This is a genomic window from Pseudoalteromonas carrageenovora IAM 12662 (assembly GCF_900239935.1).
Classification (GTDB): Bacteria; Pseudomonadota; Gammaproteobacteria; order Enterobacterales; family Alteromonadaceae; genus Pseudoalteromonas; species Pseudoalteromonas carrageenovora.
In genome coordinates this window covers 455,687-513,357 of record NZ_LT965929.1, presented here as the reverse complement: position 1 = coordinate 513,357, position 57,671 = coordinate 455,687, and the positions used below count along the sequence as shown (strand labels likewise).

At 38.0% G+C, this 57,671-nt stretch carries 53 protein-coding genes, 1 pseudogene and 1 riboswitch (2 of these 55 running past the window's edge); of the genes and pseudogenes, 28 read left to right on the top strand and 26 right to left on the bottom strand.

Annotated features, from left to right (window positions below):
* The 5 genes from ALFOR1_RS18605 to ALFOR1_RS18585 form a co-directional block, all read left to right on the top strand.
* Positions 1 to 254, top strand: partial view of a flavin reductase family protein gene (locus ALFOR1_RS18605; RefSeq protein ID WP_104644006.1) — the 3' portion only. It extends 355 nt beyond the left edge of the window; only the last 254 of its 609 coding nucleotides appear in the window; the start codon falls outside the window, past its left edge; it ends in the stop codon at positions 252 to 254.
* A gap of 148 nt (positions 255 to 402) precedes the next feature.
* On the top strand, positions 403 to 1,623 hold the full coding sequence (locus ALFOR1_RS18600) for a M24 family metallopeptidase (protein WP_104644005.1): 1,221 nt from the start codon (positions 403 to 405) through the stop codon (positions 1,621 to 1,623).
* Positions 1,624 to 1,733: 110 nt separating this feature from the next.
* On the top strand, positions 1,734 to 2,396 hold the full coding sequence (locus tag ALFOR1_RS18595) for a DsbA family oxidoreductase (protein WP_104644004.1): 663 nt from the start codon (positions 1,734 to 1,736) through the stop codon (positions 2,394 to 2,396).
* A 334-nt stretch (positions 2,397 to 2,730) separates the two neighbouring features.
* Complete coding sequence (locus tag ALFOR1_RS18590; protein WP_104644003.1) at positions 2,731 to 3,399, top strand: hypothetical protein; 669 nt, start codon at positions 2,731 to 2,733, stop codon at positions 3,397 to 3,399.
* A gap of 326 nt (positions 3,400 to 3,725) precedes the next feature.
* Positions 3,726 to 4,457, top strand: coding sequence for a MauE/DoxX family redox-associated membrane protein (locus tag ALFOR1_RS18585; RefSeq protein WP_104644002.1), 732 nt, complete (start codon positions 3,726 to 3,728; stop codon positions 4,455 to 4,457).
* Between the two features lie 60 nt (positions 4,458 to 4,517).
* Here the strand turns inward: ALFOR1_RS18585 and ALFOR1_RS18580 are convergent, their stop codons facing one another.
* From ALFOR1_RS18580 to ALFOR1_RS18560, 5 genes are all read right to left on the bottom strand, one after another.
* Positions 4,518 to 4,796: a peptidylprolyl isomerase gene (locus tag ALFOR1_RS18580; RefSeq protein ID WP_004588770.1), complete on the bottom strand. Its 279-nt coding sequence runs from the start codon at positions 4,794 to 4,796 to the stop codon at positions 4,518 to 4,520.
* 87 nt (positions 4,797 to 4,883) lie between these two features.
* Positions 4,884 to 5,306, bottom strand: a complete 423-nt coding sequence (locus ALFOR1_RS18575; RefSeq protein ID WP_104644001.1) for a thiol-disulfide oxidoreductase DCC family protein — start codon at positions 5,304 to 5,306, stop codon at positions 4,884 to 4,886.
* A gap of 18 nt (positions 5,307 to 5,324) precedes the next feature.
* Positions 5,325 to 5,852 (bottom strand): response regulator transcription factor, encoded by a 528-nt coding sequence (locus tag ALFOR1_RS18570; protein ID WP_029771697.1) that lies wholly within the window; start codon positions 5,850 to 5,852, stop codon positions 5,325 to 5,327.
* Positions 5,849 to 7,090, bottom strand: a complete 1,242-nt coding sequence (locus tag ALFOR1_RS18565; RefSeq protein ID WP_173827081.1) for an ATP-binding protein — start codon at positions 7,088 to 7,090, stop codon at positions 5,849 to 5,851. Before ALFOR1_RS18565 ends, ALFOR1_RS18570 begins: the two co-directional genes overlap by 4 nt.
* A gap of 48 nt (positions 7,091 to 7,138) precedes the next feature.
* Positions 7,139 to 7,543 carry a nuclear transport factor 2 family protein gene (locus ALFOR1_RS18560; protein WP_089349585.1) on the bottom strand — a complete coding sequence of 135 codons (405 nt, stop codon included), beginning with the start codon at positions 7,541 to 7,543 and terminating at the stop codon, positions 7,139 to 7,141.
* Positions 7,544 to 7,762: 219 nt separating this feature from the next.
* Between ALFOR1_RS18560 and ALFOR1_RS18555 the strand changes: the two genes are divergently transcribed.
* Together ALFOR1_RS18555 and gloA2 are read left to right on the top strand one after the other, a co-directional pair.
* A complete protein-coding gene (locus ALFOR1_RS18555; protein WP_058549995.1) occupies positions 7,763 to 8,842 on the top strand; it encodes a ketoacyl-ACP synthase III in 1,080 nt (359 codons plus the stop codon).
* A gap of 67 nt (positions 8,843 to 8,909) precedes the next feature.
* Positions 8,910 to 9,296: an SMU1112c/YaeR family gloxylase I-like metalloprotein gene (gene gloA2, locus ALFOR1_RS18550; protein WP_058549879.1), complete on the top strand. Its 387-nt coding sequence runs from the start codon at positions 8,910 to 8,912 to the stop codon at positions 9,294 to 9,296.
* A 43-nt stretch (positions 9,297 to 9,339) separates the two neighbouring features.
* Here the strand turns inward: gloA2 and ALFOR1_RS18545 are convergent, their stop codons facing one another.
* Both ALFOR1_RS18545 and ALFOR1_RS18540 read right to left on the bottom strand, forming a co-directional pair.
* Entirely contained in the window at positions 9,340 to 10,704 is a 1,365-nt protein-coding gene (locus ALFOR1_RS18545) for a leucyl aminopeptidase family protein (protein WP_104643999.1), read from the bottom strand.
* 87 nt (positions 10,705 to 10,791) lie between these two features.
* A complete protein-coding gene (locus tag ALFOR1_RS18540; RefSeq protein WP_058549996.1) occupies positions 10,792 to 11,214 on the bottom strand; it encodes a hypothetical protein in 423 nt (140 codons plus the stop codon).
* Positions 11,215 to 11,317: 103 nt separating this feature from the next.
* On the opposite strand from ALFOR1_RS18540, the gene ALFOR1_RS18535 reads away from it, so the two are divergent.
* From ALFOR1_RS18535 to ALFOR1_RS18525, 3 genes are all read left to right on the top strand, one after another.
* Positions 11,318 to 11,473, top strand: coding sequence for an oxidoreductase-like domain-containing protein (locus ALFOR1_RS18535; RefSeq protein WP_082660669.1), 156 nt, complete (start codon positions 11,318 to 11,320; stop codon positions 11,471 to 11,473).
* 360 nt (positions 11,474 to 11,833) lie between these two features.
* Positions 11,834 to 14,413 (top strand): TonB-dependent receptor plug domain-containing protein, encoded by a 2,580-nt coding sequence (locus ALFOR1_RS18530; RefSeq protein WP_104643998.1) that lies wholly within the window; start codon positions 11,834 to 11,836, stop codon positions 14,411 to 14,413.
* A gap of 86 nt (positions 14,414 to 14,499) precedes the next feature.
* Positions 14,500 to 15,936, top strand: a complete 1,437-nt coding sequence (locus ALFOR1_RS18525) for a tetratricopeptide repeat-containing sulfotransferase family protein (RefSeq protein WP_104643997.1) — start codon at positions 14,500 to 14,502, stop codon at positions 15,934 to 15,936.
* On the opposite strand, the gene ALFOR1_RS18520 is transcribed toward ALFOR1_RS18525, so the two are convergent.
* Entirely contained in the window at positions 15,937 to 16,839 is a 903-nt protein-coding gene (locus tag ALFOR1_RS18520; protein WP_104643996.1) for an alpha/beta fold hydrolase, read from the bottom strand.
* Positions 16,840 to 16,967: 128 nt separating this feature from the next.
* Between ALFOR1_RS18520 and rlmF the strand changes: the two genes are divergently transcribed.
* Both rlmF and ltaE read left to right on the top strand, forming a co-directional pair.
* Positions 16,968 to 17,900 (top strand): 23S rRNA (adenine(1618)-N(6))-methyltransferase RlmF, encoded by a 933-nt coding sequence (rlmF, locus tag ALFOR1_RS18515; protein WP_104643995.1) that lies wholly within the window; start codon positions 16,968 to 16,970, stop codon positions 17,898 to 17,900.
* A 45-nt stretch (positions 17,901 to 17,945) separates the two neighbouring features.
* Positions 17,946 to 18,950 (top strand): low-specificity L-threonine aldolase, encoded by a 1,005-nt coding sequence (gene ltaE, locus ALFOR1_RS18510; RefSeq protein ID WP_104643994.1) that lies wholly within the window; start codon positions 17,946 to 17,948, stop codon positions 18,948 to 18,950.
* Here the strand turns inward: ltaE and ALFOR1_RS18505 are convergent.
* From ALFOR1_RS18505 to ALFOR1_RS18480, 6 genes are all read right to left on the bottom strand, one after another.
* On the bottom strand, positions 18,924 to 19,517 hold the full coding sequence (locus ALFOR1_RS18505) for a thymidine kinase (RefSeq protein ID WP_058549886.1): 594 nt from the start codon (positions 19,515 to 19,517) through the stop codon (positions 18,924 to 18,926). The two genes, ltaE and ALFOR1_RS18505, sit on opposite strands and share 27 nt — an antisense overlap.
* A 442-nt stretch (positions 19,518 to 19,959) precedes the next feature.
* On the bottom strand, positions 19,960 to 20,754 hold the full coding sequence (locus tag ALFOR1_RS18500) for a transporter substrate-binding domain-containing protein (protein WP_104643993.1): 795 nt from the start codon (positions 20,752 to 20,754) through the stop codon (positions 19,960 to 19,962).
* A gap of 68 nt (positions 20,755 to 20,822) precedes the next feature.
* Positions 20,823 to 21,293: a methylated-DNA--[protein]-cysteine S-methyltransferase gene (locus ALFOR1_RS18495; RefSeq protein WP_104643992.1), complete on the bottom strand. Its 471-nt coding sequence runs from the start codon at positions 21,291 to 21,293 to the stop codon at positions 20,823 to 20,825.
* Entirely contained in the window at positions 21,293 to 22,669 is a 1,377-nt protein-coding gene (locus tag ALFOR1_RS18490; protein ID WP_104643991.1) for a DNA-3-methyladenine glycosylase 2 family protein, read from the bottom strand. The genes ALFOR1_RS18495 and ALFOR1_RS18490 overlap by 1 nt, the downstream gene beginning before the upstream one ends.
* Before the next feature lie 536 nt (positions 22,670 to 23,205).
* Positions 23,206 to 23,688 (bottom strand): GNAT family N-acetyltransferase, encoded by a 483-nt coding sequence (locus tag ALFOR1_RS18485; RefSeq protein ID WP_058549890.1) that lies wholly within the window; start codon positions 23,686 to 23,688, stop codon positions 23,206 to 23,208.
* Positions 23,689 to 23,700: 12 nt separating this feature from the next.
* Positions 23,701 to 28,455, bottom strand: a complete 4,755-nt coding sequence (locus ALFOR1_RS18480; RefSeq protein WP_104643990.1) for a PAS domain-containing protein — start codon at positions 28,453 to 28,455, stop codon at positions 23,701 to 23,703.
* A gap of 542 nt (positions 28,456 to 28,997) precedes the next feature.
* On the opposite strand from ALFOR1_RS18480, the gene ALFOR1_RS18475 reads away from it, so the two are divergent.
* From ALFOR1_RS18475 to bfr (ALFOR1_RS18460), 4 genes are all read left to right on the top strand, one after another.
* Positions 28,998 to 29,876 carry a cation diffusion facilitator family transporter gene (locus tag ALFOR1_RS18475; protein WP_104643989.1) on the top strand — a complete coding sequence of 293 codons (879 nt, stop codon included), beginning with the start codon at positions 28,998 to 29,000 and terminating at the stop codon, positions 29,874 to 29,876.
* Positions 29,877 to 29,958: 82 nt separating this feature from the next.
* On the top strand, positions 29,959 to 31,029 hold the full coding sequence (locus ALFOR1_RS18470; protein ID WP_104643988.1) for a PepSY-associated TM helix domain-containing protein: 1,071 nt from the start codon (positions 29,959 to 29,961) through the stop codon (positions 31,027 to 31,029).
* 153 nt (positions 31,030 to 31,182) lie between these two features.
* Positions 31,183 to 31,653, top strand: coding sequence for a bacterioferritin (bfr, locus tag ALFOR1_RS18465; RefSeq protein WP_058549894.1), 471 nt, complete (start codon positions 31,183 to 31,185; stop codon positions 31,651 to 31,653).
* A gap of 12 nt (positions 31,654 to 31,665) precedes the next feature.
* Positions 31,666 to 32,130, top strand: a complete 465-nt coding sequence (gene bfr / locus ALFOR1_RS18460) for a bacterioferritin (protein ID WP_058549895.1) — start codon at positions 31,666 to 31,668, stop codon at positions 32,128 to 32,130.
* 68 nt (positions 32,131 to 32,198) lie between these two features.
* On the opposite strand, the gene ALFOR1_RS18455 is transcribed toward bfr (ALFOR1_RS18460), so the two are convergent.
* Positions 32,199 to 32,393 carry a (2Fe-2S)-binding protein gene (locus ALFOR1_RS18455; protein ID WP_058404608.1) on the bottom strand — a complete coding sequence of 65 codons (195 nt, stop codon included), beginning with the start codon at positions 32,391 to 32,393 and terminating at the stop codon, positions 32,199 to 32,201.
* Positions 32,394 to 32,548: 155 nt separating this feature from the next.
* A riboswitch (yybP-ykoY riboswitch) is annotated at positions 32,549 to 32,651 on the top strand.
* Between the two features lie 84 nt (positions 32,652 to 32,735).
* On the opposite strand from ALFOR1_RS18455, the gene ALFOR1_RS18450 reads away from it, so the two are divergent.
* On the top strand, positions 32,736 to 33,293 hold the full coding sequence (locus tag ALFOR1_RS18450) for a TMEM165/GDT1 family protein (RefSeq protein ID WP_058549896.1): 558 nt from the start codon (positions 32,736 to 32,738) through the stop codon (positions 33,291 to 33,293).
* Between the two features lie 98 nt (positions 33,294 to 33,391).
* Here the strand turns inward: ALFOR1_RS18450 and ALFOR1_RS18445 are convergent, their stop codons facing one another.
* The 3 genes from ALFOR1_RS18445 to ALFOR1_RS18435 form a co-directional block, all read right to left on the bottom strand.
* Complete coding sequence (locus tag ALFOR1_RS18445; RefSeq protein WP_104643987.1) at positions 33,392 to 33,922, bottom strand: DUF6436 domain-containing protein; 531 nt, start codon at positions 33,920 to 33,922, stop codon at positions 33,392 to 33,394.
* Complete coding sequence (locus ALFOR1_RS18440) at positions 33,906 to 35,372, bottom strand: methyl-accepting chemotaxis protein (protein WP_104643986.1); 1,467 nt, start codon at positions 35,370 to 35,372, stop codon at positions 33,906 to 33,908. Before ALFOR1_RS18440 ends, ALFOR1_RS18445 begins: the two co-directional genes overlap by 17 nt.
* Positions 35,373 to 35,522: 150 nt before the next feature.
* Positions 35,523 to 36,077, bottom strand: a complete 555-nt coding sequence (locus ALFOR1_RS18435) for an isochorismatase family protein (RefSeq protein WP_104643985.1) — start codon at positions 36,075 to 36,077, stop codon at positions 35,523 to 35,525.
* 174 nt (positions 36,078 to 36,251) lie between these two features.
* On the opposite strand from ALFOR1_RS18435, the gene ALFOR1_RS18430 reads away from it, so the two are divergent.
* Positions 36,252 to 40,748 carry an EAL domain-containing protein gene (locus ALFOR1_RS18430; protein ID WP_104643984.1) on the top strand — a complete coding sequence of 1,499 codons (4,497 nt, stop codon included), beginning with the start codon at positions 36,252 to 36,254 and terminating at the stop codon, positions 40,746 to 40,748.
* A gap of 237 nt (positions 40,749 to 40,985) precedes the next feature.
* On the opposite strand, the gene ALFOR1_RS18425 is transcribed toward ALFOR1_RS18430, so the two are convergent.
* A complete protein-coding gene (locus tag ALFOR1_RS18425; RefSeq protein ID WP_058549901.1) occupies positions 40,986 to 41,882 on the bottom strand; it encodes a cation diffusion facilitator family transporter in 897 nt (298 codons plus the stop codon).
* Between the two features lie 208 nt (positions 41,883 to 42,090).
* On the opposite strand from ALFOR1_RS18425, the gene ALFOR1_RS18420 reads away from it, so the two are divergent.
* Positions 42,091 to 43,533, top strand: a complete 1,443-nt coding sequence (locus tag ALFOR1_RS18420) for a sensor domain-containing diguanylate cyclase (RefSeq protein WP_104643983.1) — start codon at positions 42,091 to 42,093, stop codon at positions 43,531 to 43,533.
* 11 nt (positions 43,534 to 43,544) lie between these two features.
* Here the strand turns inward: ALFOR1_RS18420 and ALFOR1_RS18415 are convergent, their stop codons facing one another.
* Positions 43,545 to 44,417: an SMP-30/gluconolactonase/LRE family protein gene (locus tag ALFOR1_RS18415; RefSeq protein ID WP_058549903.1), complete on the bottom strand. Its 873-nt coding sequence runs from the start codon at positions 44,415 to 44,417 to the stop codon at positions 43,545 to 43,547.
* 158 nt (positions 44,418 to 44,575) lie between these two features.
* Here ALFOR1_RS18415 and ALFOR1_RS18410 point away from each other — a divergent pair, with 158 nt between their 5' ends.
* Complete coding sequence (locus tag ALFOR1_RS18410; RefSeq protein ID WP_104643982.1) at positions 44,576 to 45,406, top strand: patatin-like phospholipase family protein; 831 nt, start codon at positions 44,576 to 44,578, stop codon at positions 45,404 to 45,406.
* A gap of 253 nt (positions 45,407 to 45,659) precedes the next feature.
* On the opposite strand, the gene ALFOR1_RS18405 is transcribed toward ALFOR1_RS18410, so the two are convergent.
* Genes ALFOR1_RS18405 through ALFOR1_RS18395 form a run of 3 tightly spaced genes read right to left on the bottom strand, consistent with a single transcriptional unit; the run spans position 45,660 to position 47,793 of the window.
* Positions 45,660 to 45,857, bottom strand: coding sequence for a SurA N-terminal domain-containing protein (locus ALFOR1_RS18405; protein WP_104643981.1), 198 nt, complete (start codon positions 45,855 to 45,857; stop codon positions 45,660 to 45,662).
* A 41-nt stretch (positions 45,858 to 45,898) separates the two neighbouring features.
* The gene (locus tag ALFOR1_RS18400) at positions 45,899 to 47,494 is read right to left on the bottom strand and encodes a PepSY-associated TM helix domain-containing protein (RefSeq protein WP_104643980.1); all 1,596 of its coding nucleotides are present in this window, start codon (positions 47,492 to 47,494) and stop codon (positions 45,899 to 45,901) included.
* Positions 47,491 to 47,793: a hypothetical protein gene (locus ALFOR1_RS18395; protein ID WP_058549907.1), complete on the bottom strand. Its 303-nt coding sequence runs from the start codon at positions 47,791 to 47,793 to the stop codon at positions 47,491 to 47,493. The genes ALFOR1_RS18400 and ALFOR1_RS18395 overlap by 4 nt, the downstream gene beginning before the upstream one ends.
* Before the next feature lie 546 nt (positions 47,794 to 48,339).
* On the opposite strand from ALFOR1_RS18395, the gene ALFOR1_RS18390 reads away from it, so the two are divergent.
* The 4 genes from ALFOR1_RS18390 to ALFOR1_RS18375 all read left to right on the top strand — a co-directional run bounded on the left by ALFOR1_RS18390 (position 48,340) and on the right by ALFOR1_RS18375 (position 51,562).
* Entirely contained in the window at positions 48,340 to 48,561 is a 222-nt protein-coding gene (locus ALFOR1_RS18390; RefSeq protein ID WP_058549908.1) for a hypothetical protein, read from the top strand.
* 191 nt (positions 48,562 to 48,752) lie between these two features.
* Complete coding sequence (locus ALFOR1_RS18385) at positions 48,753 to 50,780, top strand: hybrid sensor histidine kinase/response regulator (protein ID WP_104643979.1); 2,028 nt, start codon at positions 48,753 to 48,755, stop codon at positions 50,778 to 50,780.
* 31 nt (positions 50,781 to 50,811) lie between these two features.
* Positions 50,812 to 51,063 (top strand): hypothetical protein, encoded by a 252-nt coding sequence (locus ALFOR1_RS18380; RefSeq protein WP_058549910.1) that lies wholly within the window; start codon positions 50,812 to 50,814, stop codon positions 51,061 to 51,063.
* 43 nt (positions 51,064 to 51,106) lie between these two features.
* The gene (locus ALFOR1_RS18375) at positions 51,107 to 51,562 is read left to right on the top strand and encodes a PH domain-containing protein (protein WP_158657448.1); all 456 of its coding nucleotides are present in this window, start codon (positions 51,107 to 51,109) and stop codon (positions 51,560 to 51,562) included.
* Between the two features lie 100 nt (positions 51,563 to 51,662).
* Here the strand turns inward: ALFOR1_RS18375 and ahpF are convergent, their stop codons facing one another.
* Together ahpF and ahpC are read right to left on the bottom strand one after the other, a co-directional pair.
* A complete protein-coding gene (ahpF, locus tag ALFOR1_RS18370; protein WP_104643977.1) occupies positions 51,663 to 53,246 on the bottom strand; it encodes an alkyl hydroperoxide reductase subunit F in 1,584 nt (527 codons plus the stop codon).
* Positions 53,247 to 53,399: 153 nt separating this feature from the next.
* Positions 53,400 to 53,969, bottom strand: coding sequence for an alkyl hydroperoxide reductase subunit C (gene ahpC / locus ALFOR1_RS18365; RefSeq protein WP_104643976.1), 570 nt, complete (start codon positions 53,967 to 53,969; stop codon positions 53,400 to 53,402).
* Between the two features lie 265 nt (positions 53,970 to 54,234).
* Between ahpC and ALFOR1_RS18360 the strand changes: the two genes are divergently transcribed.
* The 3 genes from ALFOR1_RS18360 to ALFOR1_RS18350 all read left to right on the top strand — a co-directional run bounded on the left by ALFOR1_RS18360 (position 54,235) and on the right by ALFOR1_RS18350 (position 55,954).
* The gene (locus ALFOR1_RS18360; RefSeq protein ID WP_104643975.1) at positions 54,235 to 54,654 is read left to right on the top strand and encodes a DUF3429 domain-containing protein; all 420 of its coding nucleotides are present in this window, start codon (positions 54,235 to 54,237) and stop codon (positions 54,652 to 54,654) included.
* A 67-nt stretch (positions 54,655 to 54,721) separates the two neighbouring features.
* Positions 54,722 to 55,120, top strand: coding sequence for a hypothetical protein (locus ALFOR1_RS18355; protein ID WP_058549914.1), 399 nt, complete (start codon positions 54,722 to 54,724; stop codon positions 55,118 to 55,120).
* 3 nt (positions 55,121 to 55,123) lie between these two features.
* Positions 55,124 to 55,954: a class I SAM-dependent methyltransferase gene (locus ALFOR1_RS18350; RefSeq protein WP_104643974.1), complete on the top strand. Its 831-nt coding sequence runs from the start codon at positions 55,124 to 55,126 to the stop codon at positions 55,952 to 55,954.
* On the opposite strand, the pseudogene ALFOR1_RS18345 reads toward ALFOR1_RS18350, so the two are convergent.
* Positions 55,943 to 57,556: pseudogene (locus tag ALFOR1_RS18345) on the bottom strand (GMC family oxidoreductase). The gene ALFOR1_RS18350 and the pseudogene ALFOR1_RS18345 overlap by 12 nt on opposite strands.
* 113 nt (positions 57,557 to 57,669) lie before the next feature.
* On the opposite strand from ALFOR1_RS18345, the gene ALFOR1_RS18340 reads away from it, so the two are divergent.
* Positions 57,670 to 57,671, top strand: a 2-nt sliver of a protein-coding gene (locus ALFOR1_RS18340) for an AraC family transcriptional regulator (protein ID WP_104644178.1). The gene runs 1,015 nt beyond the window's last position; a 2-nt sliver of its 1,017-nt coding sequence is all that appears in the window; its start codon straddles the right edge of the window (only 2 of its three bases are visible, at positions 57,670 to 57,671); the stop codon falls past the right edge of the window.

Genomic DNA, 57,671 nt, shown 5'->3' with positions numbered 1-57,671 from the left:
TAAATGAATTTACAGCCCCTTTTGTGCAAGAGTCGCGATTAAAATACTCTGTAAAATATGTTGAGCACCAACACTTAGCCATTAATGGCACCGAGTTGGTTATAGGTGAAATTACCGATGTATATTTAGACGAAGTTGCCCTGCAAAGCGATGGCTTTTTAGACTTGCAAGCAATAGAAACAGTATCTGTAACTGGGCTAGATAGCTACCACACTAGTAATAAATTAACACGCCTTGCTTACGCAAAAAAATAGCAAAATGGGCATTTACGCCCATTACCACACAACATAGCTTTTTACTTATGCCAGCCTCATTAAAGTAATTATAAATGCGGCTGGTCGCAGATAATTGAATTTAAAAATTACATTATTCACAATGTTAAAAAATTCTAAGGAGAAGCCTATGAGCACAATCGGTGTGGGTATCAATACCCCTGAGCAAGCGCTGGCCAGTTTAAGTAACATGACCCATTCGGTACAGCCTATTCAAGCTGATGAACATATTGAGCGAATAGCAAAAGCGCAAGCTTATATGGCGGCCAATAACATAGATGCCATTTATTTAAACGCTGGTACAAACCTCACCTACTTTACAGGTATGAAATGGTATGCAAGCGAGCGCATGGTTGGCGCAATACTACCTGCTATTGGTGAAGTACAATACATAGCGCCTTATTTTGAAATTGGCACCCTAAATGGCTTTAAAGTGGTTGAAGGCCCAATTCATGGTTGGCAAGAGCACGAAAACCCTTATTCGCTATTTGTTAACGTATTAAAGCAACTAAACATTAATGACAATACCACAGTAGGCATTGATGAAAGTGCGCAGTTTTTTATATTCGATGGTATTAACAAAGCGCAAAAAGGCTTAAATATAATCAATGCACAAAGCGTTACTGCACATTGTAGAATGCATAAATCGGTAAACGAATTATCGCTTATGCAATGCGCAATGGATATGACCCTTGCAGTACACCAAGCAACCGCCAGTATGCTTTATGAAGGTATTACCACCACAGAAGTAGAGGCCTTTATTAAAAAAGCGCATCAAAAGGTAGGTGCACCTGGTAACTATTTTTGCATTGTATTGTTTGGTGTGGCAACGTCATTTCCCCATGGTGTTAAAGATGCGCAAGTACTTAAAAAAGGCGATATGGTATTAATAGATACCGGCTGTAAAGTACACGATTACCTATCGGATATTACCCGTACTTATGTATTTGGAGAGCCCACTATGCGCCAACGCATGTTTTGGGATCATGAAAAAGCAGCGCAAATAGCCGCATTTAACGCCGCTAATATTGGTGCTACCTGCGAAGATGTTGACGCAGGTGCTCGTCACTATTTAGCGGCTCAAGGATTGGGGCCACAGTATCAAACACCCGGCTGCCCGCATCGTACTGGCCATGGTATTGGCTTAGATATTCACGAATGGCCCTACCTAGTAGGTGGAAACAAAACCCTACTCGCACCTGGCATGTGTTTTAGTAATGAGCCAATGCTAGTTATACCCGATGAGTTTGGCGTACGTTTAGAGGATCACTTTTATATGACCGACAACGGCCCACATTGGTTTACACAACCAAGTTATAGTATTGACGACCCGTTTGGGCTTAACGCTTAAACCCTTTATAAAGAGCAGCCATTAGCTGCTCTTTTTAGTTTGAGGATTGATAATGCATACTTCATCCCAATATCGTTTGTTATACCAAAGCAATCCGCAAAAGGATGAATATGAAAAACTTTAAAATTGATATAGTTTCAGACGTAATGTGCCCATGGTGTGTGGTAGGTTATAAAAACCTAGAGACAGCGCTTGGCCAACTTAAAGACGAAATGAGTGCAGATATTACGTGGCATCCTTTTGAGCTAAACCCTGATATGCCACTTGAAGGTCAAGATTTAAACGAACATTTAATGCAAAAGTACAACCTAAGCGAAGAACAAGGCGACGAAAATCGTAAAAACATGTTCGAAGCAGGCCTGCGTGCTGGGTTTACCTTTAATTTTGATGGTGAGCGCATCATGATCAACAGCTTTGATTTACACCGCCTACTTACTTGGGCGCGTGAAGAAGATAAGCAAACCGAATTAAAGCTTGCCATGTTTGAAGCACACTTCACCGATTTAAAATACTTAAATCAAGAAGAGGCACTGCTTGATGTAGTAGAAAGTGTTGGCCTTGATAAAGAACAAGCGCGTAGTATTTTACACTCAGATAAATACGTTCAAACAGTACGCCAAGAGCAAGACCGCTTTAAACAACTCGGTATTACCTCGGTACCTACATTTATTATCAACGATAAATATGCAATTAGTGGCGGACAACCAAGCGATTCGTTTATTCAAGCACTAAAACAAATTAGTGAAGAAGAAGAAGCGAAACAAGACGCTTAGTTATTAGCTTTATAAATAAAATTGGCTAAGTATTTCAACAATAAAACGCCCGCTAATTAATAGTGGGCGTTTTTTACAATCCTCTATAGCTAACAACATTTAAACTTAGTTTTTAATTATAGAGATGAGCAGTCCAATACTTCCTCCTGATATAACGAACTTCAACATATCTCTATTTCTTCGTTTAAATATTTTGGCATGTAACTTGTACCTATTTATCGAGTAATGCTTTAAAGAAGACATCGGCAATATTATGCCGTCTATAAACAACATCAAAACTACCCTGCTTACTATAAGAGGCATAGTTACCTGTTTAATCATATGGGAATGTATAATGTTAAATATTGACACTAAACTTAGCGTCTCTTCGCTAAATAAACTACAAATCCGTGATTTAAATGAAACTGAAATTTCTAGTTTTGCAGACATTCTAAAGCAAGCAAAGGAAGACTCTAATACCCCAAAGGCATTTTTAAAGTCACTCACTACTGATGAACTACAACTCGTAAAAAAAGCCAATAGCCTCGCCTCTACTATTAGTGTTGATTCATTAAGTGCCGAAGGTGCTCAAAATCTATTAAGCCAACCTGATGGCTCAGATTTGGTAGATTTAAATAATGATGGCATCGTTGAAATAGGTGAGTCTAGAAGTATACATTTCCCTCCTGTTAATGCGCCTTTGCATGTGAAAACAGCATGGAATAAAGCAACAGAGGGTTTGGATTGGGCCGAAAAAGCAAGAATTGAACTAACACTGCATTCTATGGCGTATGGATTCAATATTAACGGCTCAGGTACAAAAGAAGCACTTGCACCGGAGGAGCAATGGAACAAAACTAATATTGATGCGCTCTCTGAGTATGCTTATTCGAATTTGGAATTTAGAGTAAACTTAGAAGGTTGGAGCGATTACAATAAACAGCTCAACGATGTTTACGATAAATTTTTTACGTCTGTTTTACAGGGGGTGGCTTCATCACCAGAACGTTCATTTGTTGAATGAACAAGCAGCTCAAGTAAACTAATAAAACTTTCATAGAGATCTAATTATTATAGATAAATAAAAGTCTAAGCAAACGTATACCTATGAAGGCTGGGAATTGTAGCCTGTTAATTATTTCTCTTTCCATTAAACTTTATCATCTGCGCTGCTATAAAAGCGCTGGCACTATACATGCACTGTCTATTATGTGTTCTTAATAAGTGTGCTGCGCGCTATTTCACTTCAAATGTCACGTAAATATTACAAAGTGCCATTAACTTCTTTCATACCGCTATTCACCATTACTTAAGAGCTAACCAGTAACTAAATACGCATAAGGAGCAAGCATGGCTAAGTCAGCAACATTATATAGAATGGCAACCGATGAACATATATGTCCATTTGGACTCAAATCAAAAGATTTACTTAAGCGAAAGGGCTATAAGGTAGATGATAAGCCGCTGACTTCGCGCGAAGAAACCGATGCATTTCAACAAAAGCACAATGTTGATACCACACCACAAACATTTATCGATAACGAACGCATTGGCGGGTATGACGACCTGCGCACTTACTTTAATAAATCGGAGCCTGGCCAACAAGGTACTACTTATACTCCCGTAACGGCCATTTTTGCTGTTACCTTATTGTTTGCCTTTGCATTTAGCTACTCGACTGGCTTTGCACTTTTTTCTATGCATACAGTTATGCTGTTTGTCGCGTTAACAATGGGCGTACTGGCTATTCAAAAATTACGCGACTTATACAGCTTTAGTAATTCTTTTATAACCTATGATTTATTTGCGATGAAAGTAGTGAGATATGCTTATGTGTATCCATTTTTAGAAGCATTTGTAAGTATTGGCATGATCGCAGGGCTTCCAGCTTATATTGTTGCACCAATTTCTTTATTTATTGGGGGTGTTGGCGCCGTGTCGGTGATTAAGGCTGTTTACATAGACAAACGAGAGCTTAAATGTGCCTGTGTTGGCGGAGATAGTAATGTACCGCTGGGGTTTGTCTCTCTGACCGAAAACCTGTTTATGATTGCTGCGGGTATCTGGATGTTTATTAAATAAAAAACTGAATACTAAAAAGGCTGCAGTGTGCAGCCTTTTTAGTATTTTTCAGCGAGCTTATTAAGTACGATAAAGCACTTTAATTACATGCCAGCCAAATTTAGTTTTAACTAAATGCGGCTCTAAAATAGCGCCATTAAAGGCTATTTTGTCAAACTGTGGAACCATTTGCCCGCGTCTAAATTCGCCTAGGTCACCGCCTTTTTTACCTGATGGGCACGACGAGTATTTTTTAGCTAAGGTTTGAAACTTGGCACCTTTACCTAATTGCTTAATAATGTCTTCTGCTATTTCTTTGTGTTTAACCAATATGTGGAGTGCGTGCGCTGTACTTGCCATTTCAAAGCCCTGATAATTTAAAACGCGGCGATTTTAGCACAGCCACCTAAACCTAGCATCTACTTATAGCTAAGTTAACTTAGCCAATTATAAATAATGTTTTGCGTCCTCTGGGTTGGGTATTCTGCAATACTGATATTTGCCAAATAAGGTATACCGGTTTAAAGCAATTTTATCGTATAGCCAATTATTAAAGGTGTTGGGTAAAACACTAAATACAGTGGCTAGTTTATAGGGGTAACCTAGCTGCTTAACTACTTCAAAAAAAGCATGGCTTTGCGTGTACGCTTTGCCGTTTTGTAGGTAAACCATTGAGGCGTATTGTGTGGTTGAAAACCCAAAGTGAGTTAATAGCAGTGCCCCTTTTGGGGATTGCACGCTGCACAGTTTAAAAATGGCATTGGTATCGTTACTAATTATAAAATTACACCACGCACTACATAATTTGCATTGTGCATCGAATAATATAATTTTTTGATTACGCATTAATGTAGCCGCATCATCACTCATTTTATACCCCTTAAGCGGTTACTGCTGAACCGGCTTTTTTTGTAACTTACGCTGCAATGTGCGCCTATGCATATTGAGTTGCCGCGCAGTGGCCGACACATTACCGTTATTACTATGTAGCACTTGCTGAATATGCTCCCACTCTAAACGCTCTGGTGACATAACTGGTGTGGCAACATCACTAACATTTTGTGTATTTAAATCTGCGTTTAGGGCCTTTAAAAGCGTGGCCATATCAACGGGTTTAGTAAGGTAGTCGTTAGCGCCTAAACGCATGGCCTCTACAGCGGTGGCTATGCTTGCAAACCCTGTTAATAATACAATATACGCCTGCGGTAATAAGCTGCGAAGTGGCTTAATTAAGGCAAGACCATTGTCGTCACCTAGTTTCATATCGAGCAAAATAAAATCTGGTAAGTGTTTATGTGCACTGAGTAATGCATCACTTTGGTTATGCGCAACTTCACAACTAAAGCCTTGTTTTGTTAAACGCCGAGCTAGTGTACTGGCGAGGTTTATATCGTCTTCAATTATAAGTAATTTCATGTAAGTGGTTGCTCATTATTTGCTATGGCTAATTTTACTTTAGCCACTGCCCCGCCACCAGCATGATTATACAAAGTTAGCGAGCCGTTTAGTCGCTCAAACGTTACATTAGAAAGCAATACTGCAAGCCCCATACCTTGGCTGCTAGGCATAAGTTGCCCGCCAAGCTCTGCTAATTGTGATTGGCTAAAACCGCTACCAAAATCACGAATTAGCAAATATACACATTCACTGTGTTGATTATTTTGCTGCCAGCTTAGCTCTAACTGGGTTTTGTTAGTTTTTTGATTTGCAATACATGCATTTTGTAGCAAATTGAGAATAGCAGGCAATAGCATTGCATCACTTTTTAAGGTGGCTGCTATTGGCTCACTTAACCAATTAATGTGCTGATCAGGGTATTGCAGTAATAATGTATCGGTGATCTGCTTTTGTAGCTGGTTTACTGTAATGTGCTCGGTGGTATTTTTATTACGAAGCTGAGCAGAGAGCTTTCTAAAGTCGTTTAATTGCGTAGCACATTGATTTAGTGGCGTTCGCATTTGCACAACGACAGGGTTATTTGGTTGCTCTTCTAAAAGCTCTTCAAATAATAATTGTAAGTTAGCGATAGGTGTAGCGAGTTGATGTGTTATTTGCGCCGCTGCGCCATCTAGGCTTACCAGTTGCTCGTTGCGTAATTGTTTTTCGCGAGCTTTGGCTATTGTACGTTCGCGTTCTTTTAATGCTCTACTCATAGCGCCAATAACGAGGGCGATTACGCTTGCGCTTAAAACAAAATTTACCCACATGCCTATAAAGTGCCCGCTCATATTCATTTGATGCATACTATGATCGGGCATTCTAATTAATAAAAAGCTATAGGCGGCAATAGCAAGAACCGCTATATAAGCGAGTCCTTTTTCACGCAGCGTTACAGCTGCAATCATTATAGGTAATAGCAGTAACGACACAAACGCATTGGTTGCGCCACCACTTAGTGAAAGCAAAATAGTTAAAAATAATACGTCAGCAGTGAGCTGCATTAACATGCCAACTGGGCGAGCTTGGCTCACATTTCGATAGGCAAATACGCTCACTAATTGAAATATAGCCTCTATCGCTATTACCACTAATAAAGGCAATAACGCTATTTGGTGCTCTAATAAAAAATACACGCTCAGTACAGCAATTAACTGCACAACAATAGCGCCACTGCGAAGCATTAAAAGGCGACTGATAGTAGGATCGGTTTGCATAAACAAGGTGCGGTTTACCTATAAAATTTAAAACGTTAATAAAAGCAGTTAATCATCATCCATTGATATGGTAAATAGCGCACACGGCGTTCCTTGATGAAATACCATTTTCCATTGTTCGTTGCTTTTTCGCCAAAGCGACATACGTAGAGAATAATTAAATTCACTCCTGGCTGAGCGCCTATAAGCAGCTTGATAACTAATTTGTGCTACATCATCGCTAAGCATTCGCCCTTTAAAGTGCTGATTATAAAACTGTGGCACAACTTCAGTAGGTAAGCGGGTAATTACATGGTGTTTATCGAACACAGTGCCATTAGCTGCAATTTCAATAAATTCATCATCGAGCAAGGCATTTAATGCATCCCTTGATTGTCGTACATCTGGGTCTAATAATTGCCGCTCAGAATCTATTAAATGATTAAATAACGACGCTTTAATTTTGCTACTCATGCACTTCCCTTTTATCAGTACAAACTTAAATTAATAATACCTTTATTTGCTTTAAATTCGAACGGTTATATTGATAAATGCCCCGCTTATGAATCAAAAATTGCACTAAATTAAAACTTTAAGGGACAAAATAGGGTAATAACTTCTCTTAAAGAGCAATTTTTGGTATAACTCCCCAACTAGAAATACATGTCAGACCACCTTTTAAGAGAACACACTATGTCTTACGCACATATCACTGGTTGGGGTAAATGCATTCCACCAGCAAGCATTAGCAACGATGAAATTAGCGAAATAGTTGATACCAATGATGAGTGGATCACCACACGTACAGGTATAAAGTCTCGAAGAGTTAGTCATGTAAGTACCGCTGAACTTGCAACCGTTGCTGCAAAGCACGCCATAGATTGTGCAGGTATTGACGCAAAAGATATCGATTTAGTTATTTTAGCAACGTGCACCCCCTCTACCGTAGTGGCAAATACAGCCTCTTTGGTGCAAAAAAATATTGGGGCTACAGGTGCTGCAGCTATGGACACAAATGCTGCGTGTTCTGGTTTTTTATATGCCCTTCAGGCTGCTACCGCACAAATTCAGGCGGGTATGATTAAAAAAGCCGTGGTTATTGCTGCTGAGCGCATGACTTGGTATGTAAACTGGGCACGCCGTGACAGCGCAGTATTATTTGGTGATGGTGCAGGTGCAGTAGTACTTGAAGCCGCAGACACACCTGCTGGCCTACTTGGTACTAAAACCGGTTGCGACAGCGAAGACAGAGATATTTTACATATCACCAACTTTGGTAGTGATTTAAATAAATATGAGCCAATTGGTCCATCTGACTTACTGTTTGAAGGCCGTGAAATTTTCAAACGTGCTGTTAAAGGCATGAGCGAAGCGTGTGATGATGTATTAACGCAAGCCAATTTGAGCCTTGATGACATAAACGTATTAGTGCCACACCAAGCTAATTTACGTATTATTCAGGCAATTCAGCATCGTTTAAAAGTACCTGATGAAAAAGTAATGGTAAATATTGCTGACTACGGTAATACGTCGGCCGCAACCATTGCTATTGCGTTGTGTGAAGCTGTTGAAAAAGGGCTAATTAAACCACACTCAAATATTATGTCGGCAGCGTTTGGCGCCGGTTTAACGTGGGCAGCAAGCTACATAAAATGGGGCGAGCGTGTAACACCTATTAAAGTAAGTGATGCAACCTTACCACCTTGTGAGCTAACAGGCCTTGAGCTTGTAGCCCCAGCAGTTAAAGCATGTAAAGAAGCTGAGCCAAGCTAAAAGCACATGTAATAAGCCATACATAAAACGCACTTTTTAAGTGCGTTTTTGCTTTAAGGAATTAAATTTGAAACTTTTAGGTATTCATCACGCTGCTATTATTTGCAGTGACTACGCACGGTCTAAACACTTTTATAGCCATGTACTTAAACTTAAAATTATTCACGAGCACTTTAGAGCTGAGCGTAACTCTTATAAATTAGATTTAGCCATGGCTGATGGTAGTCAAATAGAGTTATTTTCGTTTGATGGAGCGCCTACAAGACCAAGCTATCCAGAAGCACAAGGCTTAAGACATTTAGCATTTAAAGTTAAAAACGTAGTCCAAGCAAAGCAGTATTTAGAGTCACAAAATATAACTGTGGAAGAGATAAGAATGGATGAAATAACCGGCAAAAAATTCACCTTCTTTGCCGATCCAGACAATTTACCACTTGAGCTGTATGAGGTTTAACGCTCATAAGCTCAAGTTATTCACTTACTATTGAATCAAAAACTTACTTATTAAAGCGGCTTTGTAAGTAATTAAATACCGCACGAATACCTAACGCTTCGCCGCCGGTTGGGCGCCCAGGTAATGCACGTAAATTCCACGCCATTACATCAAAATGTACCCATGGTGTGGTTGGCTCTACAAACTCTTTTAAATAAAGCGCCGCGGTAATTGCACCACCAAATGGTGTGCTGGCACAGTTTGCCATATCGGCTACATCGCTCTTTAAAAAGCTTTTATACTGATCAAACAAAGGCAATTGCCACACCGGATCGCTTACACCCATTCCTGCATCAATAATACCATTTGCTACATCGCGCTCTGTTGAGAAAAAGCCCGGTAGTTCAGTACCTAGAGCAACACGGCAAGCACCTGTAAGGGTCGCAAAATCTATAATTAGCTCAGGGTTATCGTTTTGTGCTTCGCTAAGCGCATCGCACAATACTAAACGCCCTTCTGCGTCGGTATTATCTATTTCAACCATAATGCCTTTACGCGTTTTAATTACATCACCTGGGCGAAATGCATTTCGCGATACCGCATTTTCAACCGCAGGCACTAAAACACGCAATCTAATTGGTAAGTTAGCGGCCATAATTAATTGTGCTAATGCTATAACATGTGCTGCTCCGCCCATGTCTTTTTTCATGTTACGCATGCCCGAGCTTGGTTTTAAATCAAGCCCGCCTGAATCAAAACATACCCCTTTACCTACCAAGGTAATAAGCGGTGCATCTTTTGCGCCCCATTTTAAATCAAGTAAACGCGGTTTGTTTTCGCTCGCGCGACCTACCATATGTATTGTTGGGTAATTTTGCTCTAGTAGCTCATCGCCAATCCACTGGGTAAACTCGCCATTATAATTATTGGCTAAGTCTTCCATAACTTGCGATAAATGCTGCGGCATCATATCTACTGCCGGTGTGTTAACTAAATCACGTGCTAAATAAATAGCATCGGCTTGTTGCTTAATACGCTGATATAGCGCGTCATCGGCAATGGCTAATTGTGCTTTAGCAGTTGGCTTTTCTTTATATTCACTAAACTCATAGCCGCCTAACACAAAACCAAGCGCCACTTGCTCTATAAAGGCATCATCGCCCTGAATTTGATACGTGCCCAGCGGTAATTTATTTGCAAGCTCGCCTGCTGCCCAAAAGTCTTCTTTGCTTTGTAATAAACAATATACGTGGCTTAACTCACCCGTTTGCGCATCTGGCACTAACGCTAAGCCTTGTTTTTCAAAGCCGCTATTGGTTAACCATGTTTGAATAAAAGCAGGTTGTTGAGATTGCCAGTCAGTTAACTCGTTTTTAAGAATAAAAGATAAAGGAATACCAGAAGAAGTATGACGAAGTAATGCACTCATTAAAAAGCTCATATATTATAAAAATGGTACTTAAGAGCATATCAATAAGCACAGTTAAAAGGTATAGCTAATTTAGAGGGATTTCTGTCACTTTTTTATCGAGTTGTTAGACTGTTGCTCTTGATTTTCTTGAGCTATTTTTTGATCTAGCTCTTTTATAGGTTTGTTGATATTAAACGAACTAGGTAATACATCAACGCCTACTAAGCTGCCAAGCTTTACAACTAAAGGAATGGTGATAGGCGCAAAGGGTAACAACGCAAAAACACCTAACCCTAGCCCTTTTAAAATATCAACAAATTGCTCATTAGCGCGCTTTAGCTCTTCTTTATTGGTTTGGCCTTGCGTGTAGCGTCTATATATAGTGAGCATTTCTTTGGTTTCTTGTTTTTCTTGTTCGAGCGCAATTTTAAGCGCCACCATAGCACGACGAAAGCGAAGCTGTTGGCGCTTTTTACTAATCTTAACTACCCGCCAAGGCGCACGGTGAATAACTTTATATAATCGCATAACGGTTATTTTCACACAGGCACACTCGTTCACAAAGAATAATTTACTTACACCATGCATTACCTTATTCTTTGCACCAACTTGGTACTAAATATGTACAATTATGCATCATAATAAAAATCAATCACTGCAAAAACCTGAAAAACCAAAACCCGATGAATGTTGTGGAGGAGGAAGTTGCTGCCCTTGCGTATGGGATGCATATAGACAGCAGTTAGCTCTTTATAACCAAGCTCTAAAAAAATTAGAAAACAAATAAAAACCGGCAAAAGAAACAAAATTGCAACATTAAACGTTTTACAACTGCATTATTTTACTAAAACCCACCCCCACAAAGCACCAATATAGTTCATTTCACCTTAAAAACGCACCATTGCTGCACTTTTAGTTTTGTTTGAACTTTTTGTTATTGAATGGTTAATTAATATTGCCCTCTCTGTTTTTTATGTATAGGCTGTAACTAGGACATAAAATTGAGGTTAACTTAATTGTTCAGGAAGTACTCTTAATACATTTTTATACAATTGTTAACTCCTCTCTTTTCTAGTCCAAAATCTAAAAATAGTAGTGCAAAACAAGCATTACAAAACAAAAATTATTCTAACTGGGGAAATTTAGAATGAAATTAAAAAACAATGCGCTAAATCAAGCAATTAAATTTGCATTAGCAACAACCACTGCAGGGTTGTTTATTTCAGGCTCAGCTATAGCAGCAGACGAGCAAAGCGAAACTAAAGTAAATAAAAATGTTGAGAAGATTGCTGTAGTAGGTACGCGCTCTGCTCCTCGTTCAATTGGTGATTCACCTGTTCCTATTGATATTATTGGCGGTGAAGAATTAGAAAAATCGGGTAACACCGATATGCTTGAGCTTTTAAAAGGCGCAGTTCCTTCTTTTAATGTTCATCAAAACCCAATCAGTGATGCTGCATCACTTGTACGCCCTGCAAACTTACGTGGTTTGCCTTCAGACAGCACATTAATTCTTTTAAATGGTAAACGCCGCCACCGCGCGTCTGTAATTGCATTTTTAGGCGGCGGTATAAATGATGGTGCACAAGGCGCTGACATTTCAGTTATTCCAAGCATTGCACTTAAACAAGTAGAAGTACTGCGTGATGGTGCTGCGGCGCAATACGGCTCTGATGCTATTGCCGGTGTAATGAACTTCCAACTTAAAGATGCCTCTGAAGGTGGTAAGTTCGAAGTACGCCATGGTCAATACTATGAAGGTGATGGCGACACAACACAGATTTCAGGTAACGTAGGCTTACCGTTTACCGACAACGGTTTTGCTAACTTAAGTTTTCAATATAAAACAGCAGATGCGACAAGTCGCTCAGAGCAACGCCCTGATGCAGCCGCACTTTCTGCTGCAGGTGTTCCAGAAGTTTCTTCGCTTGCGCAAGTTTGGGGTGCTCCAGAGGTTGATGATGATATCTCAATTTTTGGTAACTTTGGTTTAGAACTAACAAACGACTCAGAATTTTATATGTTTGGTAACTACTCTGAGCGTGACGTACGTGGTGGTTTTTACTACCGTAACCCGCATACTCGCCCAGGTGTTTACTCAAACGATGGCGGTGAAACACTGCTAGTTGCCGATTTAACAGAAGACATGAGCGGTAACTGTCCAACTATCGCAATCGACGATAACGTGCTTGATAATCCAGATTACATTAGCGGTGTTGCTAATAACCCTGATTGTTTTGCATTTAATGAAACGATCCCTGGTGGTTTTACGCCTAACTTTGGTGGCAACATCACAGATACCTCTTTAACTATTGGTACAAAGGGTATGTTTACGGGTGGCTTCTTTAAAGGCGCGTTTTACGATTTAAGCGGTACAGTTGGTTTAAACGAATCTCGCTACTTTATTTACGATACGGTTAATGCCTCATTAGGTGCAGATAGCCCGCGTGATTTTAGCCCAGGTAAATACGAGCAACTAGAGAAAAACTTTAACTTTGACCTTTCTAAAGGCTTTGATTTTGACCTAGCGTACGATGTAAATATTGCCGGTGGTTTAGAATGGCATGAAGAAACATTCACTGTTATATCAGGTGATGAAGCATCGTTTACTGCAGGCCCTTTAACTGAGCAAGGTTTTGGTATTGGCTCCAATGGTTTCCCTGGTTTCAAACCTTCTGACGCTGGCGAATATACACGCCGTAACTACGCAGCTTATGTAGATATTGAAGCACCATTTACCGAAGACTTCTTAATGGGCCTTGCGGTACGGTTTGAAGATTACGACAGCTTTGGTACAACAACAAACTACAAAGTAATGGCGCAGTACCACGTAACTGAAGATCTAAATGTACGTGGCTCAGTAAGCACAGGTTTCCGTGCTCCTACTGTTGGCCAAGCTAATGTGAGTAACGTACAAACAAACTTAAGTGATGGCGTATTACAAGATTCAGCACTATTACCACCAACAAACCCAATTGCAGTGCAATTAGGTGGTACAGAGCTTGAGCCAGAAGAGTCGCAAAGTTACACATTAGGTGCGGTTTACACTATTGGCGATTTATTCTTAACACTTGATTACTACAACATTGAAGTTGATGACCGTATCAGCCAATCTGAAAAAATTGTACTTAGCCAAGATGATAAAGACACGTTAGAAGCAGCAGGCGTACCAAATGCGCAAAGCTACGCACAAGTAAGCTTTTTCACAAATGACTTTGATACAACAACACAAGGTATTGATTTAGTAGCAAACTACACAGCTGACATGCTAGGTGGTAGCTCTACATTTAGCCTTGCTTACAACTGGAATGAAACTGAAGTAACGAAGTTCAGCGACATTACCGGTGAATTTAAAGTTAAACGTTTAGAAGAAGATTTACCTAACCACCGTGCAACGCTTACTTGGGCACAACAGTGGGAATCAATCTCGTTATTTACACGTGCTAACTACTACGGCGAGTACCAAGGTGTTCACGTAGATTACGATGCAACAGCAAAAACAGCTGACGCAGCAGTAACCATTGACGCTGAAATTACATACTTCTTAAATGAGTCTGTTAGTTTCTCGGTTGGTGCTCAAAACTTGTTTGACCAAGATGCTGAAAAACTTGATTTTGAAGACCGTACGGGTATCCCTAACAATAACTGGGGTGGTCAGTACTACGAAACATCTCCTTATGGAATTAACGGCGGCTTTTACTACGCAAAAGCTACGTATACTTTCTAAACTATTTTCATGATAGACCAAGGCGAAATGTTAAGACATTTCGCCTTTTTTATTTTATATTAATTAAAAAACAATAATGCCTCATCATGCTAATTAAAAAAGCCAACCAATTACTCCAAGAGAATAAACTCAAAGAAGCCGAGTTTCATTTTAAAGCAATTTTAAATAGTAACCCGCAAAGTGGCGAAGCATTATTTGGTTTAGGCAGGATAGCTCTTAGGTTAGAGCGCTTTGATGCAGCGGTTTATTTATTGCAAAAGGCATGTGGGCTTTTACCACATATGTTAGAGCCACTACACGCGCTTGCTGATGCGTTTAATGGCGTTAATTCTCCTAACGATGCACTAAAAGTGCTTGAATACGCCAAAAGCATAGCAAGTCATAACCCTGAGCCTCATTACTACTTAGCCCAGCACTATTTAAATTACGGTGAGCTCGACAAAGCACACACTACGTTTGCTCATGCACTCAGCATGGGGCTATACCCAGTTACGGCTTACATATTATTTGAGTTGGTGCAGCTAGGTCGCTTTAATAAAGAGCACAACTACGTAAGTAATTTGCATCACTTTTTAACACAAACCAATAACTTGCGTTTAAAAATGGTGTGTTACTACGCATTAGGTAAGAGCTACGATAAATTAGACGATACAGAACAAGCGTTTAATTACTACGTACTTGCAAATAAGTTACAAAAAAAACTCACTGATTTTAATACCACCGAGCTGAATCCTTTTTATAAACGTATTTTAGAGCAAAATACGCCTGCATTAATCAAAAGTGCTGATCGCGCATTTAAAAGCTCTATAACCCCCCTATTTATAATAGGCATGCCGCGCAGTGGTTCAACATTACTTGAGCAAATGCTGGCAAATCATTCACAGTTTTCAACACTTGGTGAAAACTCAAGCATTAGTAATCAAGTGGTGGCTTTTATAGAGCAACAAACGCACTCTCCCTACCCTGAGTGTTTGAGCTTGCTTACGAGTGATTTAATAGCTAAAGCGCGTAATATTTATGTTGAAACATTAAAAACAGCACAGCCAATTCGCCCTTATATTATTAATAAGTTACCGAGTAATTATCAGTCAATTGGGCTTATTTATTTACTATTTCCAAACGCTAAGTTTATAAATTTAAGTAGGGATTTTAACGCCACTGCTTTTTCGGTATTTAGTAATTACTTTGCTCAAAATGAGCCTTACTTTTGTGATTTAACAGAGTTTAAGCACTACCACACACTTTATACCGAACTAATGGCGCATTGGAGGAGTATGCCAGATATCGCCATTTACAATTTGAGTTATGAGCAATTAGTAACTGAGCCTAAAGCGCAACTAAACGCGTTATTTTCGTTCTTAAATTGCCAGTTTGAGCCACAGTGTCTGCAGTTTTATACACGTAAGTCGGCCGTAACAACACTAAGCAAACAAGCTATAAGGCAACCTGTAAATACATCTGCAGTGGCCCATTGGCAGCGCTATAAAACACCACTTTTAAAACTACTAGATGGAACACCTTAATTAACTATGATCATTAAACCAGGTTAATACATCGCTAAATTGCTCATCACGGGCGCTTGGGTGGGTAAGCATATTAATATGATCGTAATCAACATGGTGACCATGACGTTTACCGTAAATTTTTAAGGTTTGTTTGCCAGGCCCAGATTCTGCTATAAACTTTTTAATATCAATAGGCTGGGCGAGAGCTTTGTCGTTTACACCTGCAACATGAAGCGTAGGCGGTACATGCAGCTTAGCTAACGCACTTGCGTAATTAAAACCATCGTCACTATCAACCCACGGCCTTTTTTTAGCCCACTGCATACTTTGATAGTGCGACTTTTGCGATTCGTTGTCACTGCCCCATTTATAACCTTTCGCATTTAAAAACCCGTGTTTTTTAGCTAGTAACGGCGCCATAAAGTACCAAATAACATTCGCTTGCAGTAACTTCTTAGGATGGTTATTAAACAGTGAACGCTTTGAGCCAAAATAAGCACAGGCTTTAACGTCTTTTAAATATTCAGGGAAGCGCGCAAATACGCTATTCATCAATACGCCGCCCCAAGAATGGGCAACCCAGTAGTCAGGCTTTTTACCTTCTAATTGTTCAATATGATCAATAAAAGCAGGAATATCTTCTACTATGGCTTCTGTTTGGCCATATTTTGAATGGCGAGTTATAAGAGGTTTACTTTCTCCGCGCCCACGTAAGTCTGCCACATAGCAGCAATAGCCTTGCTCAGCCAAAAAAGGCGCTAACCCTTTATTACTATGAGTATAAAAAATTTTGCCGTTTTCTACTGCGCCATGCATTAAAAACACCACCGGACCTGATTGCTCATCGTTCGCAATACGACGTAAATGCAACGTTTGCTGTTCGGCTAATTGAACAAAATGTGATTGCTGAGTGATTGCCACGTATTTTCCTTTATAATTTTTATAGACTCATCCTACCAGTTGCCATGCTAATTCTAAAGTAAATGGTTGCACTTTTTAGCCATGCATTTGATACAATTGTGTCATTATTTAATTGCTAACTTTAAGCCATGAAATCAAAACCTAATAGCAACAAACTACACCCTCGCAATCAGCATTTAAATGGCTATGATTTAGACCTGTTATGCGAAAAACATAATGCGTTAGCACCTTTTATAGTGGTAACACCTGCGGGCAATAAAAGCATAGATTTTAGCAATAACAAGGCAGTTAAAACACTTAATCAGGCTCTGTTAAAAGCGCACTATAATATTGAGTTTTGGGATATACCAGATCAAAACTTATGCCCCCCTATTCCAGGGCGAGTAGATTATATACATTACTTGGCCGATTTATTAAGCACAGATAACCTACAAAACATACCTACAGGGCGTAAAATTAAAGCGCTTGATATTGGTACCGGTGCTAACTTAGTTTACCCTCTTACAGGTATCCACGAATACAACTGGCACTTTACGGGTAGTGATGTAGATGCAAGCTCAATAAAAATTGCTAAGCAAATTGCGCAGTTTAACGGTTTAAAAATCACCTTAAAACAACAAAAGAATGCATCTTCTATTTTTGAGGGCATTATTAATCAAAAAGACTTGTTTCATGTAACTCTGTGTAATCCTCCGTTTCATGCAAGCGCGGATGAGGCTAACAAGGGCACTGAGCGAAAGTGGAAAAATTTAGGAAAAGCTCCCCAAAACGCCCTTAATTTTGGCGGCCAAAATAACGAGTTGTGGTGCGAAGGTGGTGAGGCCCAGTTTATCAGTAATATGATTACTGAAAGCGAGCAATTTGCAGAGCAAGTAATATGGTTTACCTCCTTGGTTTCAAAAAAAGAAACACTTGCTACGTTAGAAGAAAAGCTAAGCACTCTACCTATTGCTGAATATAAAATTATAGATATGGCGCAAGGACAAAAAATAAGTCGCTTTATTGCGTGGAGTTATTTTGATAAGGCCACCCGTGAGCAAATTTTTGAAGAGTTTGTGTAAACTCATAAAAATAATAAAGCCTGCACTAATAAAGGAATAACAACAATGATAGATTTTCGTTCAGACACCGTTACTCAACCGTCAAAAGCCATGCGCGATGTAATGTACAATGCACCTGTTGGCGATGATGTATACGGCGATGATCCTAGCGTAAACCAATTAGAATCATACGCCTGTGAACGTTTTAACTTCGAAGCCGCGCTTTATTGCAGCTCTGGCACACAAGCTAATTTACTGGCGTTAATGGCACATTGCGAACGCGGAGATGAATATATTTGTGGGCAAAATGCCCATAATTATAAGTTTGAAGGCGGTGGCGCTGCCGTGCTTGGCTCTATACAACCTCAACCTATCGAAAACGAAAAAGATGGCAGCTTATGTTTTAACAAAGTTGCCGCAGCTATAAAACCTGACGATAGCCACTTTGCAAACACTCGCTTGCTTAGCCTTGAAAATACCATTGGTGGAAAAGTGCTCCCGCTTGAGTACTTAGCCCAAGCTCGCGACTTTGTTAATACGTACAATTTAGCACTGCATTTAGACGGTGCGCGTGCGTTTAATGCAGCCGCTGAGCTAAATGTTGATATAACAGCAATTACAAAGCACTTTGACTCTGTTTCAATTTGTTTATCTAAAGGCTTAGGTGCGCCAATAGGCTCGTTATTATTAGGATCACAAGAATTAATTAACAAAGCTAGGCGCTGGAGAAAAGTACTAGGCGGTGGGATGCGACAAGCAGGAATGCTGGCAGCCGCTGGGCAATATGCACTTGAAAACAACGTTACCCGTTTAAGTGATGATCATGGTAATGCGCGCTACTTGGCAAATAAGTTAAATGAGCTAAATGGTTTTAGCGTTGATATGAGCAATACAACCAACATGGTGTATGCAAGTTACTCAGGCGGCACTAACATTAGTAAAATTGCCAATGAGCTTGCACAACAAGGGATATTAATTAGCCCAAGCAAGCAACTTAGGCTAGTAACGCATTTAGATATTACGGGCGATGATATTGATATATTTTTAAATGCTTTGTCGGCCCATATTTAATTCTGCTTTATAGTGTTTGCGGCACACCGAAACGTATCGATCGTTGCCGCCTATTTCCACTTGGTTACCATCGGCAATGGCATTGCCATTTTCATCCGTACGCAGCACATGGTTTGCTTTGCGTCCGCAATGACACACCGTTTTAAGCTCAATCAGCTTATCGGCCCACGCTAATAAATACTGTGAGCCAATAAATAACTCGCCTCTAAAGTCGCTACGCAGGCCATAACATAGTACCGGAATACCTAATTCATCCACTACATCAGTTAACTGCATTACCTGCTCTTTTGATAAAAACTGACACTCGTCAACCAACACACAATGGCGTTTTTTTTCATCTTGCAGCGTTTTAATAAGATCAAATACATTTTTAGATTCATCAAATATATGTGCATCTGCCTGCAGGCCAATACGAGATGATACTTTTCCTACCCCTGAGCGATTATCAATTGCAGCTGTTAAAATAACCGGTTCCATACCGCGTTCGCGATAGTTAAATGCCGATTGCAATAAAGTGGTTGATTTACCCGCATTCATCGCTGAGTAGTAAAAGTATAATTGAGCCATTACCGTGCCTAAAGAGAAAAAGTGCGCTTATGCTACCTTAATATGCCATTAATACCAATTTCATATCGTTATTAAACCTAGGGCGTGTTGTACTTTGGTGGGTGAATTTGCAGCAGTATGTTTGGTTTTTAGGCAAGGCAGAGCCTATGTAGTGTGGTTATTCCACATAAATAGGCGATAACGCATCATATATGCCAAACATGCACTGCCCTCTGGGTTCTTTCTAGGGACGGGCAACTCTTTGTTGCCTACATGGATGTAGGTAAGGGGTGTGAGCAGGACGCGGAAGCTTTGCTCGGTTTTTACTTATTCTTAAATGGATGTAAGCCAGTAGGGTAACGCAGGAGCAGTTACCGAGCCCACTAGGTTACAAACCTCGCGCTGCGATTTAATCGCCCCTAGATGGAACAAGTTTCAATCCACAAAGATCAACACGCCCAAGTTATTGCTCAAAGGCTTGTAAGTATTTTACATAAACAGGTGCGCTATCAAACCTAGATAACCATTGCCACATCTCAAGGCTTAAAGCGCTATTTTCTGTGTAAAATTGTTTAGAAAAAATAAGATAACCATTTGTGGTTTCGTAAGGAGGATAAATGGCCTTAACATTTTTATTATGCGGGTAGCTCGATACATTTAAATCATCTACTTTGCATAAATCAACACTCGCTTGTACTACTCCCTTATCAAGAAGCTCAAATGCTTTAGCTTTAGAAAACGTATTATGAATAAATAAAGGCTCATCTTTTAAGGTGCTATTGAGGCCATAACCATTAGGTATAGCAATAGTGAATGCTTTTTTTTGAAAAACTTCGCGAGAGTGCCACTCCTTATGAAACTTAGAATTACCAATTAAACAACTACTAAAGCGACTCACAGCAAATTGCGATTGTAAGTCTCCCTTTTCATTAAACGGGTAAGCTGCAATCCGCTCACGACCTCGGCGATAACTTGCAATAACCGCATCTACCTTATTAAATTCAAGATCGTTTAGGCACCTGCGCCAAGGTTTCCTTACAAATTCAACCTTAAGACTGTCTAATTCAGCGTCTAATTTACGAAGCACTTCTATAGAAGCACCTGGTTTATCTATCGGTACTTCTTGCCCTACGCCTAAAAACATAGGCGCGATATCTTTATCTTCGTAACAAAATAGAAGCGTTTGAGGCTTAGCAAACACTGCTGAGGAAAACATCAAAATAATTATAAATAAATAATTTAAGCTGCTGATACTCATAATAATTTTTATTAATAAATAATATTAAATTGTAGCTTGTGATAATAAAGCTGCCAGTTCTGAATCTATTAAATTATCCCTTCATGCTTTAGTAGCCAACTTTTTCTCTCAAGTCCACCGGCATACCCTGTAAGTTTTGAGTTTGCACCTATTATACGATGGCACGGTACAATAATGCTGATAGGGTTTTTTCCATTTGCGGCACCAACAGCCCTGACTGCTTTTGGGTTACTTAATGCCGTGGCAATATCACCGTAGGTGTTCGTTTTCCCATAAGGCACATTTAACAATGCTTGCCATACACTTTGTTGAAATGCTGTGCCTTTTGTATCAAGAGGTACATTAAACGTGGTACGCGTATTGTTAAAGTACTCATTGAGCTGTTCAGCACAGCAAAGTATTGCTGTATTCGTTACTTCTTCAAAAGGGGTATGAACATATTCTACATGCGGGTAAAAGCCCACATAGCTAACCCCTACTTCAGTTGCCTGAATAATAATATCGTCTATTGGGCTTGGGATACATGTTTGAATTATCATTATAATTGCTGCCATAGTTGAAACGTTAAGTAAGAACGAAAAGGAGCACAATTTTCACTCTCAAATGGGGTTGCCGCAGCCTGTGCTTTTTTTACCCCTAAATCCCCATCTAGTAATATGTCGGGCAGGCTTTGCCCTCTTAATTTTGCATAATTAACCGTCCAAGGGCCAATTCCTTTTAAGCTTAGCCACTGTTCTAAATCATTACAATCAGGGTTTAGTGCACAAAACTCAGCTAAGTTGTGCAATGCGTTTTTTCGCGCTTGCGGCATTTTAAAAAATGTAAACTCACTTTTAGCAACGCGATCTGCACTTGGAAAGTAGACTCGTTCACCTTGTTGTTCACCTTGTTGTTCACCTTGTTGTTCACCAAGTTCATTCACTAATTTTGTTACTAAATTATGTGCAGCTGTAACGCTTACTTGTTGACCAAGTACCGCTCTTATTCCGGCCTCAAAGCTTGACCAAATACCCGGTATCCTTAAACCATGAGTGAGTGTAAATGCGTTATTTATATTATTAGCTAAATGACTTTCGATTAAATTAATATCTGCGTCTAAATCAAGTACGCGCCGTATATTATTAATGACTTGTTGCAGGTAAAGCGTGTTATCGATATCTATCTCAACAACAAAGTAATTTTTACGTTCCACAAAACGCGCGTTAAAACTTCCTTTACAACTAGCGTAGGTAAATGTACGACCATAACTTTTATCATCAAGCCACTCTATTGGCTTAATAAGCCTTTTTGCTAAAAAACCATGTAACGCTTGCCAATTATAAGGGGGTCTAAAAGGTAAGGTTAGTTTAAGTGAAGAACTTGATGGTTTGTCACTTGAACGAAGCTTAGAAGGGGCAATATTTAATTGTTGTAAAAAAGCGTCGTTAAAACGTCTAATACTTTTAAAACCTGATGCAAACGCAATTTGCGTAAGCGGGAGGCTTGTTTCTTGAATTAATTTTTTAGCGAAATGACACTGATTAAATAATCTATATTGTGTAATAGACACACCAAAATATTGAGAAAACAGTCGTCTTAAATAACGGCTACTTATTCCTAAGCGAGCTGCTAGCTTTTCACAGTCGTGCTCATCGTTTTGATCTATTAACTGCTTTGCTCTAAGCGCTGTCGTTTTTGTGCCCTGCCAAGCAGCACTGCCTGGAGCACTGTCGGGACGACATCGAATACAAGGTCTAAACCCAGCTTGTGCAGCATTATGTGCAAACTGATAATAAGTTACATTTTTTTCGTGTGCAGTGGGAGCTGGGCATATAGGCCTGCAATATATCCCCGTACTTTTAACAGCAATATAAAAAAGCCCATCAAAACGGGCATCTCTACTTTGACGTGCCTTTTGCCAATGCTGAATATTCATAAAGCTGCTCAGTATAATAAATTAAGATGCCAGTAGCTTATAGAAACGATAGTACATTACTAGCCATTTTCGGACCTTAATTAAACCCTAATTTTTTATGAGTTTATAATATTGCACTTAATTTATTAACCAAAGCGCTAACCAAGAGATTAACTAGGGCATGTTGATCTTTGCGGATTGAAATTTGTTCAATCTAGGGGCGATTAAATCGCGGCGCGAGGTTTGTAACCTAGTGGGCTCGGTAACTGCTCCTGCGTTACCCTACTGGCTTACATCCATGTAAGAATAAGTAAAAATCAAGCAAAGCTTCCGCGTCCTGCTCACGCCCCTTACCTACATCTATGTAGGCAACAAAGAGTTTATCGCGCCTAGGAAGAACCCGAAGGGCAGCGCATGTTTAGCATTTATGCCGCGTTATCGCCTATTTATGTGGAATAACCACACTTCATAGGCTCTGCCTTGCCTAAAAACCAAACATACTGCTGCAAATTCAACCACCTAAGATCAACACGCCCTAATCTAATCGCAATAATAGACTACTTAGCAAAGTCGATTAGCTCTTGCCCAGTTAACCTATAAATTATCCATTCATTTTGAGGTTTAGCCCCAATACTGTCATAAAAGTCTATTGCAGGTTTATTCCAATCAAGTACAACCCATTCAAAGCGACCGCAGTTATTACTAATTGCTTTATTTGCAAGGTGTTTCATTATTGCTTTGCCTGCGCCATTACCGCGACTATCTGGGCTTACGTATAAATCCTCTAGGTATAAACCGTTTTTACCAAGCCACGTAGAATAGTTGTAAAAATACACAGCAAAACCAATGGGTTCATCATCTTGTAAGCAAATAATACTATGAGCGGTAGCACCTTCACTAAATAAAGTATCTATAATGGCTTGTTCATCTGTTTTTACAGCATCTGGCTCTTTTTCGTATATAGCAAGCTCAGTAATAAAATGCAAAATAGTTTTCGCGTCACTTGGCTTCGCGTCACGAATAATAACGGGTTGTTTCATTTATTTTTAATCCTAAATATACTGCTCTAATTTATCTTTTAAAATATCTAATTGAATTGGTTTACTCAAGTAATCATCCATTCCTGCTTTAATGCAACGCTCTTTATCTGACTCCATTGCATTAGCAGTCAGCGCAATGATTTTAATATCTTTGTGTTTCATCGTCGCCAACCCTTTGCGAATAGCTGCGGTGGCTGCAAATCCATCCATTACAGGCATTTGGCAATCCATTAAAACAACTTTAAAAAAGTCAGACTCGTGGGCTTTTAATATATCGATGGCTAATTGCCCATTTTCAGCAATAGTCACTTCGCAATTAAGCTTTTTAAGCATTAATTTAGAAACTTGTTGATTGATAGGGTTATCTTCAACTAATAATATTTGCGCAGGCTCTCCTACTTTTTTAAGCGAAGAAATATAACCTGGTGTAACTAATGGCAGCACTTCATCATCTTCGTTACTTGTAATAACAGACAACGCCGAAATTAAATCGGCCGTTGTTACTGGCTTTGGAAAATATGCCTGAAAACCAACATCTGAATATTTCTGCGCACCTTCCATACCCGCAATACTCGTCATCATTACAAGTGGCATTGATTTGTAGCGCTCATCCGCTTTTAATACTTTACACAGCTCAATGCCGTCCATTTCGGGCATTTGCATATCAAGCACTGCTATATTGTATATTTCTTGGTCATTTTTATATCGCTGCGCGCACATATCCAATGCTTGTTTAGCGTTAGAAGCAAGGACTACTTTGGCCCCCCAATGCTGGAGTTGTTGAGAAATAACAATACGATTTGTTTCATTGTCATCAACAACTAAAACCGTTAACTCAGCCATGTTAACATTAGGTATATAGCGCTCTTTTTGCTCACCTTGAGTAAGCATAAAAGTGGCTGTAAATACGCTCCCTTCTCCTTGTTTACTGACAAGAGAAATCTCTCCCCCCATCAATTCACAAAGCTGTTTACATATAGCAAGACCTAAACCTGTGCCACCATATTCACGCGTTGTTGATGCATCAACTTGAGAAAAAGGTGTAAATAATTGCTGCTGTTTTTCCTCACTAATTCCAATACCAGAGTCTTTCACGCTAATAACAAACGCTAAACCTTGCGCTAATTTATTAACTTTTGCACTAACCACCACCTCTCCATGGCTGGTAAACTTAACGGCATTGCTGAGTAAGTTAGTTACAACTTGACGAATACGACCAGGGTCGCCGCACAACTGTGAAGGCTCTAGCGAGACTAAATCAAGAATGATCTCAATGCCTTTATCCTGTGCTGACAGTGCTTGAGCCGCAGCAACTTCACCTATTAAATCACGGCCATTAAAGTTAATTTTTTCAAGTTCAATTTTACCTGCTTCACCCTTTGAAAAATCAAGTATATCGTTAATGACCCCCAATAAAGAGTGAGCACTTTTTTTAGCGATACCAACTTTAGTTTCGATTGGTTTTGATAGCGGCTCAAGCTCCACCAACTCAAGCATACCCAGTACACCATTCATAGGCGTTCTAATTTCGTGACTCATAGTGGCTAAAAAGTCGCTCTTAGCAACGGCTGCCTCTTCGGCTTTTACAAGGGCGACTTTTAGCTCTTCACTTATAACTTTACGTTGCTGAGATACTAACGTACTGCCCACTAACGTCGCCAAAGAGCGAAGATAGGTTTCCTCACTTTGGCTCCAATGATGATGCTCACCTACGGTTTCTGCGCACAAAATCCCTAAGTTTCCGTCTCCGCTAGAAATTACAGCGTCTAACATTGACTTAATATTAAGTGGCTTAGTATATGAGTCTGTAAAGTCAGTGGTTGCCGGATGCGTATATACATCTTCTATAGCCACTAAATTATGTTCAAAAATGGAATTATAATAGCATGGGTAATCTTTAGCGGTTAATACAGCATCAGAATCAACAAACCCCTGTCCTTGAATATATAGACCATGACAAGCCATTGCGTTTCGTTGTGGGTTAAAAATCCATATCGATGCGCGTGCAACATCTAATACTTCACACATTGATTTAATGGCTAATTTTTTAACTTGAGCCACTTCACTATTTTGCACCTCTGGCGCAACAGTTAATGATGCTAAATTTTTGTTGTATCTGTTGGCTTTTTCACTTTCGAGTTCTAAGCGTTTATGAGCGTCAATACTTTGAAATGAGCCAAATACTCGTACGCACTTATCGTCTTTAAATTCTGCCTGCCCCATTGATTTAACCCAGCGCTCTTGCCCTGTATGAGTTAAAATAATAAGCTCAACACTCCAACTCTCTCCAAGCGTCACTGCACATTCAAACAGAGTATTTATAGTATCTTGATGCACTCCTGGTTTGTAAAACTCAATAGCAGTATCAATATTCGGTTCAAAGTCTTCAGGCACATCATGAATAACTTTAACCTCGTCAGACCAATAAAGCGTATGCGCTTCTAAGTCCATTTCCCAGGCGCCAATTTGCCCTTGTTTACTCATTGATTCTAATAGGCTTTGCTGACGCTTTACTTCTAATTGTGTGTTATAACGCTGTGTAATATCTAAAATAAAACCATCTAAATATAAAACGCTGCCATCATCTGCGTAAATTGCTTGGCCTTTTTCATTTACCCAATGCAAGCTTCCATCACGGGCATTTACTCTGTACTCAATAGACCAAGATTGTTTAGCTCCTACACAGTGCAAAATTTCATTTTTTACCTTTAGTGCGTCATCTTTATGTATTAAGTCATAAAAATCTAAAGATTCATTATGAATTAGTTCATTAGGTGAATAACCTGTTATTTCAATCGATTGCTCACTCATATAAAGAGTGCTTAACTTCTCATCAAACTTACAGCGATAAATAATTCCAGGTATATTAGCAACTAAAGATGCAAACCTGTCTCGACTCCCTTGTAACTCATGTTCAGTCGCTTTTTGAGCTGATATATCTAAATGAGTACCAATCATACGCATTGGTGAGCCATCACTATTCCACTCAACCACTTTTGCAGTATCTAGCACCCAAATCCAATGCCCATTTTTATGCTTCATACGGGCTTGGTGCACATAGTAATCTGTTTGCCCGGTAAAGTGCTCTTTGAGTTTTTGTTCCGATATGATCAAGTCTTCGGGGTGAGCATACTTATACCAAGTATTTATACTGAAAGGCTCAATTTCACTTAGCTGATAGCCGATAATTTCAGCCCATCGGTTGTTGAATGTAACTTTACCTGTATCAACATACCAATCCCAAATACCCACAGCGGTTGAGTCAATTACAAGCTGTAATTGTGTTTTATGTTGCTCAAGCTCTAGCTCTTGCAGTTTAAGTGCTGTTAAATCAGTTCGAATAGCAATGTAACTTTGCGGCTTACCATGCTCATCTAAAAATGGCGCAATGGTGGTATCTACCCAATAAATTCCACCATGTTTTGCTTTATTACAAATATGGCCGTTCCATACATCACCACGTTTGAGGGTTTGATACATTTCTTTAAAAAATGCTTTGTCGTGTTTACCTGAATTTAAAAGGCGATGATTTTTACCTATTAACTCATGCTCATCGTAGCCACTGATCTCGCAAAACTTTTTATTTACAAAAGTAATAGTGCCATGTAAATCCGTTATCGCCACAATAGCGTGCTCATCTAGCGCACTTTTTTGCTCTGCGAGCTGCTTTAGCGCAACTTGTAAGGCTGTACGTTGTTCTTGCAAGGTAGTTTGTTGCTTTGCTTTTACTTCTACCAGTTCATTTAAATCTGATGAAAGTTGATTGAACTCTTTACTGTCATTAAGGATCGCAACCTTACCTGTGCCACCTTTAGTAATATTTTCTACTGTTTTAGCAAGATTAATTAATGGCCTAGATAGCCTGCGCCCAAACCACAAAGATGAAATAAGTATTAATATCAACGCAGCTGCATTAGTTAGTAGTGCTAATTGTTTATAATTATCAGCCCCCTGAAGCGCTACTTTTACAGGCTTAGAGACCAATAATTGCCAACCATCTTCATTTAAAAAATTTAAATTACTTTTATAGGCATATAGAATTTCGTTATTAGTATTTTTGTAAGGAAAAACTCGATTTAGCACAGAGCTATTTTGAGAAAGAAACAGGGAATTATCTGTGCCTTCAATAAGTTGCTGTATTTTATTATGGTGCATAACGTAAAATGTTATGTCTTTATTTTCTGCATGTATTTTATTTAGATTATTTAACAAGCCAGCTAAATTTAAATCTGCTAGTAAAATAGCATCCAATTGTTGATTAGAGTTTAAGATGGGGATTGCAACTATGTGAATCGCTTTATTAGAAAGGCCCAACGTGTGAAACTGTATCTTGCTCGATACAGACACACGTTCAAAAATGTTATCAATGCTTTGTTTTTCTAATGAGCTAAAAAAATCGGAGGTAGGCTGCGTATCTCCAAGGCTAGCATCAACTAGTTCAACGTGATTGACAAAATCGTACTGCTTCTCAAATTTATCTATTAAGTTTTGCTTTTGTAAAGGAGCTGTCGCGAGTTGAGCTTTTAGCAAATATAAATCTTTAATGTGATCAGTAAACCAAATATTAGCAAATTGCTTACCAATATCACTTAACTCACTGAGTTCGTTATCTAAATTTTGTTTAAGCGTGCTATTAACATGACTAAAGCTAAACCACGTCAGTAAACAAAGTGGAGCTAAAGCAATAATTATAAAGGTTATAATTAGTTTACTTCGAATTGACTGGCCTTTCCCTGACATCATACTAAAGTTTGAACCTTTATCCATGCTTTCACTCAGCAACTTTAATCATTTTATATTACTTACATTAATGCACTAAATCACTAAACTCGCAAGTATTTGGCATTAAACCCTATAAAAAATCAGTATTTAGCATGCTTTGTTAAATTTTGAATATGTATGCACTATCATTAGTCCCATGGTGTTAATTCACTTTACTTACAATGTAAAAATACGCATGGTATTAGGGCGTGTTGACCTTTCGTGATTAATTTTGCAGCTGTATGTTTGGTTTTTAGGCAAGACAGAGCCTATGTCGTGTGGTTGTTCCCCATAAATAGGCGATAACGCAGCATAAATGCCAAACATGCGCTGCCCTTTGGGTTCTTTCTAGGGGCGATAAACTCTTTGTTGCCTACATGGATGTAGGTAAGGGGCGTGAGCAGGACGCGGAAGCTTTACTCGGTTTTTACTTAGCCCACTAGGTTACAAACCTCGCGCCGCGATTTAATCGCCCCTAGATTGAACAAATTTCAATCCACAAAGGTCAACACGCCCTAATATTAGTCTGCACATAAAAAAGAGGCCCCATGGGACACAATCACGCACATAGCCATGTAGATGATAACCAAAGTAACAAACAGCTTTTTATCGCTATTTTAATTAATGTATTGCTGAGTGTAGTACAAATTATTGGTGGTATATTTTCGGGTAGCTTGTCCTTAATAGCAGATGCACTTCACAATCTAAGTGATGCTGGGGCTATATTCATTGCGCTAGTCGCTCGTAAAATCGGTGCTAAACCTGCAAGTTCAACTCATCATTTTGGTTATAAACGCGCCGAAATACTCGCCACACTTTTTAATAGCAGCACGTTAATAGTTATAGGTGTGTATTTAATTTTTGAGGCAATAGCAAATTACATAAACCCGCAACCTATTAATGGCTGGGTAGTAGTTTGGGTTGCTGCAATTGCGCTTATTGTAGATATAGCTACGGCATTACTAACCTATAAAGCAGGCGCAAACCACAATATGAATATTAGAGCTGCATTTATTCATAACGTTTCTGACGCTATGGCGTCTATTGTAGTGATGATTGCTGGTACGCTCATTATTTTATTTGATTGGTATATTGTAGACTTGATAGCCACGGTACTTATTTCAATCTATGTGATTTACCACGGCGTTTTATTATTAAAAGAAAGTTGTAAAATTTTAATGCAAGCAGCACCTAGCAATTTAGATACAGATGCGCTAACTCGCGCTATTAAAAAAGAATTTAATATTGAGTCTGTAGTAAGTATAAAAGTGTGGCTACTTGATGATACTCAAAGTCACTGTGAGCTAGTAATTAGCACAAAGACTAGAGTTAAACTTACTGACGTGAAACGTTTTATGCATGACAACTTTAACATTGAAAACTGCATAATCGAAAACCAACCTTATACAATTAATAGCGAAGCATGAAAAACTAGAGCGGTATTTAATTGAAAACTGCTCGTATTATCATTTACAATAAGTGTATTAGCTCAACATTGAGATACACTTTTTGAAACTTTGGTTACGCAGAATCCATTTAGGTTTAGCCCTAATTAGCGGATTGTTTTTATTAATAGTAAGTTTAACGGGTGCAGTATTAATTTACGCTAAAGATATACAGCATTTTATTCAACCAGATAAATGGCAAGTTACCCCTCAGGAAAAAACATTAAGCAACCAAAAACTAATCGAATATGTGCAAAGCCATACACAGCAAAAAATAAACTTTTTTATGCCCGAGGCTGATAAAACACTCGCGTGGCAATTTAGGTTAGCAAATAGACATTACGTGAGTGTAAACCCTTACTCGGGACAAGTGCTGTACAGCTACGAAAGTAGCGATACGCTTTATGGTTTTACTTTAGGCTTACATCGCTGGTTATTGTTTGAAGACAGTGATGGGAACAAGCCCTTCAAGAACTGGATGTCTATATGTGCTTTAATGCTTTTAGTAAACGTAATACTCGGCTTTTATATTTGGGTAAAACCCAAAAACAGAGTTAAACGCTTGGCCATAAAACCTAAAGCTAAATTTAGAGTGTTAATGTATCAACTACACACTGTATTAGGAGTCTATTTTTTTATACCGCTAATACTTATAGCGTTTACAGGAATGGCGTTTAATTGGAAAACACAAACTCAATCCGTATTGGAGTTTATGACATTCAATAAAGTTCAAAGCAGGCCCTCTGCACCTAAAATAAGCCTCCCATTACAAGGTGTTGCAAATTATAATGAAGCAATTAAAAATGCCCAAGGTACCTTTCCAAATGCTCAATTATATAGGGTGTATCTACCTAAAAAAACAAATGATGCACTCGCACTGAGAGTTAAAAACCCTGGCGAAAGCCATGCATATAGCTGGGTATGGGCAAACCCTTTTACTGGGGAGGTATTAGATTCGTTTGATGCCAGTAAAACTAACTTTACAACCCAAGCATGGAACTTTAAATACAAATTTCATATAGGCGGTTTTGCTGGGCCGATAGTACAATTTTTATGGTTACTAATAGCATTATCACTGGCGTTTTTTATTATAAGTGGCTTTTATTTTTGGGCAAAAAGACATAAGTGGATCTAAATACAAATAAAAAACTATCCACAAACCAAGCAATAACGCAAACTTAAATAAGAATCAAAACCAATAGTAAACCAATGATTTTTAAAGAAAAACTTGCAATGAAAGCAATTTATACTACACTGCATACAATTGAAATAGTTAAGGCGATTTATCATGAAAGGTAATCAAAAAGTAATCGATGCATTTAACACATTGTTAGCTAACGAGTTAGCGGCAATCGATCAGTATTTTATACACTCACGCATGTATGATGACTGGGGCTTAAACAAGCTATACGAGCGCCTTAACCACGAAATGGAAGAAGAAAAAGATCACGCAGATTGGCTTATCAAACGCATTTTATTTTTAGAAGGCGTACCAAATATGACCAAACGTCGTGATTTACTTATTGGTAATGACGTAAAAAGCATGATGCAAAACGATTTAACACTTGAGCTTGAGGTAGTTGCTTGTGTTAAAGATGTAATCGCAATATGCGAAGAGCAACAAGATTACCAATCTCGTAGCATTTTAGAAAAGCTATTATTTGATACCGAAGAAGATCACGTTTATTGGTTAGAGCAACAAATTGGCTTAATTGACAAAATCGGCGCTCCAAATTACCACCAAGCACAACTAGGCTAGCGGGAGCATATTATGAAAGGCGATAAAGACGTTATTACAGCACTAAATAAAGTGCTAGCTAATGAGCTTGTAGGTATTAACCAATATTTTTTACATGCACGCATGTTTAAAGATTTTGGCTTTACACAACTAGATAAAGCAGACTACAAAGTATCTATTCAAAAAATGAAAAATGCAGATAGATTAATCGAACGCATTTTATTTTTAGAAGGGCTGCCAAATCTTCAAGACTTAGGCCGATTACGTATTGGTGAAAACAGCGAAGAAATGATTGCAGCCAATATGAGCTTTGAGCTTGATACAATCGACGAACTGAGAAGTGCAGTTAAATTAGCTGAAAGTAAACAAGATTATATTAGCCGAGAAGCGCTCGATCACATTTTAAACGAACAAGAAGAGCAAATTGACTGGCTAGAAACACAGCAATTACTTATTAAAAATACAGGGCTTGAAAATTACTTACAGTCTCAACTGTAAACAATGATTCAGCCACAAAAAAAGCAGCTTAATAAAGCTGCTTTTTTTATGAATTTTTTAAAATGTAATTACGCAACTTGATCGGTAATATCTGCAATTTCGATAAGTTTACGATTAAGGATCTTTTTAGTACAACCACAACACTTACCGCATTGGCTGCCCACTTTAAGCTCTTTAGTTAATTCACGCATGGTCGTTGCACCATCGTCAATTGTTTGCTCAATTTTTTTATCAGTCACACCGTGACAAAGACAAATATACATCAATACAAACCATGTTAATTACATTCAATGGATGCATACTAATCTAAACGACAATTGTTATCAATAGCTTCCTCACTAAAAATACACATTATTTATTAAATAATAGCCTTTGTTCTTTTTACTATATTTACCTAAAAATCAAATTATGGAATAATGCCCACCTCTTAGGGGAGTAGCCCGCTCAGTAATGAGTAAACTTATCAACATAATTGCACCTCATGTGCATGGTAAGTTTGTAATGTTGTAGCAAGCATTATCGGCGAGACCTAGGTAGGCACTATCCTCATGGCGGGAGATACGTGTTTACCTTGGTTTAGCACTCCCGCCTATAAGTATTTTTTAATGGAAGTTTTTTTTACCTCAACCGTCACCGTCACACTTGCCGAAATTGGCGATAAAACTCAGCTTTTATCACTATTACTTGCCGTACGCTTTCGTAATAAAGCAGCCCTGGCTCTAGGTGTTTTAGCCGCCACACTTATTAACCATGGCCTATCTGCTTGGCTTGGGGGCTGGATAAGTGAAAGTATTACTCTCTCCTATTTACCAATAATCGTTAATTTAAGCATAATTGCAGTTGGCATATGGCTGCTAATTCCAGATAAGGATGAAGATGTTAGCCATCGATATGATAAATATGGCGCATTTTTAGTGTCTTTTGTATTATTTTTTATCGCTGAAATAGGTGATAAAACACAAGTTGCCACAGTATTACTCGGTGCCCAATATCAAGACGTATTTTGGGTAACTATTGGTACAACATTAGGAATGCTAATCGCTAATATCCCTGTAATTTACGCAGGTAATGCATTGTTAAAGCGAATATCGCTTAATAGTGTAAGGTTTATTGCTGCCAGCGTGTTTGTTCTATTAGGCGTGTATGGATTAATGACTTACTAACTTAGCCTGAACCCTGGGTAATAAACCTATCTCTAGCAGCTATTTTCAGCGCTAACTGCGTTATTTATGAATAATAGAGCAACTAGCTAGTTGCTCTATTATGCTTGGGTTGAAGTTGTACAGTAACAACCCTTAGTATTGTTAAGTAATAGCTCGTTATTAAACCCAGCCATTAAATTAGTAATTACAGTTTCAACAAAACCGCTGCCCTGAGCGCAACCAAGCCCTTCAGAAAGAGGCCCCGCATATACAAACTCTCCTTTTTTATCTAAAACAACCGCTGCGGGTGTGGAGGGGATTACCGCTTGTAAAGATTTCGATTGCTCGAGGTTTATTACCTGTACACCCTTTTGGTTCGAAAAATCAGTTAATTGCTTCAAGTGCGTTTTAGCCTGAAAAGTACAACCACAATTAGGGTCTGTTACAATTACTAAAGAAGCATGCTGATTATTTTCATATTTAATTTGTTGTTTAAATTTATAAAACCACTGTGGTTCATTTAACAACTTATTAGTATCAAAATCAGTAAGCTGCGTCATTTGAAAGTATACTAGCCCAATCACTATGCTAACAAACCAAGCTGCTATCAAAACATAATTGACCAACTGAGATTTATTTGAATTTAGCAATACTTTGCTCTAACACATCAATGCTTACATCAATAAGTTGCACCTTAGCAGTTAACTGCTGCACTATTTGCGTATCTTGATATTGGTTTTGGCGCATATTATCAGTACTACTTGCTATTAATTCAGTATTACCTGCTTGCTCTGCAACAACCTGTGCAACAGAGTCTGAACTTGCAGAAACGGCCTCTATTTGTGCACTCATAGCCGAAATATTTTCTTTCATTGCTGCACTAATATCTGTTAAATCAACAACAAAACTAACACATTGGCTCATTGATTGAGTCGAGGTTTTACTATTACTTACTAAATCTTTTAACGTTAAGCTTATTTTATCGGTGGTGGCCTTACTATGGTTTGCAAGCGATCTTACTTCATCTGCTACAACAGCAAAGCCGCGCCCATGCTCCCCAGCTCGAGCAGCCTCAATTGCAGCATTCAAAGCAAGGAGGTTCGTTTGCTCTGCAATACCTGATATCTCATTTAACAAACTTGAAATAACGTCACCCGCCGCGACTAAATGGTTTATTTGCTCTTCGGTGTGATTAAGTAGCGTTAATAACTCTCGACTTTTAGCATCAGTTTGTAGCACTTCTTTTAAAGCATTTCCTGCGGCCTGAGTGATATGATCGACCTGATTTTTTAATACCTCACTTTCCTCTTCAACCAACTTAAAGCCATGGGCCACTTGTGCACCTGAGTTTGCTATGTCGTCTGTTTGCTGCGTTCGCTGTGTTGCGCCATCAGCTAGCTGATCATGCACTTGAATAAGCTCTTGTGAGTTGTTTTGCAAAGATAATGACTGAGTTTGGACCTGTTTAATAACATCAGCAATGTAATCTAGTAATGTATTAAATCCAGCCACAGCCTTACTATTAGTATCATCTGCGCGCAGCGATAGCTTGATATTTTCTGGGTCTTTCATTATTTGCTCTGTTGCAAAGCTTAATGACAAACCTGCACGTCGCTCTCGCTGTAATGTTATTGCTATATAACCTGCTACTAATACTTCAACGACAGCATAGCCGGCATGAATAAGCACAGTAGTAAATGCTAATCTGTCAGGGTCAAAAACATAAAATCCGGTATTTTGGGTCTGCAGGTAGTAAAAAGACAAATGATGAATAGCAACAAATACAATGGCCGTTATAAATACCTGCCACTTTACAAACATGATCAACATTGCCATTAGTATAAATATCTCAAAATGAATTTCTATCAACCCATACGCTTGCTGTATGTGTAAAAAAGAAAACATCATGATTGCAGCAGCTACAACATGGGCTGTGATGGCGCTACTTGGCTGTGTTTTAAGTAGCCATATTGGTAACAAACTTAGTGGTAATCCAATAATAAAGGCTTGAGTTAGCGTGCCAAAATATAAGCCAATCCCTATAGACTCAACAAATAAAAGAGAAAAAATAAGAGTAAATAACCGAGCGACACTAGACATAAATACCTTAATACAATTTAAGTTTATTAAACAAATCAAAGCCTATACGTAATAAACTCTAAATTTGAGCACCAACCCTAATAATAAAACATAGCAAGCATTTTAAAAACAAATAACTTACTAAAAATTAACAAAGACCAGACTTTGTGACTACTTAATAATAGGTAGTATTTGTTTAAACGTAGATGTAGCCGCTTTTTTTGTCCACTGGAAAATAACAATTTCAGCACACGATATCACCCCATCGGCTTGTTTAAGCTGCTCTAACGCTAACTTTTTATGTTCTGGATTTCGTGAACCAACCGCATCATGCACTAAAATCACTTCAAAGCCGTTTTGTATTAAATCTAAACAGGTTTGTAAAACGCACACATGAGCCTCAGTACCAACCACAATAATTTGCTTTTTACCGTAGCTTTTTATGTGTTCAAGAAAACCAGGCTCTGCACAAGCACTAAAGTAAGTTTTGTGAAAATATGACGCATCGGGTAAAGCATGCTTAATTGCAGCGCTGCTCTGACCTAAACCAACTATATATTGTTCTGTAATTAACGCAGGTATTTTAAGAATGTCACTAACTTTGGCGAGTTTAAGTACACTTTCTAAAATAGAATCAAAGCCTGATATTGAAGGAGCAAGCTTAACTTGCAAATCTATAATTAAAAGCAAACTACTTGCTGATTGTACATTTATGACTTTGCTCATATCACTACCTAAAATACTTTAAGCTATTGTGTTACAAAGGTTAGCTCATATTTTAAAAAGAGGTACATAAGTTAATTTATAGATGTTTTTTGTAATCGACATTTCAAAACATGCTATATTTAATTATAAATTAAGCCCCCCACTACCTGTTTTAAAGCGAGTTTATTAGTGTATATGAGTAAGATGGTTTTTCTTATCATCATTGTTGTTTTATTTTGCATTGGAAGTGCGAGCGCATCTCAAAACTATGCTCAGCAATTACAGCGACTTTCAACCGATGAAGGACTATCGCAAAGCTATGTCACACGCTCATTACAAGATGATATAGGATTTGTATGGATTGCCACTGCACAAGGCTTAAACCGTTATGACGGGTATCAAGTAACCGCGTTTGACGGAGATTACGACCTTGATAAACAATACATATATGACTTGTTTGAAACTTCTACAGGAAACATTATTGTATCTACCGATGTTACAGGCGCTTATTTAGTAAACCCCAATACGCTCAAAACAGAAAAAATTTACTCTGGGCAACTAGATGATAAAACGAATACCTACTCACCAATTTCGGCAGTTGCACAGCTTAATGAGCAATCATACTTTGCCATTGATGAGCAAATACTTACCTACAATCATAGTACTAAAAAATTAACGCCAATTGCCGCTTTAACCAATAAAGACGATTACATAAGAGCACTAGCTTTTTACAAAAACACCTTATACGTTGGTACTAACAATGGTATTTACACACTTGATATTAAAAGTAAAAAATTACAAACACTTTCACTTCACAAACATGAAAATGTGACTGCTGATAATAATAATATAAAACTTTTAACTCTTGATGCAGAGCTCGGTTTAATGGTTGGTACTGTAGAAGGTTTATATCTCTTAGCCTTCGACAAAAATAAAAATATAAACCCAGATCAAGTAAATACATTAGTTGCAGATTATAATATTTGGGATTACTCGAAAACAGACGCTGGAGAGTTTATTGCTACCCAAAGTGGCCTATTTCAGTACTTTAGACACACCGGAAATATCGAGTTTATTTTAAGCTTTGATGAGAGCAAATTTAATATTACAGAAAACACCATAAACGACGTGATGATTGATAAATCGGGTCTACTCTGGCTTGCTTCACGTACTCAAGGTGTTTTAACGTGGGCAACACAAACAAAACGTTTTAAAAATATCACTCTACCTAACAGTAATATAATTAATAAAATTGTTCAGGATGAAAATATACTTTGGGTAGGTACAGATAATGGAATTGCAAAATATAATTTAAATACTCAGCAAGTGAAAACCTTTTTAGAATCTACAGACAGTAAAGCAGTTTATGGTGAATATGCCGTATTTGATATTTTCCCTGCGAATATTAAGGGGGGGCAATATTTGTGGTTAGCGCGTTACCATGGCTTAGAGTTATTTAACAAGGTTACTGGAGAGAAAGAATCTGGCCATGAGCTAATAACTAGTGATCTAATCAATACAAATTTATTTGGTTTTGCTCAAATAGCACCAGACACTTTTGCATATATTTCTAACAGTGGGTTTTACATTTACAATGGTAAAACAGGTGAAAATAGGCCTATAAGAGGCCTAGAAGAGAAAACAAAACCAATAGATGCTTACACTTTTCATGCACCTTTAAACGCCTACCCAGAGGAGCTAATTTTAAGCACTAAAAATAAACTTTATAGATACCACGAAAAAACTGAAACGTTAACGACGATATTTCAATCAAATAATAAAAATAACAACCTATTTAATACTGTAGAAAACTTTTATTTAGACACTAAACGCAATTTACTATGGCTTGCTACAACGCAAGAAGGCCTTATTGCCCTTGATACTAAAACTTATGAACGAAAGCACACTTTTAACATTAAAAATGCGCTAGAAACCAACTCAATTTATATGTTGCTCGCAGACAATAATCGTAATTTATGGGCGAGCAGTGAAAATGGCTTATATCAGCTAAATTTAGATACCCAAAATATAACAAGTTACACCGTAAAAGATGGACTCAATAATAATAAATTTAGTGCTATTTCCGGTGTTATTTTAAATAACAAGCACATAGCTTTTGGCAGTTATCATGGCATATTACAGTTCGATCCGACTGATTTTAACTCCACAGATCAATCAACGCATACTAACTTAGAAATTACTGATATCAACTTACTTTCCAAAAACCTAACGTACTATCCAAATAAGTATAAATACAAGCCTCTAAAACTTGCTTACGACGATGTGGGTTTAACTGTGAAATTTTCAAACTTTGACTACATAAATAAAGAAAGCACACGCTATAAAGTAGTTCTTTCAGGTGCAAATCCACTTATTTATGACGAATTAAAAACAAATCAGGTGTTTTTTACGAAATTACAGCCTGGCGATTACTCATTAACGGTTTCCGTTGTAAATCAAAATGATACAAGTATTGGCGAGCAACGGTCACTTAACTTTAGTGTTGCCTACGCACCGTGGCAGTCGCCTCTTGCTTATGCGCTATACCTTATAGGAATATTCTTAATATTCTTTTTATTATTTTGGCAGTACAGAAACCGCCAAGTAGCAATAGAAAGTGCACAAAGAGAAACTATTCATTCACAAAAACAAACTGAGCTCGCGCTTAAAAACAACAAAAGTGGCGTATGGAATTATCGTTTTAGTGATCACACGGTTAACACGCAAAGAGGCTCAGAATTAGGCTACTTTAATTTACCTGAACGACTAAGCATAGAACGTTATTTTTTACTTATTCACCCTGATGATAGACGAAGAGTTGAAGCTCAATGGTACGCCTATATTAAACAAAATAAACAGCAACATTGGCAATCTACCTACCGCTTAAAGCATAAAGAGGGTCACTGGCTTTGGTATCAAGACCTCGGTCAAATTATGTATAAGGAACACACGAGTGAAGCACAGTATGTTTCAGGCATTTATACAAATATTACTGAGCAACGTGCTAATGAGCAACAAGCAAATATTTTAGGCGAGGCATTTAGCCAAATTACCGATTGGCTGTTAATTTTGGATGATCGACTGATGCCATTTTCTGCTAATAATAGCTTTATAGACACTTTTTCGAACGAACACCATTCAACAAAACTAAGCCTAAAACTTATAATTAATGCGATTGGAAAAGCTAAATGCAGAGAATTTGCAGCTAACTTTAAAGCTTTAAAAGCAAAACAAAACTGGCGTACAAATACACATATAAAAACCGCAAAAAACTCCCAGCACCCAGTTCACTTAAGCGTTACTGCAGTAGCAAAAGAAAGCAACACTGTAAGTTATTACGTGGTTGTTATATCAGATTTAACAGAGCAAAAACGCGCTGAAACAGAGCTTCGTTATTTAGCAAACTTTGACCCTTTAACGCGCTTACCGAATCGTAGTTTAATGTATAAAAATATTGAGCAAGCAATTGTTAAAGTACAAAAAAGTAATAATCAATGCGCTCTTTTGTTCATAGATTTAGATAAGTTTAAACCCGTAAACGACTCATTTGGCCATGCAGTTGGCGATAAATTATTGTGTGATATAACACGACGCGTGAGTGCAATGCTTGGTGACAACGCAGCACTTGGACGACAAAGTGGGGATGAATTTTTGGTATTAATTGAAAATATTGATTCGATAGAGTCACTCAACAATACAGTAAAAACAATAAGCCATGAGCTTGCTAATAAAGTTAGCATTGAAGATTTTTCGATTAATATATCTGCAAGTATAGGTGTTGCACTTTATCCTAATGACGCAAACTCTACTGATACTCTGATCCGAAATGCCGACGTTGCGATGATGCAAGCTAAACAAGCTGGCCGTAATGGGTTTAAGTTTTTTAATGAAAAGATGAACGAGCAAATCAAACAAAAGCTCATCCTAGAAAACGACTTAAAAGATGCAACAAAAGAAAATCTGCTATTTAATCATTACCAACCCATTGTTGATTTACACGCTAAAACAATAAATGGAGTTGAATTACTTATGCGCTGGGAGAATAAAGGACAATTTATCTCTCCGGCTGTGTTTATACCCGTAGCTGAAGAGACTGGGTTAATCGAAAAGTTAACCGAGCAAGCATTAAAGCGTGCTTTAACTGATTTAGCTCCTTTACTTAATAATAACCCACTGTTTTATATATCTCTGAACTTATCACCTAAGCATATTTTAAAAATACATATAGCGAGTCGCTTAGTGGCTATTTTAAGTGCTCACAATATAAATCCAAAGCAATTACGCCTTGAAATAACCGAAAGCACGCTCCTAGAAGATAAACAAAAAGCGTCAAAACAATTACACAAACTAAAAACAGCAGGATTTAAATTATTACTTGATGACTTTGGAACGGGCTATTCATCACTGACCTATTTAAGCCAGTTTCCGATTAATGTTATTAAAATTGATCAAAGCTTTGTACAAAGCATAGGCCTTGATAAAAATAACGAATCAATAATTAAAACAATCTATTCTTTAGCTGATAACCTTGGCTTGTATTGTATTGCAGAAGGGGTAGAAACTCATGAACAAATTATATTTCTTTCTGCTTTAGGCTGTCACGTATTACAAGGTTATTACTTCGCCAAACCAATGACAGCACAAGATTTATGTAATGGCAAAACCTTTGAAGAGATTACAAATTTACTTTAAGTAAGTTTTAGCGGTTAAATAAGCTTTAGAGCTGCGTATAAAATACTAATACCAATCTGCCTATATATGAGGTCTATTTAATGTTAAGAAAATTATGCTAGAACTAGGCAAAAATTTTTGTATCTAGTTGTTCTAAATAAAAATTTTTAACGACGTTATAGTACAATTTAATTCGTTAAATTGATCAAAGATTTATGCGGATTGGTATAAGAGCCCCCTTAATACGGGCTCGTTTACTTAGCTATGAATATGATGACACTCATGGCTTTCAATTTGAAGCACACTATTTTTGACTTTAAATTTACTGCTAAGTAGCTGCTCTACTTTCATTCGGCACGCTTCGTCATGCTTTTCAATAGTACAGTGCTGTTTAAGCACAACATGTGCGCCAACGACTATATCTTTATCTTTTCGAGAAACAGTTACATTGTGAACATTATGAACATGTTCCATATTTGTAATTTCATGTTCTATATCAGCCACTTTAGGCAGCTTCGCTTTATTTAAACGTAAACCTTTTATACAGCTAATAATAACCTTTATACCTGTGAATAATACAAACGACGCTATAAGCATACTCGATAAAATATCAATGACCGTCCAGCCGGTTAGGTAAATTAAAATACCAGCCACAAAGGTCGACACTGTAGATATTAAGTCAAAAAATGAGTGCAAGAATACAGCATATACATTAATACTCGCCTTGCGACCTTTATATAAAACCCAAGCTGCAGCACCATGAAATAAAAAGCCAATGGCTGCAATAACCGACATTAAATAACTATTAATAGCAAGCTCATTGCCTTCGTGCTGATGTATAAAGCGCTCGCCCCCTTCATACAAAATAATTAAGCTAATAGCTAAATAGAGCGTTCCGTTTATTAAACCACCAATCAGCTCTGCTCGTTGGTGTCCATCGTTATAGGTTTTAGCAAAATGAATAGCGAGGCTAGAAGCAATCAATGCAATAAATAGCGAGCTATTATGCACAAACAAATGCCCTGCATCGGCAAGTACTGCTAGGGAATTAGAGTAGTAAGCGCCAACAACCTGAATAACCATAAATGAACATGTTATTGCCAAAGCAATAAGCAACCGACGGCGTGATGCCTGGTGTGTAGTGATTTCTGTCATGAAATGCTTGAATAACCTATACTTAAAATTGCAAATAAGCCGGTAGGAGGCTTAGAGTAGAAATGGGTAATGATATACAGTTGCAATTGTAATGCGAAGGCCAAATAAACGCACTAAAAACTTAGTAAATTAGCCAAAACTGTACTAAATAATAGATAAACAATAATAAAAATATTGAGTTAATATTTAATTTCATATGGAGCAATGAGTGGGCTTTAAATCAGTAGAAGATACTTGGAGTACTATAAAGCTAATCCCTTTTGCCGTTGTACTTTATGATGCTAAAAAAAAGACTTACAAAGCTAACTCTCAAGCACAAAGTTTATTTGAGCTATCTCCACATAATAATTTCGATGATGTCGACTTTAAGCACCTCACCCTCACAAACCCAGAAAGCAAAAAGCAATTAATATTCCGAGAGCTATTTGATAAATATTTAGTCATAAATACAAGTTCAAATATTCTCCTAGGGAAAGCAAATACAAATTCATTAATAAATGCAAAGCTTGCTCAGCTCAGTGATAGCGTACACATTGTAACCTTTGAAATTATTAAACAAAGCGAAGATGAACAATACAACTTCGACAAAATCATTTCAAAAATTTCTACCGACTTAATTGATATTCAAAGTGACGAAATTAATACTCATATAGAGTTTGCCTTAAAAGCAATTGGTACTGTTTGCTTTGCCGATAGAAGCTATTTATTTAAATTCTCAGACGATGGAAAGTCAATGAGAAACACTCATGAATGGGTCAATCAAGGGGTTGAGCCATTTAAAGATAAGCTACAACATATACCTAAAAACTCACTGCCCTACTTCACAAGTTTAATGAATAGTACTCACCTTTTTAAAGTAAATGATGTTGAAAAGCTTCCTAAGAAAGCAATCAAAGAAAAAGAAGAATTACAGTCTGAAGAAATACAGTCAGTTTTATGTATTGGCCTACGTTACGATAAAGAACTAGTTGGGTTTATTGGCTGTGACTGTGTAAAGCAAAAAAGGCAATGGACAGACTTAGATTTAATTAGGCTAAAGTTAGTTGGTGAAATGGTAGCGAATGCTTTTAAAAATATAAACTTTAAGAATGAACTTCAATATATTCAGCAACAACTCATCACAGCAAATTTAAAACTTAATGAACAAGTTAATACCGATGGTTTAACCGATATAGCTAACCGCCGTTGCTTTGACGACACACTAAAAAACGAACTACTTCGCTGCACGCGCTACCAGCAACCTATAGGTTTGATAATGTGCGACATAGATTTTTTCAAAAAATATAACGATAATTACGGACACCAGCAAGGCGATGAAGTTTTAAAATCTGTAGCGCAAGCGTTAAAAGCCATGTGTAAACGCCAAGGTGATTTGGCAGCTCGATACGGCGGAGAAGAATTTGCGATTATTTTACCCGCAACAGATACCGATAACAGCTTAAAATTTGCAGCGCTAATCCAGCAAAAAATGGCAGAATTAGCAATAGAACATAACTACTCCACTGTTAGTAAGCAGCTCACTATAAGCATGGGGGTTTATAGTTTAATTCCGTGTAAAAAAACAACTGCGCAAAGCCTTATAAGTGGTGCCGATAAAGCACTTTACGATGCAAAAAATACAGGCAGAAACCAAGTCGCACTCTATAAGTAAGTACTTAATAATCACACTATAACGGGGGGGTCAAATCGCCCGTTATTTATGCCTGAAATTTGAAATATCATGCCTTGTTGTTCTTTTGCCTCTTTGTATTGCTCATCAAATGCAGAAGTGACAAATAGGGTCTCTGCATTTTTACCACCAAACGCAGTGCACGTTACTTTAGTAGCTGGTAGCTTAATCGTTGTGAGTAGCTCAGCTTGTGGGGATAAACACATAACGCATCCCATATCCCATACTGCAACCCATAAGTTACCGCACTTATCTAGCACGCACCCATCAGGGTCAACATCTGTATTAGAAAATTGGTAAAATACACTAGGTTTAGAGCAAGGCTCACCGGTAAGCTCATTTAAACTTATTACATAAATACAACTCGTTAATGAGTCGCAGTAATATCCGCGTAAACGAGACTTATCAAAACATAAACCATTAGGAATACTTAAGTCGGTAATAACCTCAATGAGTTGCTGTTTGTAATACCGATAAATTTTCCCCTCACCTTTTTTAGCATTTATATCCATGGTACTTAACCAAAACCCCCCCCATGGATCAGCTCGACCATCATTACTACGCCTCTTTAAATGATCTTGTTCAATATTAATAATAAGCTCACGGCTATGTGACTCAATATGATATTTATATAAACCAGTGCTTGTACTTAATAATAAGTGACTCTCATCAATCCATGCTAAGGCACTGAGTGTATCGGGCATTGTAATGGTATTCACTCTACATATATCTTTAATGCCTTTACTTAAAAGTTGCTTTTTATTTATATCTACCCAAAACAACGTATTTAACAGCGGATGCCAGAGCGGGCTTTCGGCTAGCTGGTGTTGTGTGTTTTCAAAAACAGATACGGTAGGATCAAACATAAATAGTTGTTCTTTATTAACAATGCCTTGTGATACTAAACCTTATCAGAAAAGCGTAATTGGCGCGATCAGTCATACGTTTTAATTTTTCTTCTACTATCTCTATCGCATTTTTTAGATCGAGTTGATAATATCAAGAGTCATAAAAGGATTGTAAAATGAACAATAATAAAAACACTCTTGTGGTAGAAGGCGGTGCCATGCGCGGTATTTTTGCAGCTGGCGTGCTTGATGAATTTTTAAATCAGCAGCATCAACCTTTTGAACGCTATTTTGGCGTATCGGCCGGAGCCACCAATATTGCAGCCTATTTATGTAATCAACCAAAGCGCAATTATACCGTGATTACCGATTATTCATGTAGGCCTGAATTTATAAACGTAAAACGCTTTATTAAAGGTGGTCATTTATTTGACTTAGATTGGCTTTGGCAAGAAACAATACGTGAAATACGCCTTAAAACCGAAGTGTTTGAACAAAACCAGCCCGAGTTTTACATTGTATCTACTGCTATAAACACCGGTGCAGCACATTATTTAAAAGCCACAAGCAGCGAGATGGTTGAGCAACTCAAAGCTTCTTGCGCTATTCCTATTGCCTATCGCGATTACCCTGTAATTAATAATGAGCCAATGACAGACGGCGGTGTAGCCGACTCAATCCCAGTTTTAAAAGCATATGAAATGGGGGCAAAAGAAATTACCGTGGTGCTATCTCAACCGCTGGGCTATCGTAAAAAACCAAGCAAAGCCCCATGGCTTACTAAAAAAGTGTACAAAAGTTACCCAGCGCTTATTCAAGCATCTTTAAATAGGTCACACGTATACAACCAAAGTATCGACTTTATACTAAACCCGCCAAGTGACTGTAAAATGAATATAATTGCGCCACCAGCTAATTTTAGGGTAGGCCGTACAACTAAAAAATTAAAGCTACTGAATAACGGATACACTATGGGTATAGACGCAGCCAAAGATTTTTTAAGATAGGGAGTGTTGATCTTTGTGGATTGAAATTTGTTCAATCCAAAAAGATTAAATCGCGGCGAGGTCTGTATCCTAGTGGCCCGGTAACTGCTCCTGCGCTGCCCTACTGGCTTTTAAGAATAAAGTAAAACCGAGCAAAGCTTGAAGTCCTGCTTACGCCCCTTACCCACATCCATGTAGGCAACAAAAAATTGATCGTCCCTAGAAAAAACTCAAAGGGCACCGCATGTTCACCCATCAAAGATCAACACACCCTTTAATAACCTTTGAGCGCTTTACCTGTTATAAATGCGGTTAAAAGCCCTACGCACATTAAGCATGCAACACCTGTAATTATTCCGCCAACTAAACCGTACACGTTTGCAAAACAAACAAACGATATAATTAATGAAATAAGGCTGTAAATTACTTTAATAATTTTTGAACTAGCGCTTTTACGTATAATGAGTGTCATGAAAACGAGACTCAAAACAGCACAAAAAATCAATGTTATATTCATACTGTTTGAGCCTCAAGTATCGGCTGTTTTGTCAATTTGAGCTTTAATCCAGCCCAAATAAACGTAAGGCCTATCAACATAAATAACGAATCAACAATCACAACAAGTGCGCTATTAAAATTCATAATATTATTTTGACCTATTAGAATGTTAAATGGCATCACCGCACTTAGCGCAGCGCCACATAATAAAAGCGTAAGTTTAAAATAAAAGGTGTGATGCATTGGCAATAAACTAACTAAAAGCCAACCTAACCAGCTATAAAAAAACACAGGTCCAAAAAAAGCATTTTGCAAAGCGCCATCAACGCTGTAATTCAATACTATTTGTAATGGAAAAAGCACAAAGCTTGCTAAAACCAATCCACCACAACTGCCAATAATAAAACGATTCCAACGCGTATAAGCTTGAACACTTAAAGTAGGATTACTCCCTCTGGTGCGTTTAGATAGCCACATCATCATGCCCGAAAGAGGTAAAAGAGCCGTTGTTAATCCAAGAATTACCCACAATAGCTTTATAAATATCCCAGCAAAGTTGCCAAAGTGCAGTGGAAATAACACCTCTATTACCTTTATTGATATACCTGATATATCCCCAAAGCTGCTCATCGACTTTACAAATTCGCCATCACCGCGGTAATGCAATAATTGAGAGGCAACGGCTTCACCTCCTAGCAAGCGCAAATATACTTGAGCGTTAGCGTCGTTGTTTGCCATAATTGTTGCATCAATAATCACTGCTTTAGGAAAGCGAGATTTGGCATTTTCTAAAATAGCGTCAATATTAGTTGGTTGCTCTATATGACTAACTACCGGCTCGGGGATAGCAGTAAATGTTTCTATTAGCTTATCTTGATCGCCACCAAAACTGACAAATGCAGCGGCTGGCAACAATATAATGGTTGCAAGACCTAAAAATGCACCAGTAAAACCAATAACAATATTAAATACACTCCCCCAAATTCCCATCACTTTATGGGCATCGCTAATAGCTATATCTAAGCCCTTGCTCCGCCTAAAAGTAAACAGCTCTTTAAACATCTTTCTATGAATAAATAACCCTGTGACCGCGCTTATTAATAGAGTAAGTCCTAAAAATCCAGTTAAAATTAGTCCTATAGGCCTACCTAAATGCAAATCAGCATGAAACTCTCCAATATAACTCGGCGCATCTGTTTTTTTATTTGCATAAAATTCTTTACTTGGGCCGTAGTAGCTATCAACCAAGGCCAACGAATCTGGGTGAAACTGAAATACACGGGCCACCTCTTGGGAATAGTTTTCATCTCCATGGTGCGATTCAAAAACAAGTGTCAGCAAATAAAAATTATGACCGCTTGGCATAAATACGTGGATATTCTCACCAAATGCACTGGGTACTTGTTTATAATATTGATTAACTAATGTGTTTATATCACTACTTGGTACTATTTGAGTTGATTGTAATTCAGGATTAGCCCAAATTTTTAATTCAGGTCGGCTAAGTACAGCTAATGCGCCACTAAATGCCACAATAAATAATAGTACTGAAGTTAATATGCCAACCCAGCTGTGCATTAAAAATAACTTTTTTAACGTAATTGATTTCATGCTTTCCCCTGCATCACTGCTAGTAAACTTAATAACCCGTGTGAGATGCTCAGCAGCAACATTACAGCAAATGGTTGCCATACATGTTCAGCTAAATAGGCATACATAAAAAGCCCAACCCAAATAATCGGAAAAAGCATAATTGGGAGTAAAATTTGCTCATTCATATGAAAAGGTAAATAAGTCGTCATTCCGGGGATTATTATTACTGCGGTAATAAGTGCCACAACACACGCTAAAAAGTGTCGCCTTTTAATTGCTTTAAAAGTGCTTTTATTATTTTTCGATACTTTAAACATTTATGCTGCAAAGTTTGTAAATGATAATTGTTTTTATTATATTGCGTATTTGTAAATAAAAGCAATTAATTAAATGTACTTTTGCTTAATTAACTTAAAAACCTTCATAAATAACAAGTATGTATTATCCGCAATTACAAACATTCATTCTAAGACCTTGTAGTACAGTTATTATTTTTATAAAACTAATAAATTAAGATGCATTACATGCTCTATGTTAAGAAATAAATAAGGCTTACAATGTATTTTCAACTGATCGTTCACATACTGCCTTAACGGGGTCAAGTATCAAGTTAATCACTTTTATAAAGTATTTAAGATAACTGTTTGTGGGTTCATATCGTAATATCTTTACTGGGTGTGTTCTTTTAATAGGCTTAACAACGCTTTGTGTTAGCTTAGTTACTAGGCTTATAACCACCCTTTTATCTGTAAGCTCTTAATATATTTTTAGAAAATTTCACTTTTTGAATCGTTTTAGTATTTACCGTATTGTATTTGGTGTTATTTTATTAAACCTAGCTTACGTTTAATTAGAGGGAAATCATGAGCGAAAAAATCAACCCTGAAGCCTTACACGCACTTAAAATTGCATTTACGTATATGCCACAAGCCATTGAGGTAACAAAATATGAGTATGGCGAGCGTTATCAAACAGTACTTGATCACATAGAAGCCGTGCGAGAAACATTGCTTATAAACGATGTTGACCCTGATGAAGTGGGTGGCGACATTAATCCAGAGTACACACCTAACTCTACCTACTAAATACTTAGCGCTGAGTATTATTTATTCAGCGCAGTATTTTGCTTTATATAAAACATAGACTTATAAATTAAAATGCCACCAATTTTAGTTATTACTTACTAAAACTGCTAAACTGGCCATTAAATAATAAAAACGCCTTAATTGGCTAGCATATTTTATAAATTTAACAAAAGCTTACGGGGTGTTTTCTTTTGAATTTTTTAAGGCGTTTTCACGACATTGTATCAAATCAAGCTCTTGATTTTGAAAGCAAAATTAATAAGCTTTTGATCTTTGGGCTAAAAGTATTCGATCTTGAGCTAGGTATTGTTAGTAAAGTAGATGAAAACAGTTACATCGTTTTACATGCTATAACCCCCGACAACTCACTTTTACCCGGTACTGTATTTGATTTACAAGGCACCTATTGCGTACATACGCTCGGTGCTGGATCTGCACTTGCCTTTCATAAAGCATCGCAAAGCGCTATAGCAAACCACCCCTGCTACATTAATTTTCAGCTAGAGTCATATATTGGTGCTCCTATAAAAATTGGAGATAAAGTATTTGGCACTGTTAACTTTTCATCAGCAAAAGACTCCCTCGCTTTTAATGACGACGCATACGACTATATAGAGCTATTCGCGCAATGGCTCGGTTCGGAATTTGCGCGTTCGCAAACTAAAGAGCAACTTATAAAAAACAGTAATACCTTATTAAAGCTAGAGAGCGTAGCAAACATAGGTACGTGGGAAGTTGATTTAATAGAAAATAAAATATACTGGAGCGAACAAACTAAGCGTATTCATCAAGTATCAAGTGACTACCAACCCGTAATGGAAGGAGCTTTAGAATTTTATAAAGAAGGAACTAGCCGTGAAAGCATCAGTCAAGCGGTCAAAAATGCCACCGAAAAAGGCGATAAATGGAATTTAGACTTACAAATAGTAACCGCAAAAAATGAAATTTTGTGGATATCTACCTTTGGTGAGGCTGAGTTTGACGGCGGCCGCTGTATAAGATTGTTTGGCACCTTTCAAGATGTAACAGAATCTATGTTACTGCGCGAAGAGCTCAAGCAAAAGCAAGCCCAAGCCGAACGCTTGCTTGAAGATAGGAGCATGCTACTTGCTAAAATAAGCCATGAGCTGAGAACGCCACTTAATGGTATTACAGGTATGCTTACTACATTAATTGACGAGCATAGTGAGGAAGTACGCGCCGAAAAAATAAAAGTAGCACTAAGAAGCGCTGATATCCTACTTAGCATAATTAATGAAGTACTCGATTTTTCTAAAATTAATCACGGTGAATTAAAACTAGAGCCTACCGATTTTTTACTAAAAACTATTTTTACAGATTTAACGTCGTTATACACACCCTTATTTAAAAACACACACGTATCACTTAAAGTAGAAAACACCATTGACGATACTTTTTGGGCATTTAGCGACAACACACGCCTTAGCCAAATAACCTCAAACCTATTAAGCAACGCGCTTAAATTTACCGAAAATGGCTCTGTTTTACTTAAAACAAGTATTGAACACGCAAAAAAATCACCAAGTCTAAATATTGAAGTATCCGACACTGGCCGAGGCATGAGCAAAGGATTTTTAGAATCGCTATTTTCTCCTTTTTCACAAGAGGTTGATGCAAAAAATTCGAAAGGCGGTACAGGGCTTGGCCTTGCCATAGTTAAAGAGCTTGTTGAATATATGGGCGGTACAATAAAAGTAAAAAGTACGCCAAATGAAGGGACTACATTTTTACTAAATATACCAATTGAGTCAGGTAAAGAGCAAAAGCAAGACAGCCTAATAACAAACCAAGATACTGATGGCAGTGAACTGTCTGTACTTGTAGTAGATGATAACGATATCAACAGATTGGTACTACACGCCTCTTTGGGTAAATTGAATATTAAAGCCGACTCTGCAGTTGATGGCCAAGACGCGATTTTAAAATGCCAACAAAAGCACTATGACCTTATTTTTATGGATTGCATAATGCCAATTCTTGATGGCTTTGAGGCAACAAAGCAGCTTAGGGCTGATAATACCTGCCCAAAACAAGAAACCTATATTGTAGCTATAACCGCTAATACCTCATCTCAAGATAAACTTGCTTGTAAACAAGCTGGTATGGATATGTTTATTTCAAAGCCTTTTAAACTACCCACACTTGAAAAAGCAGTTATTAACGCGCTTGAGCATAACCAAAGCTCAGCTAACGTATAAAATTATCTGATTGATTAAATAGGGATATAAAATGAAAAATATAATAAGAACATTACTCTTTACTGTATTGTGTTTAGCCATATTTAAAGGCATTTCTACTGAGCAATGGAGTTCATCAATAACGGTCGTTATTGTATCAGGCGTATTGCTATTAGTTACGTTTATCAGTGGTAAAGCATCACGTGGCTCTTCAACTTACACAAGCAGTGACTCTTCAATTTATTCTAGCAATAACTCACACTCTAATAATGATTGCGGTGGAGATTCTGGCGGCTGTGATTAATAATTTATAGCGGCTTATTAAAACTTTATAGAACAGAGGTATTTTGCCAACAATTAAAATTGCTAATTTCTGGCGTTCCATCGAAGCATTTGGAGAAATTTGTACTCGAATTCTTGGTCTAGGGTTAGTCTATCTAATTTTCTCATTTATAGGGCAAGAATTAATAGGTGAGCAGTTCAAAAATGATGTTCTACTAAGCTTAGTCGTCTTACCTGCAATTTATGTCCTAAAAGATTCTCATAAAATTCTGGAAGCAGTTTTCATAAATGTTATTGCAAAAGACAACTCGATAACCGTATTTAGTGGAATACTAACAAAAAGAGAAGACAAGCTAGGCTTCAAAAGCGTCGAAAATGTTGAACAAGTAACAACATTTTTAGGCCGTATTTTTGGTTATTCTACAATCCACTTATATGCTTATGGAAGCTGGGTTAGGATACCTTTCATTAAAGATCCTAAAAGCCTTAGAGTTTGGCTTGAAGAACGAATACCTCACTAAGTTCTCAAAGTCGTAAAAAAGCCGCCTTTGGAGAGGGCGGCTTGGGTTAACAAACAGCTTTGGGTGTACCTTGCTGTTATATCAAGAGAGGTTTTACAGTTTAAGCAGCTGTTTTGTCTTGCTCGCTTTCTTCGCTGTTGCGAATTAAGTAATCAAAAGCACCTAGGCTCGCTGTTGCGCCGCTGCCCATGGCAATAATAATTTGCTTAAATGGGATATTTGTTGCATCACCTGCGCCATAAACACCTGGTAATGACGTAGCACCTTTTGCATCAATTAATATTTCACCAAATTTACTTAACTCCAAGTCACTAATTTTTAACCACTCAGTGTTAGGAATTAAGCCTATTTGAACAAAAATACCCGCTAAAGTAAGTGCCTTACTATCACCTGTTACTCGGTCTGTGTAAGTAAGCCCTGTAACCTTTTTACCATCGCCAAGTACTTCTGTAGTTTGGGCGTTTTTAATAATAGTAATATTATTTAAGCTGTTTGCTTTACGAATAAGTACTTCATCGGCGCGTAATGTATCTGCAAACTCAAGTACTGTTACATGCTCAACAATGTTTGCTAAATCGATTGCAGCTTCAATACCAGAGTTACCACCACCAATTACAGCTACAGGCTTACCTTTAAATAAAGGGCCGTCACAATGCGGGCAGTATGCGACACCGTGTCCGCGGTACTCTTGCTCACCGGGTACGTTCATTTCGCGCCAGCGTGCACCTGTTGCTAAAACAAGTGATTTAGCTTTTAAAGTAGCCCCGTTTTCAAGCGTAATTTCGTATTTGTTATTTACGCGTTCAAGCCCTGCAGCACGTTGGTTATGCATTACATCAACATCGTACTCTTTCACATGCTCTTCAAGCTGTGCAACAAGCTTAGGACCTTCAGTGGCTTTAACCGATATAAAGTTTTCAATGGCTAATGTATCAGCAACTTGCCCACCAAATCGCTCTGCAACAATGCCGGTATTTAACCCTTTACGTGCAGAATAAATTGAAGCTGATGCACCGGCAGGTCCGCCACCTACTACTAATACGTCAAATTCGTCTTTTTCGCTAAGTGCTGCAGCTTGGCGTGCTGCACCTTTACTATCTACTTTGTTTAATATGTCAGTTAGGCTTAATGCACCTTGGCTAAATGGTTCGCCATTTAAATAAACAGCCGGTACTGCTAAAATGTTGCGCTCTTCTACTTCCTCTTGAAATAGTGCGCCGTCAATCATTGTTGCTTTAATTTTGCTATTAGTCGCGGCCATTGTATTTAGCGCCTGCACTACTTGTGGGCACGTTTGGCAACTCAAGCTAATGTAAATTTCAAAAATAAGTTCTTGATCAAGTGATTGTATTTGTTCAATGTCTTCGCTTTTTGCTTTACTTGCATGTCCGCCAGTATGTAAAAGCGCCAACACTAAACTTGTAAATTCGTGTCCCATCGGTACGCCTGCAAACGTAATGTGGGTATTTTTAACCGGTGAATGTACAACCATAGACGGGCGTCGTGCGCTGGTATCTGGGTTGTTAACTACCGTAAACTTATCGCTTAATGATGCTAAGTCGTTTGCTAAGCTTTCTACTTCTGCTGATTTTTTGCTGTCATCCAAGGCAATAAGCAGCTCAACAGGTTGAGTAAGCGATTCAAAATGGCTTTTTAATTGATTTTTAATGTTGTTATCTAACATGGCTTAACCCTTTTTAGGAAAATTTAAACAGCAAGCCTCCCATGCCAATAAACGCATGTGCTTAATTATCAAATTGAGATAGGAGGCACCAATAAACGAATATTTATTGGTTTAAGGGCAGTTGCCTGCCCTTATAGTAGGGATAATCTATACTTAGATTTTACCAACTAGGTCTAGTGAAGGAGCAAGTGTGTCTTCACCTGGCTGCCAAGATGCAGGACAAACTTCACCGTCGTGAGTTGCAATGTATTGTGCAGCTTGTACTTTACGTACTAACTCTTTAGCGCTACGGCCAATACCTAAATCGTGAGTTTCGATTACTTTGATTTCGCCCTCAGGGTTCATTACAAAAGTACCACGAAGTGCTAGGCCTTCTTCTTCAATCATTACACCGAAGCTGCGAGTAATACGGCCAGTTGGGTCGCCAATCATTGGGTAAGTAATTTTACCAATTGTGTCTGACGTATCGTGCCATGCTTTATGAGTGAAGTGAGTATCAGTTGATACTGAGTAAACTTCTACGCCCATTTCTTGAAGCTGTGCGTAGTAATCTGCAAGGTCGCCTAGCTCTGTAGGACATACAAATGTGAAATCTGCTGGGTAAAAGAAGAAGATTGACCACTTACCAAGTACATCTTTTTCAGATACTTCTACAAAATCACCATTGTGGTATGCAGTTGTGTTGAAAGGTTGAATTTTTGTGTTGATTAATGAAGTGCTCATAGTATTCCTCATTTGTATTTAAAGTGTTTTTAAGTTACTCAACGCAGCCAAAATGTGTGGCCTTTCGCGTTGGCTTGATTAATACAATAAGCCCATCGACAAATTAAATAAAATTGATTGTTTAGATTAAAACAATCGATTTTTAAGATTAAACTATTCATAAGCATTTTTCGTAACTGATTTATTAGTGGTTAATTTATTTATCTTTTAAGAATACTGCTACAATAACCGAGCTTAAAAACACTTATACATAAGGCATGCAGCAATGGAAAAATTTATTAATCACATTCAACTTGGCTATTTAGGGTTATTGCCATTTTTAGGCTGCGTAGCATGGCCGCTTGTGTTTGGAAGTAACAGTGTAAACTTAGAGTTTTTTACTTTTTATAGCATTGCCATACTTGCCTTTATGGCTGGTAATTTATGGCGCGCTGGAATGCAAAGCTATAGCGATGCGATAAAAGCAGTTTTACCTGTAATCCCGGTGCCATTTTTATCTTTTCTGCCTGTTGAGTGGGCACTTGCCTGGTTAGGAGCCTGTTTTTGGTTGGTACTTATATTTGAAAAAGCCACAGCGCAATGGAAAACCTACCATAAAGATTATCAAAAAATGCGATTTGTGCTTACCTCTGTCGTGTTTGTGTGCCACATACTTACCATAGGTATGAGCCTTTACCCTAAATAACCTCGAGCTACTTAACCTAACGAGCGTAATGGTGTAACATCCGCGCACTGATATTTGAGGACGCACCATGATTGATACATTACGCCAACAACTAAATGAACTTGGCGAAAACTACGTAGAAAAAAACGCTGCGTTTAAAATTAAAGTTATTCCATTTTTTTGCGCTATAAGCATTAAAAAAGATCACAAAAATGAAGGCCGTTTAAGCTTTTATTCAAACCAACTAATTGAAATATTTTTAGTTGTACTATTCATGCTATTTGGCTTAACACTTTACAACCCAGAAGCTGGGTTTTCTCATGGCCCTATTCATATAGTGTTTGCTATTTTAATTACCTTTAATTTAATTTTAAAACAAATAGCCATTGAAGGGCTTAAAACCCGCCTTGCATTTCATCGTTTACACGCAGCTCACTCTCAAAACATTGCCAGTAATGATGAGCAAACACCGAGTAAGTCCGCTTAATTTATGTATTTAAATGCTGATTGGCGAATACTTACCGTAGGTGATGGCGATTTATCGTTTTCAAATGCCCTGTATACTCACATAAAACCTTCAAAATTAGTGGCTTCAACTTATGATAGTGCAGCCACTATTGAGCAAAAATACGAAAATAATGCGCTAAGCCCCCTAAAAGCACATAACGTAGATGTACTTAATAGTTTTGATGTAACAAATCCTGTCTGTTGGCAAGCACTAGGTCAAAACCAGCACAGCTTTGATGTGGTTATATTTCAGTTTCCGCTTATACCTGCATTTGTTGGCCGCGAAGCCTATGAAAGCAATACCCGCCAATCAAGCATGAACGTACTTAACCGTGCTTTGCTTCATCAATTTATTAAGTACGCTAACGAATTTGCGCTAAACCCTAACGGCCCCATGCTTTGTTATATTACCTCTAAAGATGTAAAGCCCTACAGAGAGTGGAATATTGAAGGCACTTTAAACAAAGGCTTACAGGCTGAATATTTAGGCCAAATGCCATTTGATATTAGCCACTTTGAAGGCTATAAAATTAGAAACGTAGACCGTGATAAACACGTAAAAGATACCAGTGGTATTACCTACGTGTTTAGCCCTAAAACAAGTCCTGAGTTGGTCTGTGAATTAAGCCCATATCTTTCAAAACCTACCTACTTAACACCTAATCATTGCTCGCTGTGTCGTGTTGGTCCATATATAGCGCTTGAGGATGAAACAAAGCATTTAAATGCTAAAAAACATCAGCAAATGCTTCGCCTAGAAAGCGATTGGCAAGCTTGGCTTACTCAGTTTTATAGCACACATTCACAGCCCTGATTTATGACTTTGTTTAATTAAATCTGATGCTTTTTCGGCAATCGCTATTACCGGTGCATTCGTGTTGCCGGTAATTATTGTAGGCATAATAGACGCATCAACTACGCGTAACTTACTCACACCATGTACCTGTAAATTGGTATTCACGACTGCCATTTCATCTTGCCCCATTTTACAAGTCCCTACAGGATGATACTCGGTATCGGCCGTTTGCCTGATAAACTCTATAAGTTGCTCATCGTTATTAATATCAAGTGGATACACCATTTTACCGCGTATTTTATCAAAAGCAGGGCTTTGCATTATGCTAAGCGTCTTTTTAAGTCCTGCTAGCATAATTTTTAAATCATCCGGGTGGCTTAAATAGTTAGGATCAATAAGGGGGGCACTGCGCGGGTCGCTATTTTTAAGCGTAATACTTCCACGGCTTTTTGGGCGCATAATACTGCTATGAATACTATAACCATGGCCTACATGTAGCTTACGGCTATGATCATCCACAAGCCCTATAACAAACTCAAGCTGTACATCTGCCTATTTTGAGTCTTCAAATAATTTAATAAAGGCATGCGACTCTGCAAAGTTAGTGGTTAATCGCCCTTTTCGCTTACTAAACCAGTTAACGTAGCCTTTAAAAATACTTGCAATGCCCAGGGGGCTAATACCAAACGTACCTTTACTTGTTTTTGATTTATAAAGCGGCACTACGGTTAAGTGATCTTGTAAATTAGCACCTACGCCCTCTAGAGCGTGCTCTACTTTAATATTGTGTGCTGTTAAATGTGCTTTAGGGCCAATACCTGAAAGCATTAATACCTGCGGAGAGTTAATAGCACCCGCACTCAAAATAACGTCTTTATTTGCGATTAAACTAGTTACTTTATTGTTTTTAACAAGTTCTACCCCTTGCGCTGTTTTTTCTTTAATATTTATTTTATTAACGTGGCAATTTGTAAGTACTGTTAAGTTAGTTCTATTTAAATTAGGAGTTAAATACGCCTTAGCTAGGCTGCAGCGCTCACCATTATGTTGGGTAACTTGTGAAAGACGCGCACCAAGCTGTTTTTCTCCATTTATATCGTCATTCAAATTTACGCCTTGTTCAACACATGCATTTAAAAAGCATTGGTTTATAACACTCGGATTATTAAGCTCTTGAACATGCAAAGGGCCATTAGTGCCATGTAAGTTATTATCTATAAAGGTTTTGTTATTTTCAGATTTAATAAAGTACGGTAATAAACTGTTAAAGTCCCACCCTTCATTACCAAGATGCGCCCAATTATCGTAGTCATATTTATTCCCTCTAATGTACACCATCGCATTAGTAGAGCTTGAGCCACCAAGCACTTTACCACGCGGCACAAAACCACAGCGATTATTAAGCTCTTTTTGTGGCACCGTGTTGTAATGCCAGCTATTTATGCCATACGGCACGCTTGCTGCTATTCCCGCCGGCATTTGCACAAATGCACTTTTATCGCTGCCACCGGATTCAATAAGGCACACACTTACATTTTTATCTTCTGATAAACGAGCAGCTAGCACACAACCCGCGCTACCAGCGCCAATTACTATATAATCAAAAGATTGATTGTTCATATTAAGGCCTTACTAAAGCTAATTTAAGAGTGATTAACACTATAGTGCATAGAAAAAACCTTCAAAACTTGATATTTTTAGACATCACTACTCACTTCACTATTGGCAATGTTTT

What these genes read in the sequence shown, in the direction of transcription:
- ALFOR1_RS18600 (WP_104644005.1), top strand. Translation starts at nt 403, where the DNA reads ATGAGCACAATCGGTGTGGGTATCAATACCCCTGAGCAAGCGCTGGCC.
- ALFOR1_RS18595 (WP_104644004.1), top strand. Translation starts at nt 1,734, where the DNA reads ATGAAAAACTTTAAAATTGATATAGTTTCAGACGTAATGTGCCCATGG.
- ALFOR1_RS18590 (WP_104644003.1), top strand. Translation starts at nt 2,731, where the DNA reads ATGTTAAATATTGACACTAAACTTAGCGTCTCTTCGCTAAATAAACTA.
- ALFOR1_RS18585 (WP_104644002.1), top strand. Translation starts at nt 3,726, where the DNA reads ATGGCTAAGTCAGCAACATTATATAGAATGGCAACCGATGAACATATA.
- ALFOR1_RS18580 (WP_004588770.1), bottom strand. Translation starts at nt 4,796, where the DNA reads ATGGCAAGTACAGCGCACGCACTCCACATATTGGTTAAACACAAAGAA.
- ALFOR1_RS18575 (WP_104644001.1), bottom strand. Translation starts at nt 5,306, where the DNA reads ATGAGTGATGATGCGGCTACATTAATGCGTAATCAAAAAATTATATTA.
- ALFOR1_RS18570 (WP_029771697.1), bottom strand. Translation starts at nt 5,852, where the DNA reads ATGAAATTACTTATAATTGAAGACGATATAAACCTCGCCAGTACACTA.
- ALFOR1_RS18565 (WP_173827081.1), bottom strand. Translation starts at nt 7,090, where the DNA reads ATGCAAACCGATCCTACTATCAGTCGCCTTTTAATGCTTCGCAGTGGC.
- ALFOR1_RS18560 (WP_089349585.1), bottom strand. Translation starts at nt 7,543, where the DNA reads ATGAGTAGCAAAATTAAAGCGTCGTTATTTAATCATTTAATAGATTCT.
- ALFOR1_RS18555 (WP_058549995.1), top strand. Translation starts at nt 7,763, where the DNA reads ATGTCTTACGCACATATCACTGGTTGGGGTAAATGCATTCCACCAGCA.
- ALFOR1_RS18545 (WP_104643999.1), bottom strand. Translation starts at nt 10,704, where the DNA reads ATGAGTGCATTACTTCGTCATACTTCTTCTGGTATTCCTTTATCTTTT.
- ALFOR1_RS18540 (WP_058549996.1), bottom strand. Translation starts at nt 11,214, where the DNA reads ATGCGATTATATAAAGTTATTCACCGTGCGCCTTGGCGGGTAGTTAAG.
- ALFOR1_RS18535 (WP_082660669.1), top strand. Translation starts at nt 11,318, where the DNA reads ATGCATCATAATAAAAATCAATCACTGCAAAAACCTGAAAAACCAAAA.
- ALFOR1_RS18530 (WP_104643998.1), top strand. Translation starts at nt 11,834, where the DNA reads ATGAAATTAAAAAACAATGCGCTAAATCAAGCAATTAAATTTGCATTA.
- ALFOR1_RS18525 (WP_104643997.1), top strand. Translation starts at nt 14,500, where the DNA reads ATGCTAATTAAAAAAGCCAACCAATTACTCCAAGAGAATAAACTCAAA.
- rlmF (WP_104643995.1), top strand. Translation starts at nt 16,968, where the DNA reads ATGAAATCAAAACCTAATAGCAACAAACTACACCCTCGCAATCAGCAT.
- ltaE (WP_104643994.1), top strand. Translation starts at nt 17,946, where the DNA reads ATGATAGATTTTCGTTCAGACACCGTTACTCAACCGTCAAAAGCCATG.
- ALFOR1_RS18505 (WP_058549886.1), bottom strand. Translation starts at nt 19,517, where the DNA reads ATGGCTCAATTATACTTTTACTACTCAGCGATGAATGCGGGTAAATCA.
- ALFOR1_RS18500 (WP_104643993.1), bottom strand. Translation starts at nt 20,754, where the DNA reads ATGAGTATCAGCAGCTTAAATTATTTATTTATAATTATTTTGATGTTT.
- ALFOR1_RS18495 (WP_104643992.1), bottom strand. Translation starts at nt 21,293, where the DNA reads ATGATAATTCAAACATGTATCCCAAGCCCAATAGACGATATTATTATT.
- ALFOR1_RS18490 (WP_104643991.1), bottom strand. Translation starts at nt 22,669, where the DNA reads ATGAATATTCAGCATTGGCAAAAGGCACGTCAAAGTAGAGATGCCCGT.
- ALFOR1_RS18485 (WP_058549890.1), bottom strand. Translation starts at nt 23,688, where the DNA reads ATGAAACAACCCGTTATTATTCGTGACGCGAAGCCAAGTGACGCGAAA.
- ALFOR1_RS18480 (WP_104643990.1), bottom strand. Translation starts at nt 28,455, where the DNA reads ATGGATAAAGGTTCAAACTTTAGTATGATGTCAGGGAAAGGCCAGTCA.
- ALFOR1_RS18475 (WP_104643989.1), top strand. Translation starts at nt 28,998, where the DNA reads ATGGGACACAATCACGCACATAGCCATGTAGATGATAACCAAAGTAAC.
- bfr (WP_058549894.1), top strand. Translation starts at nt 31,183, where the DNA reads ATGAAAGGTAATCAAAAAGTAATCGATGCATTTAACACATTGTTAGCT.
- bfr (WP_058549895.1), top strand. Translation starts at nt 31,666, where the DNA reads ATGAAAGGCGATAAAGACGTTATTACAGCACTAAATAAAGTGCTAGCT.
- ALFOR1_RS18455 (WP_058404608.1), bottom strand. Translation starts at nt 32,393, where the DNA reads ATGTATATTTGTCTTTGTCACGGTGTGACTGATAAAAAAATTGAGCAA.
- ALFOR1_RS18450 (WP_058549896.1), top strand. Translation starts at nt 32,736, where the DNA reads ATGGAAGTTTTTTTTACCTCAACCGTCACCGTCACACTTGCCGAAATT.
- ALFOR1_RS18440 (WP_104643986.1), bottom strand. Translation starts at nt 35,372, where the DNA reads ATGTCTAGTGTCGCTCGGTTATTTACTCTTATTTTTTCTCTTTTATTT.
- ALFOR1_RS18435 (WP_104643985.1), bottom strand. Translation starts at nt 36,077, where the DNA reads ATGAGCAAAGTCATAAATGTACAATCAGCAAGTAGTTTGCTTTTAATT.
- ALFOR1_RS18430 (WP_104643984.1), top strand. Translation starts at nt 36,252, where the DNA reads ATGAGTAAGATGGTTTTTCTTATCATCATTGTTGTTTTATTTTGCATT.
- ALFOR1_RS18425 (WP_058549901.1), bottom strand. Translation starts at nt 41,882, where the DNA reads ATGACAGAAATCACTACACACCAGGCATCACGCCGTCGGTTGCTTATT.
- ALFOR1_RS18415 (WP_058549903.1), bottom strand. Translation starts at nt 44,417, where the DNA reads ATGTTTGATCCTACCGTATCTGTTTTTGAAAACACACAACACCAGCTA.
- ALFOR1_RS18410 (WP_104643982.1), top strand. Translation starts at nt 44,576, where the DNA reads ATGAACAATAATAAAAACACTCTTGTGGTAGAAGGCGGTGCCATGCGC.
- ALFOR1_RS18405 (WP_104643981.1), bottom strand. Translation starts at nt 45,857, where the DNA reads ATGACACTCATTATACGTAAAAGCGCTAGTTCAAAAATTATTAAAGTA.
- ALFOR1_RS18400 (WP_104643980.1), bottom strand. Translation starts at nt 47,494, where the DNA reads ATGAAATCAATTACGTTAAAAAAGTTATTTTTAATGCACAGCTGGGTT.
- ALFOR1_RS18395 (WP_058549907.1), bottom strand. Translation starts at nt 47,793, where the DNA reads ATGTTTAAAGTATCGAAAAATAATAAAAGCACTTTTAAAGCAATTAAA.
- ALFOR1_RS18390 (WP_058549908.1), top strand. Translation starts at nt 48,340, where the DNA reads ATGAGCGAAAAAATCAACCCTGAAGCCTTACACGCACTTAAAATTGCA.
- ALFOR1_RS18380 (WP_058549910.1), top strand. Translation starts at nt 50,812, where the DNA reads ATGAAAAATATAATAAGAACATTACTCTTTACTGTATTGTGTTTAGCC.
- ahpF (WP_104643977.1), bottom strand. Translation starts at nt 53,246, where the DNA reads ATGTTAGATAACAACATTAAAAATCAATTAAAAAGCCATTTTGAATCG.
- ahpC (WP_104643976.1), bottom strand. Translation starts at nt 53,969, where the DNA reads ATGAGCACTTCATTAATCAACACAAAAATTCAACCTTTCAACACAACT.
- ALFOR1_RS18360 (WP_104643975.1), top strand. Translation starts at nt 54,235, where the DNA reads ATGGAAAAATTTATTAATCACATTCAACTTGGCTATTTAGGGTTATTG.
- ALFOR1_RS18355 (WP_058549914.1), top strand. Translation starts at nt 54,722, where the DNA reads ATGATTGATACATTACGCCAACAACTAAATGAACTTGGCGAAAACTAC.
- ALFOR1_RS18350 (WP_104643974.1), top strand. Translation starts at nt 55,124, where the DNA reads ATGTATTTAAATGCTGATTGGCGAATACTTACCGTAGGTGATGGCGAT.